The sequence below is a fragment of the Actinomadura sp. RB99 genome (assembly GCF_014706005.1).
In the GTDB taxonomy this organism is placed as follows: domain Bacteria; phylum Actinomycetota; class Actinomycetes; order Streptosporangiales; family Streptosporangiaceae; genus Spirillospora.
Genome location: NZ_JABMCA010000038.1, coordinates 1 through 56048 on the forward strand (window position 1 = coordinate 1; position 56048 = coordinate 56048).

General features: G+C 72.3%; 59 protein-coding genes (1 of these 59 running past the window's edge). 24 read left to right on the forward strand and 35 right to left on the reverse strand.

Going from position 1 to position 56048, the window contains the following annotated elements:
• The coding region (locus amrb99_RS28965) for a hypothetical protein (protein WP_190861928.1) at positions 1–264 on the forward strand (264 nt) is incomplete at its 5' end.
• A complete protein-coding gene (locus tag amrb99_RS28970) occupies positions 257–1603 on the forward strand; it encodes a hypothetical protein (protein ID WP_190861931.1) in 1347 nt (448 codons plus the stop codon). The genes amrb99_RS28965 and amrb99_RS28970, both read left to right, overlap by 8 nt.
• 46 nt (positions 1604–1649) lie before the next feature.
• Here amrb99_RS28970 and amrb99_RS28975 read toward each other — a convergent pair whose 3' ends face one another.
• The gene (locus tag amrb99_RS28975) at positions 1650–1973 is read right to left on the reverse strand and encodes a DUF3817 domain-containing protein (protein WP_190861933.1); all 324 of its coding nucleotides are present in this window, start codon (positions 1971–1973) and stop codon (positions 1650–1652) included.
• A 173-nt stretch (positions 1974–2146) separates the two neighbouring features.
• Between amrb99_RS28975 and amrb99_RS28980 the strand changes: the two genes are divergently transcribed.
• Positions 2147–2935 (forward strand): DUF2127 domain-containing protein, encoded by a 789-nt coding sequence (locus tag amrb99_RS28980; protein ID WP_190861936.1) that lies wholly within the window; start codon positions 2147–2149, stop codon positions 2933–2935.
• A 44-nt stretch (positions 2936–2979) separates the two neighbouring features.
• Positions 2980–3675 carry a DUF4230 domain-containing protein gene (locus tag amrb99_RS28985; protein WP_190861938.1) on the forward strand — a complete coding sequence of 232 codons (696 nt, stop codon included), beginning with the start codon at positions 2980–2982 and terminating at the stop codon, positions 3673–3675.
• Positions 3676–3800: 125 nt separating this feature from the next.
• On the opposite strand, the gene amrb99_RS28990 is transcribed toward amrb99_RS28985, so the two are convergent.
• Positions 3801–5000: an acetyl-CoA C-acetyltransferase gene (locus amrb99_RS28990; RefSeq protein WP_190861940.1), complete on the reverse strand. Its 1200-nt coding sequence runs from the start codon at positions 4998–5000 to the stop codon at positions 3801–3803.
• 106 nt (positions 5001–5106) lie between these two features.
• Between amrb99_RS28990 and mce the strand changes: the two genes are divergently transcribed.
• The 3 genes from mce to amrb99_RS29005 all read left to right on the forward strand — a co-directional run bounded on the left by mce (position 5107) and on the right by amrb99_RS29005 (position 8904).
• Positions 5107–5529, forward strand: a complete 423-nt coding sequence (gene mce, locus amrb99_RS28995) for a methylmalonyl-CoA epimerase (protein WP_190861942.1) — start codon at positions 5107–5109, stop codon at positions 5527–5529.
• Between the two features lie 402 nt (positions 5530–5931).
• The gene (locus amrb99_RS29000; protein ID WP_190861944.1) at positions 5932–7278 is read left to right on the forward strand and encodes a DivIVA domain-containing protein; all 1347 of its coding nucleotides are present in this window, start codon (positions 5932–5934) and stop codon (positions 7276–7278) included.
• Between the two features lie 153 nt (positions 7279–7431).
• On the forward strand, positions 7432–8904 hold the full coding sequence (locus amrb99_RS29005; RefSeq protein WP_190861946.1) for an AI-2E family transporter: 1473 nt from the start codon (positions 7432–7434) through the stop codon (positions 8902–8904).
• Positions 8905–8928: 24 nt separating this feature from the next.
• Here amrb99_RS29005 and amrb99_RS29010 read toward each other — a convergent pair whose 3' ends face one another.
• From amrb99_RS29010 to amrb99_RS29025, 4 genes are all read right to left on the reverse strand, one after another.
• A complete protein-coding gene (locus tag amrb99_RS29010) occupies positions 8929–9720 on the reverse strand; it encodes an alpha/beta fold hydrolase (RefSeq protein WP_190861948.1) in 792 nt (263 codons plus the stop codon).
• Between the two features lie 110 nt (positions 9721–9830).
• Complete coding sequence (locus amrb99_RS29015) at positions 9831–10553, reverse strand: alpha/beta hydrolase (protein ID WP_190861950.1); 723 nt, start codon at positions 10551–10553, stop codon at positions 9831–9833.
• A gap of 89 nt (positions 10554–10642) precedes the next feature.
• Positions 10643–10954: an ATP/GTP-binding protein gene (locus amrb99_RS29020; protein WP_190861952.1), complete on the reverse strand. Its 312-nt coding sequence runs from the start codon at positions 10952–10954 to the stop codon at positions 10643–10645.
• Between the two features lie 78 nt (positions 10955–11032).
• Entirely contained in the window at positions 11033–12619 is a 1587-nt protein-coding gene (locus amrb99_RS29025; protein ID WP_190861954.1) for a 3-hydroxyacyl-CoA dehydrogenase, read from the reverse strand.
• A 55-nt stretch (positions 12620–12674) separates the two neighbouring features.
• On the opposite strand from amrb99_RS29025, the gene amrb99_RS29030 reads away from it, so the two are divergent.
• Complete coding sequence (locus amrb99_RS29030; protein WP_190861956.1) at positions 12675–13661, forward strand: LLM class flavin-dependent oxidoreductase; 987 nt, start codon at positions 12675–12677, stop codon at positions 13659–13661.
• 144 nt (positions 13662–13805) lie between these two features.
• Here amrb99_RS29030 and amrb99_RS29035 read toward each other — a convergent pair whose 3' ends face one another.
• Together amrb99_RS29035 and amrb99_RS29040 are read right to left on the reverse strand one after the other, a co-directional pair.
• Positions 13806–14192, reverse strand: coding sequence for an SCO5389 family protein (locus amrb99_RS29035; protein WP_190861958.1), 387 nt, complete (start codon positions 14190–14192; stop codon positions 13806–13808).
• 193 nt (positions 14193–14385) lie between these two features.
• Complete coding sequence (locus amrb99_RS29040) at positions 14386–14574, reverse strand: hypothetical protein (RefSeq protein ID WP_190861960.1); 189 nt, start codon at positions 14572–14574, stop codon at positions 14386–14388.
• A gap of 170 nt (positions 14575–14744) precedes the next feature.
• Between amrb99_RS29040 and amrb99_RS29045 the strand changes: the two genes are divergently transcribed.
• Both amrb99_RS29045 and nucS read left to right on the forward strand, forming a co-directional pair.
• Positions 14745–15956: a HEAT repeat domain-containing protein gene (locus amrb99_RS29045; RefSeq protein WP_190861963.1), complete on the forward strand. Its 1212-nt coding sequence runs from the start codon at positions 14745–14747 to the stop codon at positions 15954–15956.
• 40 nt (positions 15957–15996) lie between these two features.
• Positions 15997–16677, forward strand: a complete 681-nt coding sequence (gene nucS / locus amrb99_RS29050; RefSeq protein WP_190861965.1) for an endonuclease NucS — start codon at positions 15997–15999, stop codon at positions 16675–16677.
• A gap of 18 nt (positions 16678–16695) precedes the next feature.
• Here the strand turns inward: nucS and amrb99_RS29055 are convergent, their stop codons facing one another.
• A complete protein-coding gene (locus amrb99_RS29055) occupies positions 16696–17091 on the reverse strand; it encodes a Rid family hydrolase (protein ID WP_190861967.1) in 396 nt (131 codons plus the stop codon).
• 763 nt (positions 17092–17854) lie between these two features.
• On the opposite strand from amrb99_RS29055, the gene amrb99_RS29060 reads away from it, so the two are divergent.
• The 5 genes from amrb99_RS29060 (at position 17855) to amrb99_RS29080 (ending at position 22691) form a co-directional block, all read left to right on the forward strand.
• A complete protein-coding gene (locus tag amrb99_RS29060; RefSeq protein ID WP_190861969.1) occupies positions 17855–19132 on the forward strand; it encodes an HNH endonuclease signature motif containing protein in 1278 nt (425 codons plus the stop codon).
• 935 nt (positions 19133–20067) lie between these two features.
• Positions 20068–20556, forward strand: a complete 489-nt coding sequence (locus amrb99_RS29065) for an NUDIX domain-containing protein (protein ID WP_190861971.1) — start codon at positions 20068–20070, stop codon at positions 20554–20556.
• A gap of 234 nt (positions 20557–20790) precedes the next feature.
• On the forward strand, positions 20791–21195 hold the full coding sequence (locus tag amrb99_RS29070; RefSeq protein ID WP_151546028.1) for a DUF3224 domain-containing protein: 405 nt from the start codon (positions 20791–20793) through the stop codon (positions 21193–21195).
• A 45-nt stretch (positions 21196–21240) separates the two neighbouring features.
• A complete protein-coding gene (locus amrb99_RS29075; RefSeq protein WP_151546027.1) occupies positions 21241–21825 on the forward strand; it encodes a TetR/AcrR family transcriptional regulator in 585 nt (194 codons plus the stop codon).
• A gap of 116 nt (positions 21826–21941) precedes the next feature.
• On the forward strand, positions 21942–22691 hold the full coding sequence (locus amrb99_RS29080) for a site-2 protease family protein (RefSeq protein ID WP_347256911.1): 750 nt from the start codon (positions 21942–21944) through the stop codon (positions 22689–22691).
• A 2-nt stretch (positions 22692–22693) separates the two neighbouring features.
• On the opposite strand, the gene amrb99_RS29085 is transcribed toward amrb99_RS29080, so the two are convergent.
• Positions 22694–23389: a TetR family transcriptional regulator gene (locus amrb99_RS29085; RefSeq protein WP_347256912.1), complete on the reverse strand. Its 696-nt coding sequence runs from the start codon at positions 23387–23389 to the stop codon at positions 22694–22696.
• 109 nt (positions 23390–23498) lie between these two features.
• Between amrb99_RS29085 and amrb99_RS29090 the strand changes: the two genes are divergently transcribed.
• Positions 23499–24308, forward strand: coding sequence for an NAD(P)H-binding protein (locus tag amrb99_RS29090; protein ID WP_190861977.1), 810 nt, complete (start codon positions 23499–23501; stop codon positions 24306–24308).
• Between the two features lie 93 nt (positions 24309–24401).
• Here the strand turns inward: amrb99_RS29090 and amrb99_RS29095 are convergent, their stop codons facing one another.
• Positions 24402–24995, reverse strand: coding sequence for a PadR family transcriptional regulator (locus amrb99_RS29095; RefSeq protein WP_190861980.1), 594 nt, complete (start codon positions 24993–24995; stop codon positions 24402–24404).
• A gap of 100 nt (positions 24996–25095) precedes the next feature.
• Between amrb99_RS29095 and amrb99_RS29100 the strand changes: the two genes are divergently transcribed.
• The 3 genes from amrb99_RS29100 (at position 25096) to amrb99_RS29110 (ending at position 28707) form a co-directional block, all read left to right on the forward strand.
• Positions 25096–25683 (forward strand): hypothetical protein, encoded by a 588-nt coding sequence (locus amrb99_RS29100; protein ID WP_190861982.1) that lies wholly within the window; start codon positions 25096–25098, stop codon positions 25681–25683.
• A 62-nt stretch (positions 25684–25745) separates the two neighbouring features.
• Positions 25746–27101, forward strand: a complete 1356-nt coding sequence (locus amrb99_RS29105) for a carotenoid oxygenase family protein (protein WP_190861984.1) — start codon at positions 25746–25748, stop codon at positions 27099–27101.
• Positions 27102–27207: 106 nt separating this feature from the next.
• The gene (locus amrb99_RS29110) at positions 27208–28707 is read left to right on the forward strand and encodes an aldehyde dehydrogenase family protein (protein ID WP_190861986.1); all 1500 of its coding nucleotides are present in this window, start codon (positions 27208–27210) and stop codon (positions 28705–28707) included.
• A gap of 100 nt (positions 28708–28807) precedes the next feature.
• On the opposite strand, the gene amrb99_RS29115 is transcribed toward amrb99_RS29110, so the two are convergent.
• Positions 28808–29488 (reverse strand): SDR family oxidoreductase, encoded by a 681-nt coding sequence (locus amrb99_RS29115; RefSeq protein ID WP_190861988.1) that lies wholly within the window; start codon positions 29486–29488, stop codon positions 28808–28810.
• A gap of 71 nt (positions 29489–29559) precedes the next feature.
• On the opposite strand from amrb99_RS29115, the gene amrb99_RS29120 reads away from it, so the two are divergent.
• The gene (locus amrb99_RS29120; RefSeq protein ID WP_190861990.1) at positions 29560–30114 is read left to right on the forward strand and encodes a TetR/AcrR family transcriptional regulator; all 555 of its coding nucleotides are present in this window, start codon (positions 29560–29562) and stop codon (positions 30112–30114) included.
• A gap of 547 nt (positions 30115–30661) precedes the next feature.
• Here amrb99_RS29120 and amrb99_RS29125 read toward each other — a convergent pair.
• Positions 30662–31618, reverse strand: a complete 957-nt coding sequence (locus amrb99_RS29125) for a zinc-binding dehydrogenase (RefSeq protein ID WP_190861993.1) — start codon at positions 31616–31618, stop codon at positions 30662–30664.
• Positions 31619–31700: 82 nt separating this feature from the next.
• Here amrb99_RS29125 and amrb99_RS29130 point away from each other — a divergent pair, with 82 nt between their 5' ends.
• Positions 31701–32270 (forward strand): TetR family transcriptional regulator, encoded by a 570-nt coding sequence (locus amrb99_RS29130; protein ID WP_241756040.1) that lies wholly within the window; start codon positions 31701–31703, stop codon positions 32268–32270.
• 30 nt (positions 32271–32300) lie between these two features.
• On the opposite strand, the gene amrb99_RS53350 is transcribed toward amrb99_RS29130, so the two are convergent.
• Complete coding sequence (locus amrb99_RS53350; RefSeq protein WP_190861997.1) at positions 32301–33890, reverse strand: GMC family oxidoreductase N-terminal domain-containing protein; 1590 nt, start codon at positions 33888–33890, stop codon at positions 32301–32303.
• 95 nt (positions 33891–33985) lie between these two features.
• Between amrb99_RS53350 and amrb99_RS29140 the strand changes: the two genes are divergently transcribed.
• On the forward strand, positions 33986–34627 hold the full coding sequence (locus amrb99_RS29140) for a cob(I)yrinic acid a,c-diamide adenosyltransferase (RefSeq protein WP_190861999.1): 642 nt from the start codon (positions 33986–33988) through the stop codon (positions 34625–34627).
• A 134-nt stretch (positions 34628–34761) separates the two neighbouring features.
• Complete coding sequence (locus amrb99_RS29145; protein ID WP_190862001.1) at positions 34762–35700, forward strand: DUF4097 family beta strand repeat-containing protein; 939 nt, start codon at positions 34762–34764, stop codon at positions 35698–35700.
• 28 nt (positions 35701–35728) lie between these two features.
• Here the strand turns inward: amrb99_RS29145 and amrb99_RS29150 are convergent, their stop codons facing one another.
• The 14 genes from amrb99_RS29150 to amrb99_RS29215 form a co-directional block, all read right to left on the reverse strand.
• Positions 35729–37300 (reverse strand): M20/M25/M40 family metallo-hydrolase, encoded by a 1572-nt coding sequence (locus tag amrb99_RS29150; protein WP_347256913.1) that lies wholly within the window; start codon positions 37298–37300, stop codon positions 35729–35731.
• Between the two features lie 154 nt (positions 37301–37454).
• Positions 37455–37931: a DUF2550 domain-containing protein gene (locus amrb99_RS29155; protein ID WP_190862005.1), complete on the reverse strand. Its 477-nt coding sequence runs from the start codon at positions 37929–37931 to the stop codon at positions 37455–37457.
• A gap of 29 nt (positions 37932–37960) precedes the next feature.
• Entirely contained in the window at positions 37961–38347 is a 387-nt protein-coding gene (locus amrb99_RS29160) for a F0F1 ATP synthase subunit epsilon (RefSeq protein ID WP_190862007.1), read from the reverse strand.
• A gap of 76 nt (positions 38348–38423) precedes the next feature.
• Complete coding sequence (gene atpD, locus amrb99_RS29165) at positions 38424–39854, reverse strand: F0F1 ATP synthase subunit beta (protein WP_190862009.1); 1431 nt, start codon at positions 39852–39854, stop codon at positions 38424–38426.
• Between the two features lies 1 nt (position 39855).
• A complete protein-coding gene (locus amrb99_RS29170; RefSeq protein ID WP_190862011.1) occupies positions 39856–40755 on the reverse strand; it encodes a F0F1 ATP synthase subunit gamma in 900 nt (299 codons plus the stop codon).
• Between the two features lie 5 nt (positions 40756–40760).
• Entirely contained in the window at positions 40761–42398 is a 1638-nt protein-coding gene (gene atpA, locus amrb99_RS29175) for a F0F1 ATP synthase subunit alpha (RefSeq protein ID WP_190862013.1), read from the reverse strand.
• Between the two features lie 40 nt (positions 42399–42438).
• Positions 42439–43266 (reverse strand): F0F1 ATP synthase subunit delta, encoded by an 828-nt coding sequence (locus amrb99_RS29180; RefSeq protein ID WP_190862015.1) that lies wholly within the window; start codon positions 43264–43266, stop codon positions 42439–42441.
• Entirely contained in the window at positions 43263–43820 is a 558-nt protein-coding gene (locus tag amrb99_RS29185; protein ID WP_190862017.1) for a F0F1 ATP synthase subunit B, read from the reverse strand. The genes amrb99_RS29180 and amrb99_RS29185 overlap by 4 nt, the downstream gene beginning before the upstream one ends.
• Before the next feature lie 31 nt (positions 43821–43851).
• A complete protein-coding gene (atpE, locus tag amrb99_RS29190) occupies positions 43852–44085 on the reverse strand; it encodes an ATP synthase F0 subunit C (RefSeq protein WP_173099009.1) in 234 nt (77 codons plus the stop codon).
• Between the two features lie 105 nt (positions 44086–44190).
• Positions 44191–44985 (reverse strand): F0F1 ATP synthase subunit A, encoded by a 795-nt coding sequence (gene atpB / locus amrb99_RS29195; protein WP_190862019.1) that lies wholly within the window; start codon positions 44983–44985, stop codon positions 44191–44193.
• 61 nt (positions 44986–45046) lie between these two features.
• Positions 45047–45271: a hypothetical protein gene (locus amrb99_RS29200; protein WP_190862021.1), complete on the reverse strand. Its 225-nt coding sequence runs from the start codon at positions 45269–45271 to the stop codon at positions 45047–45049.
• Positions 45272–45349: 78 nt separating this feature from the next.
• Complete coding sequence (locus amrb99_RS29205) at positions 45350–45766, reverse strand: hypothetical protein (protein ID WP_190862023.1); 417 nt, start codon at positions 45764–45766, stop codon at positions 45350–45352.
• Positions 45767–46077: 311 nt separating this feature from the next.
• Positions 46078–47247 (reverse strand): MraY family glycosyltransferase, encoded by a 1170-nt coding sequence (locus amrb99_RS29210; RefSeq protein WP_190862025.1) that lies wholly within the window; start codon positions 47245–47247, stop codon positions 46078–46080.
• Between the two features lie 162 nt (positions 47248–47409).
• On the reverse strand, positions 47410–48396 hold the full coding sequence (locus tag amrb99_RS29215) for a DUF2207 domain-containing protein (RefSeq protein WP_190862027.1): 987 nt from the start codon (positions 48394–48396) through the stop codon (positions 47410–47412).
• A 340-nt stretch (positions 48397–48736) separates the two neighbouring features.
• Here amrb99_RS29215 and amrb99_RS29220 point away from each other — a divergent pair, with 340 nt between their 5' ends.
• Entirely contained in the window at positions 48737–49168 is a 432-nt protein-coding gene (locus amrb99_RS29220) for a hypothetical protein (RefSeq protein ID WP_190862030.1), read from the forward strand.
• 259 nt (positions 49169–49427) lie between these two features.
• Here amrb99_RS29220 and amrb99_RS29225 read toward each other — a convergent pair whose 3' ends face one another.
• The 7 genes from amrb99_RS29225 to rho form a co-directional block, all read right to left on the reverse strand.
• Positions 49428–50330 carry an L-threonylcarbamoyladenylate synthase gene (locus amrb99_RS29225; RefSeq protein ID WP_190862031.1) on the reverse strand — a complete coding sequence of 301 codons (903 nt, stop codon included), beginning with the start codon at positions 50328–50330 and terminating at the stop codon, positions 49428–49430.
• A gap of 87 nt (positions 50331–50417) precedes the next feature.
• Entirely contained in the window at positions 50418–51278 is an 861-nt protein-coding gene (prmC, locus tag amrb99_RS29230; RefSeq protein ID WP_190862033.1) for a peptide chain release factor N(5)-glutamine methyltransferase, read from the reverse strand.
• 60 nt (positions 51279–51338) lie between these two features.
• Positions 51339–52403, reverse strand: a complete 1065-nt coding sequence (gene prfA, locus amrb99_RS29235) for a peptide chain release factor 1 (RefSeq protein WP_190862036.1) — start codon at positions 52401–52403, stop codon at positions 51339–51341.
• 133 nt (positions 52404–52536) lie between these two features.
• Complete coding sequence (gene rpmE / locus amrb99_RS29240) at positions 52537–52755, reverse strand: 50S ribosomal protein L31 (protein WP_151544542.1); 219 nt, start codon at positions 52753–52755, stop codon at positions 52537–52539.
• A gap of 210 nt (positions 52756–52965) precedes the next feature.
• Positions 52966–53619, reverse strand: coding sequence for a response regulator transcription factor (locus amrb99_RS29245; protein ID WP_190862038.1), 654 nt, complete (start codon positions 53617–53619; stop codon positions 52966–52968).
• 61 nt (positions 53620–53680) lie between these two features.
• Entirely contained in the window at positions 53681–55066 is a 1386-nt protein-coding gene (locus tag amrb99_RS29250; RefSeq protein WP_347256914.1) for a sensor histidine kinase, read from the reverse strand.
• A gap of 214 nt (positions 55067–55280) precedes the next feature.
• A protein-coding gene (gene rho, locus amrb99_RS29255) for a transcription termination factor Rho (RefSeq protein ID WP_190862040.1) crosses the window boundary here: on the reverse strand, positions 55281–56048 show its end. 1356 nt of this gene lie beyond the right edge of the window; 768 of the gene's 2124 nt are visible here — the last part of the coding sequence; its start codon lies beyond the right edge, outside the window — the gene reads right to left on this strand; its stop codon occupies positions 55281–55283.

Sequence of the window (56048 nt, forward strand, 5' to 3'; positions counted from 1 at the left end):
TGGAGGCGGCCGGCGCGGCTCGCACTGCCGCACGTCAGCCTGCGGCCCGCCGCACTGCGCCCCGCCGCGCTGGGCACGACGGCCCTGCGCACGACGGCCCTGCGCACGACAGCCCTGCGCACGATGGCCAGGCGCACGAGAGCCCTGCGCGCCACGGCCCGCCGCACCACGGCCCTGAGCGGCGCGGCGCTGCGGCAGGTGCCGCTCCCGGTGCCGAGGCTGCGGTCGAGGCGGGCGGCCGCGGGGAGCGGCGCCGGTGTCTGACCTCGGTCGGGTGCTCCGGCTGGACGCCCGCCGCTCGGCGCTGCTGGTCGCGGTGCCGATCCTCTCCGCGGTCGGGACGGCGGCGGCGGGCCCGCCGCTGCTGCCCTCGGTCGCGTACTGGGACAACTCCGTCGTCGCGCTGCTCGACGCGGTGCGGTTCCTCGGCCCGGCCGCGGCCGGGCTGGCCGCGTGGACGGCCGTGCGGGAGCGCCCGCTCGACTACCTGCGCGACCTGACGGCGCGCTCGCCCGCCACGGGCGCCCTGCTCGACCTGCTGCTGCTCTCCGCGGCGGCGCTCGCGTCCTACCTGGTGGTGGCCGCTCTGGTGGTCGCGGTCACACTGCTCCGGCAGGAGGCCGGGCACCCGCATCCGCTCGGCGTGGTGGCCGGGGCGGGCGCGCTGGTGCTGCACGTCGCGGTCGGCTACCTGGCCGGACGGGTCGTCCCGCACCGGGCGACGGCGGCCGTGGTGCTCGCCGTGACGGCGCTGTGGGCCGCCCTCCGCGTGCCGGGGACGTCCTGGCTGAGCCTGCTCCCCCCTGCGGCGTTCAACCGCATCCCCCTGTTCACCACGCTGCGCGCGTGCGTGCTCGGCTACCAGGTGCTGTGGGCGTCGGGGCTGACCGCCGTGCTCGTCCTCGGGTACGTGCTGTGGGCGACGCGGCGGCTGCTGCTCGTCCTGCCGCTGGCCCTGGCGCTGGCGGCGACCGGCGGCGCGACGCTCGGGCTGCGCGACGCCGGCGGGACGGTGGCGCCCGCGCCCGCGGAACGGGTGTGCCGGGAGTGGCCGCTGACCGTCTGCGTGCATCCGGCGCTGCGCGCGGCGCTGCCCTCGCTGATGACGGCCGTGACGCCGCTCGCGGCGCGGCTGCGCGGCACGCCGGGCGCGTTCACCCGCGTTGAGCAGCTTCCGGGGTGGGCGCCCGCCGGGGTCGCGAACGGCGTCGCCGGCATCCATCTGGACGAGAACCTGTCGCCCGGCTACCAGGAGCGGGCCGTCCGCCAGATCAGGGACGGCCTGCTCGACGCGGGCGCGTGCGCGGTCATCGGACGGCCGGGCGGCTACGGCTCGCTGGTGGACGCGTGGCTGCTCGGCGAGCAGCCGCCGGCGATCCGCGACGCGGGGGCGGCGCGGCGGTTCGGCTCATGGGGCGACGACCGGCGGCGCGCCTGGCTGCGCCGCCATTTCGCCGGCTACCGGTCGTGCGCGCTGGGTCCGGCGGACTTCCGGCCGGCGCCCCGGCGCGTCCACCGGAGCACGGGGCGGGTGGTGCGGGACGCCCACCGGCCCGTGCCGATGCGTCCGCGGGAGCTGGGGCACGCGCAGTCCCCCGCGTGACCGCGGCGGAACCCCCATCCCGACTGCGGCCACGCGGAAGTCGTGGTCAGGCCCGTCCGGCGGTCTGCGGCTCGGGACGGGCGGCGGCCGCGGGCTTGGCCCAGTGCCGCTCGACGAAGAACGGCGCGACGGGCAGCACCGCGGCGATGAGCGCGAGGACGGTGCGCTTGAGGCCCCAGCCGAGCTTCTCGCCGGCGGCGTAGGCCAGCCCGACGTAGGCGAGGAACAGGATGCCGTGGATGGGCCCCATCACCTGGACGGCCACCGGCAGGTCCGCGCCGTACTTCAGCGGCATGGCGACCAGGAGCAGCACCAGGAAGGAGGTCGCCTCGGCGATGGAGACGACACGGAACGCGCGCACGATGTCCACGAACCCCTCAACGCCTCGCCGCCGTTCCAGGTTTCCCTTGTTCCTATGGCCCTGCTCACACGCGCCGACCGGCCCTCCGGCCCGCGGCGATGCGGCGACCGCGCGCGTCGCCCGTTGAAGGAAGGCGCTCCAGCGCCTGACGCCACGGGCAATGCAGACAATAGGGTGTCCGCGTGGACTGGAGCCTGCTGACCTGTGCGCGCAAGGGGCACATCACCTATGCCCCCGACGAGCGGCCGCTGCGCGAGCGGCTGGTGGTGTCGTCGCCCGTCGGCGACGCGTGGCGGTGCCTGCGCTGCGGCGCGTACGTGCACGGCGATCCGCACGGCTCGGGCCCGGCCGACGAGGCGCCGCTGGTGAAGCGCGGCAAGGAGCTGCGCGACGCCTTCATCATGCGGTTCTTCGCGGTGGAGCGGCTGATCCGCGGGCTGATCGTGGCGGTCGCCGCGTACGGGGTGTGGCGGTTCGCGCAGAGCCGCGGCTCCATCCAGGAGGTCTTCGAGAAGGAGATCCCGCTGCTGCGGCCGATCGCGAAGCAGTTCGGCTGGGACCTGGACCACTCCAAGATCGTCACCTCGATCCGGCACGTGTTCGGGTTGGAGGAGCGGACGCTGCGCTGGCTCGCGATCGGGCTGCTGGTGTACGCGGCGATCGAGATCATCGAGGCCGTCGGGCTGTGGCTGCTGCAGCGGTGGGGCGAGTACTTCGCGGTCGTCGCGACCTGCTTCGGCCTGCCGGTCGAGATCTACGAGCTGTCCGAGAAGGTGACCGTGCTGCGGATCGGCGCGCTGGCCATCAATATCGGTCTGATCGTCTACATCATCGTCACCAAACGGCTGTTCGGCGTGCGCGGCGGCCGGGCCGCCCATGAGGCGCATCTGCGCAGCGAGTCGCTGATGGAGGTGGAGCACGCGGCGACCGATCCGGACGTCGCGCGGCCGTCGCACCCCGCCACGGGATGACCGGGAAGAGGTGAGGGGGCGATAAGTCCGGGAATGTGGGTGACATGCCGAAGAACGACGCGGCCCGCGAGCCCGCCCCCCAGCGCGTGCGACCCGTCCCCCGGCGCGGTCTCCTCACCCCCCTGGTGCTCATCGCGGCGACCATCGCGGTCGTCCTCGTCGTGCAGCAGGCGGTGCACGGCCTGCCGCACTGGCTGAACCCGTTCCATGAGGAGACCAAGGACCGCAGCGGCCCGGTGCTGCTGCAGTCGATCCGCGACCTGAACCGGTACGAGGCCGCCAGCGGCGACTTCCAGGTCGTCGTCGACCTGGAGAAGGACGCGAAGTTCCTGCCGTCGTCGCTGCGCGGCAAGCGGACCCTGTTCGTGGGCAACGGCTCCGTCGACGCCTACGTGGACTTCTCGCGGATCGCCACCGGCGCGGTGAAGGTGAACTCCGACCGGACGGCGGCGACGATCACGCTGCCGCACGCCCAGCTCGAACCCACCAACCTCGACACCAAGCGCAGCTACGTCTACGCGACCGAGCGCGGCCTGTTCGACCGGTTCGGCGACTTCTTCAGCAGCAACCCCGACAACCAGCAGCAGCTGTACGTGCTGGCGAGCCAGAAGATCCAGGCGGCCGCGCAGCAGAGCCGGCTGGCCGACCAGGCGGACGCCAACACCAAGCGGATGCTGGAGAACATGCTGAGGGCGCTGGGCTTCCGGACGGTCACCGTCCAGCAGCCCAACGCCCAGTAGCCGCTACATCGACCACCGCGCGGGCGCGACCGAAGGTCTGCTGGGCGAACGAGCCGGAAGCGAAGTTCTCCAGCAGGTCGCGGAGCGACTTAGCGCCCGCCCGTGGGCCGGTCAGGGCCGAGCCGCTAGGCGAGGCCCTGAGCCGGAACGCGAATCAATAGAGCGTCGCCCTGGCCGCCGCCGCCGCACAGGCCGGCGGCGCCGACGCCGCCGCCGCGCCGCTTCAGCTCGTAGGCGAGGTGCAGCACGATGCGGGCGCCGGACATGCCAACCGGGTGGCCGAGCGCGATGGCGCCGCCGTTGACGTTGACCTTCTCGGGGCCGACGCCGAGGTCGCGCATGGACTGGATGCCGACCGACGCGAACGCCTCGTTGATCTCGATGAGGTCGAGGTCGTCGACGGTCAGCCCCTCCTTGCCGAGGGCGTGCTTGATGGCGTTGGACGGCTGCGACTGCAGCGAGTTGTCCGGGCCGGCGACGTTGCCGTGCGCGCCGATCTCGGCGAGCCAGGTGAGGCCGAGCTCCTCGGCCTTCGCCTTGGACATCACCACGACGGCGGCGGCGCCGTCGGAGATCTGCGAGGACGAGCCGGCGGTGATCGTCCCGTCCTTGCTGAACGCGGGGCGCAGCCGCGCGAGCGACTCGGCCGTGGTGTCGGCGCGCACGCCCTCGTCCTTGGCGAACACGATCGGGTCGCCCTTGCGCTGCGGGATCTCGATCGGGGCGATCTCGTCGTCGAAGACGCCGTTCTTGATGGCCGCGGCGGCGCGCTGGTGGGAGCGGGCGGAGAACTCGTCCTGCTCCTCGCGGCCGATGCCGAGCCTGGCGTTGTGGTGCTCGGTGGACTCGCCCATCGCGATGCCGTCGAACGCGTCGGTCAGCGCGTCGTAGGCCATGTGGTCGAGGACCTCGATCGAGCCGTACTTGTAGCCGGCGCGCGACTTGGGCAGCAGGTGCGGCGCCTGCGTCATCGACTCCATGCCGCCGGCGACGACGATGTCGAACTCGCCGGCCCGGATGAGCTGGTCGGCGAGCGCGATCGCGTCCAGCCCGGAGAGGCAGACCTTGTTGATCGTGATGGACGGGACGCTCATCGGGATGCCGGCCTTGACCGCCGCCTGCCGGGACGGGATCTGCCCGGCGCCGGCCTGCAGGACCTGCCCGAGGATCACGTACTCCACCTGGTCGCCGGCCACGCCGGCCCGCTCCAGCGCCGCCTTGATCGCGTGGGCGCCGAGGTCGGCGGCGGAGAAGTCCTTCAGCGCGCCCTGCAGGCGCCCCACGGGGGTGCGCGCTCCGGCGACGATCACGGACGTGGCGGTCATGTGGGGGCCTCCAGGAGGGTGCTGCGGCGACGTTTGCCACCATACCCAGGGAAGCGTCGCTCGCTTCCGTTCGCCCCCGTTCGGCCGTCCGTAGGGAGAAACGTCCATGCTGACCCGTATCGACCACATCGGTATCGCCTGTCACGACCTGGAGGCCACCGTCGAGTTCTACAAGGCGACCTACGGCTTCACCGACGCGCACTTCGAGGTGAACGAGGAGCAGGGCGTGCGGGAGTGCATGCTCAAGATCAACGAGACCGGCGACGGCGCGGCCAGCTACCTGCAGCTCATCGAGCCGATCAGGGACGACTCGGCGGTGGCCAAGTGGCTCGCGAAGAACGGTGAGGGCGTCCACCACATCGCGTTCGGCACCGACCAGGCCGTCGCGGACGAGGCGGCGGACATCGCGGGGAAGGGCGTCCGGGTGCTGTACGACGCGCCGAGGAACGGTTCCATGGGTTCCTTGATCAACTTTTTGCACCCGAAGGACTGCCACGGCGTGCTGACCGAGCTGGTCCAGAAGGCGTAGCCGGCGGGCGCGGGGGGCGCGAGGCCCGGCGGGACGGGGCGCGGCGCGCGCGTTGGCGCGGTCTCGCGCGCGCGCCGCGCGAGCGCGATCGGATCGTGACGTGTTCGATATCACCCGGCGGGCCCGCGGGGTGCAAGACCGCCGCTCTGTGAGCATTCGGACACATCTGGTGCATTTGCGACCCCCGTACCTGGGCACCTGGGGCACGGGACACGGTAACCGCAAACTGGGACAAACCACGCAGCGCGTCAAGATGAGCCCCCAACACGGCAGTGTCCGGAGTACGCTTCATCCACCGGAAGAGGTCTGGGGCACCGCGCCCGTTGACGGCGGCCGTCCATGCCAGGCGATCAACCGGTCCCCGGAACCACCCGTAGCCCCGTCACATCAGGATTGAGCCCTATGCAGTCCGACATCGACGCCCAGCTCAGCAACTTCTTCGAGGACACGCCCCCGCGCGATTTCGACGTGGTGCTCCGTGGCTACGACCGGCACCAGGTCGACGAGCACATCAAACAGCTCGAGAACGAGGGCCGGCAGGCACGCGAGCAGTCCCAGGCCCTCCAGCGGGAGCTGTCGGACGCCCATCGCCAGCTGCAGGAGCAGGAACGTCCCACCTACTCCGGCCTCGGCGCCCGCATCGAGCAGCTGCTGCGGCTCGCCGAGGAGCAGGCGACCGAGCTCGTCCAGGCCGCCCGGTCCGAGGCCAACGAGATCAAGGCCGCCGCGAAGGTCGACGCCGCCGAGCAGCGCGCCACCGCCGAGAACGACGCCGCCGAGCTGCGCGCCACCGCCCAGCGCGAGGGCGACGACATGCGGCAGGCCGCCGAGCGCGAGGCCGAGGAGGTGCGCACCTCCGCCCGCCGCGAGGCCGACGAGCTGACCTCCACGACCGAGCGCGAGGTCGCCAAGCTGCGCGCCACCGCCGACCACGAGGTCGCCGAGAAGCGCGCCGGCGCCGAGCGCGAGATCGCCAAGCTGCGCACCACGACCGAGCGCGAGGTCGCCCAGCTGCGCGCGTCCACCAAGCGCGAGCGCGACGAGATCCTCACGACCGCCAAGCGGCAGGCCGACGAGATGCGCGCGCAGGCCCAGCGCATCCTGGAGGAGAGCGAGGCGCAGCGGGCGCAGGCCGAGGCCGAGTTCGAGATCCAGCTGGCCGCCCGCCGCGAGGAGGCCGACCGGCAGGACGCCGAGCGGCACGCCGCCGCGCAGGCCGCCACCCAGAAGCTGGTCGCCGAGGCCGAGCAGCGCGCCGCGTCCGCCGAGCAGCGCGCCGCCAAGGCCACCCAGCAGGCCGAGCAGACCCGGCGCGAGGCCGACTCGCACGCCAAGCAGCTCATGGCCAACGCGCGCAAGAACTCCGACAACGTCATCGCCGAGGCCAAGTCGCAGGCCGAGCAGCTGCTCGCCGAGACCAAGGCCGAGGCCGACCGCGTCCGCACCGCCGCGCAGCGCCAGGTCGACGAGCTGACCCGGCAGCGCGACAGCATCACGAGCCACCTCAACCAGCTGCGCCAGCTCATCGGCGGCGTCGCCCCGGCGATGGGCGGCGGCGGCGAGCCCGAGCTGGCCGCGCCGCCGGAGAAGGCCGCCATCCCGGCCGCCGAGCCGAAGCCGGCCCCGGCGCAGCAGGCGCAGCCGAAGCCGCAGCAGGCCGCCCAGCCCGCCGGCAAGGCCGCGCCCGCCAAGCAGGCCCCGCAGGGCAAGAAGTCCGACGAGGACGACGAGGACTGGTGGCAGGAGTGACCCTCCGGGCCGGCTGACGGCCCGGAGGAGCGACGGAGAGCCTGGAGGCGGAAACGTCTCCGGGCTTTCCGTCGTCTACACCCGTAACGCGTGGTCGGCGGCCCTCCGTCCGGACCCGTGAACGACGACGGCAGGACGGCGAAGGAGAGCGGCGTGCCCGACGACACCCCCAGCGAAGACAAGCCGGAGGCGGCGCCCGGGAAGGCGGCCGCCGGTACCGCCGGCAAGGTCCCCGCGCCCGCACCCCCGGCCGACACCGCGGACGACGCGAACGGCACGGACCGCGGCACGGAACGCGCGAGCGGCGACGGCGACGGCGACGAGGGCAGCGGCGGTGCGGGCGGCGGCGGTGCGGGCGGCGGCGAGACCGCCGGGGCGCCCAGCGGTGCCCTCGACACGGAGGCCGCCGACCAGGAGCCCGCCTACGAGCTCGACCCGGCCACCGGCGGCCCGCGGACGCGCCCGGCTCCGGCGGACGAGCCGGCGGAACAGCAGGCGCCCGAGCCCGGCGCGCCGGACCCCGCCCACGACGTGGAGCAGCGCCGCCGCGAGGCCGGCGTGAACCCGCTGTTCCCGTTCGGCCGCCCCGGCCAGCCGCTCGGCCGCGCCCACCCGTTCGTGTTCGGGTTCACCGCCGCGCTCGGCGTGATCACCGCGTGGATGCTGGTGAAGGCCGCGACGAACGCCAAGTCGGTGCTCGTGATGATCGTCGTGGCGATGTTCCTCGCGGTCGGCCTGAACCCGGCGGTGGAGCGGCTGCGCCGGTTCGGGCTGCCGCGCGGCGCCGCGGTCGGGGCGGTGTTCCTGATCGTGATCCTGTTCTTCGCCGGGTTCGTCGCGTCGCTCGTCCAGCCCGTCACCGAGCAGGTCACCGAGCTGCGGCACAGCATCCCCGACTTCGTCGACCAGCTGCAGAACAACAAGACGCTGGCCGACTGGGACAAGCGCTACGGGCTGCTCAAGCGCGCGGAGAAGGCCGTCAACAGCCCGGGCTTCCAGAACGGGCTCACCGACACCGCGACCGGCATCGGCAAGGTCGCGATCAACGGCGTCTTCCAGACGATCACGATCCTGATCCTGACGCTCTACTTCATGAGCTCGCTGCCGCAGATCAAGACGTTCTTCTACCAGCTCGCGCCGCGCACCCGCCGGGCCCGCGTCGCGCTGCTGGGCGACGAGATCCTCGACCGGATCGGCGGGTACGTCGCCGGCCAGTTCACGATCGCGTTCATCGCGGGGCTGTGCTCGTACATCTTCCTGTCGATCCTCGGGGTGAAGTACGCGCTGGCGCTCGCGCTGATCGTCGCGGTGACCGACCTCGTCCCGCTCATCGGCGCGACGATCGGCGCGGTGATCGTCTGCCTGGTCGCGTTCCTGACCGGGACGACCACCGACCTCATCGTCTGCGTGGCGTTCTACGTGATCTACCAGCAGGTCGAGAACTACCTGGTGTACCCGAGGGTGATGAAGCGGACGGTCGACGTCCAGCCCGCGGTGACGATCGTCGCGGCGCTGGTCGGCGCGGCGCTGCTCGGCGTCGTCGGCGCGCTGCTGGCGATCCCGACCGCGGCGGCGATCTCGCTGCTGATCCGCGAGGTGGTCCTGCCGAGGCAGGAGACGCTCTGAGCCGTTCCGGCGGCCCCGCCCGCGTCAGCGGGTGGTGCGGGCCAGCGCCGCGGCGAACTCGGCGACGGCCTGGTTGAACAGGTCGGGCTGCTCGACCGCGCACAGGTGCCCGGCGCGCGGGATGACGAGCAGCTCGGCGTTCGGCAGGGCGTCGGCCATGGCGCGCGCCTCGTCCTCGGTGGCGAGCGTGTCCTCGTCGCCGACCATCACCAGCGCGGGCACCTTGAGGCCGCGCAGCGTCTCGAACGACTCGGGACGTCCGGCCATGGCGCGCAGCGCCCACGCGGCGGCGGGCGGGGGCGTCGCCTGGACGAGCCCGCGGACGCGCCCGTAGACGAGGGCGCGCAGCCGGTAGGTGGTCGGCCCGACGAGACCGGGCAGCACCTCGTCCAGCAGGACCTGGACGGTGCCGTCGCCGTCGATCGCCTCGGCCTGCCGCAGCCGGTTCTCGCGGACGGCGGCGGTGTCGGCGGCGGCGCGCGTCGAGGCGAGGACGACGCCGAGCACGAGGTCGGGGTGGCGGCGGCACAGCGCCATCGCGACGTACCCGCCCATGGACAGCCCGCCGACGACGGCGCGCTGGAGGCCGAGCCGGCGGAACAGGTGCGCGACGTCGTCGGCCATCAGGTCGACGGACGGGTCGTCGGCGCCGAGCCGCGAGCCGCCGAACCCGCGCAGGTCCGGGGTGACGACGCGGAACCGGTTCGCGAGGCCCTGCCGCTGCTCGAGCCACATCGCCGAGGAGAGCGGGAAGGCGTGCAGCAGGACGAGCGGTGTCCCCGTCCCGACGTCCCTGGCGTACAGCTGCACGGTCATCCGGTTCCCTCACGTCCGCGAAACGCCGCCGCGTTCACGCGGCGGTCGGACAATCGTTACCCGCTATCGGGGGTGGTGGGACGGGAGTGGCCGCGATCGGCCGTGCGCGTTTATCTGTCCGGTTCGTCCCATTCTGTGGGAAGTGGGTACGCGTCCGGTGCGACGTGCCGGACGATCTCGTTCAGCACGGTCCGGACGTACGGCTCCCCCACCCACAGGTGCTTGGCGTTGTCCACGCCGATCACCTCCGCCTGCGGCGCGCGGGCGAACCGTTCCCGTGCCTCCGCCGGGCGCAGGTAGTCGTCGAACTCCGGGACGAGCGCGACGAGCGGCCGCCCGTCGGCGCCCCACGCGTCCAGGTCGGCGTCCCCGGCCCGCTTCAGCGGCGGCGACAGCAGGATCGCGCCCTCGACCAGCGGGTCCAGCCCCCAGCGCAGCGCCAGCTCGGTGCCGAACGACCAGCCGAGCAGCCACGGCCGCGGCAGGTCGTGGTACTCGGTGTACTCCAGCGCCGCCGCGACGTCGAACCGCTCGGTCTCGCCCTCGCCGAACTCGCCCTCGCTGGTGCCGCGCGCCGACGTCGTCCCGCGCGTGTTGAACCGCAGGACGGCGAGGCCGGCGAGCGCGGGCAGCCGGTAGGACGCCTTGCGGAGCACGTGGCTGTCCATCATGCCCTCGGCGGTCGGCAGCGGGTGCAGGCAGACCAGGGTCGCGACCGGCGGCCGGTCCGGCGGCAGCGCCAGCTCCCCGACGAGCCGCAGCCCGTCGGAGGTGTGCAGGGTGATCTCCTCGCGCCGCGCCGGAAGCACCGTCGCCGCCCTGATCTCCGCCATCGACTCCCTCACTCGCTGGTGCCGTGCCCACGTAACGCCGTGCTCGTTGATGCCGTGCATCGTTGATGCCGTGCCCGGTGACGCCGCGCCTAGTAGCGCGGCGCGTTCCTGCTCCGCTGGACGCGCGGCGCCCGGCGTGCCCGCGCCTCCCAGCACGGGCGGTGCCAGTGCCGCCGGTCGTCGGCGCCGCCCCGCTCGCCCGACGGCCACGCGACGACGTGCGGGACGCCCGGCGGGATCTCCTGGTCGCAGCCCGGGCACCGGTACGCCTTCACCGCTGCCGCCCCCGCGATCGACCGGACGATCCACTCGCCGTCCGGTCCCTCCTCCGTCCGCTGCGCCCAGCCGCCGCCCTGCGGCGGCTTCCCGGACACGGCACGGCGGTTCTTGCGGGGGCTCATGCCCCCAGGATATGAGCCCGCGCGGGCCGCCGGTCGCCGGCCGGGGGCGCCCGGCGGCCGCGCTCCGGGCCCGGCGGGTCAGCGGATCGGCACGCCCGCGGTGACGTGCTCAGTGAGGAGCGGGACGGGCGCGAGCGCCGGCTCGCGCGTCTCGGCGTGCAGGGCGCGCAGCACGGCGACGGCGCGGTCGATCCCGAGGCGGTCGAGGTCGGCGATCGGGCCGGTCGGGTAGCCGCAGCCGAACGTCATCGCGGCGTCGATCGCGTCCGCGTCGGCGTAGCCCGCGCCGAGCATCGCGGCGGCGTCGTTGAGGTACGGGAAGCGCAGCGCGTCCACGATGAAGCCGGCGCGGGCGCGGCAGCGGACGACGGTGAGGCCGAGCCGCCCGGCCAGCTCCGCGGCGCGGTCGGCGACGCCGGGGCCGGTCGCGACGGTCTCCGCGATCTCGGCGAGCGCGCCCGTCCCCTCCGCGGCGAGCAGAGCGGGAAGGTGCAGGCCGACGACGTCGGCGGGACGTCCGGACGCCATCGCCGCCTCGGCCACCGGGACCGTCGCGGACGTGACGGCGAGGACCGCACCGGGCTTGGCGGCCTGCGCCGCGGCCGCGAGCAGTTCGCGGCCCGCGCCGGCGTCGCCGGCCGCCTCGACGATCAGATCGCAGTCCGCGAGGTCGGCGGTGGCTCCGCGGACCTGCGCGCCCGCGCGGTCGCAGAGCGCGGCGAACGCGTCGGCGAGGGCACCGGTGCCGAGGACGCCGACGACGGGCGCGGGACCCTCCGCCGGCGCGGGCGCCTCGGCCTTCGGCGCGCCGTGGTCGTAGAAGCCGCGGCCCGTCTTGCGGCCGAGCAGCCCGGCGGTGACCAGCTCGCGCAGCAGCGGCGACGGCGCGTGCCGCCGGTCGCGGGTCTCGGCGTGGATCGCCTCCAGCACCTCCAGGCAGGTGTCGAGGCCGATCAGGTCCATCAGGGTGAACGGGCCCATCGGCAGGCCCGCCCCGGCCGTCATCGCGGTGTCGATGTCGTCGCGCGTCGCGTGCCCGGACTCCAGCATCCCGGCGGCCTGGTTGAGGTAGCCGAACAGCAGCCGGTTCGCGACGAACCCGGCGCGGTCGCCGATGGTGACCGGGGTCTTGCCGAGCTCCTTCACCAGCGCGGCGACGCGGTCCACGGCCTCCGGCTCGGTGAGCACCGTGCGGATGACCTCGACCAGCTTCATGACCGGCGCCGGGTTGAAGAAGTGCACCCCGACGATCTTGGTGGGCCGCTCCGTGGTGACGGCGATGTCGGTGACCGACAGCGAGGAGGTGTTGGTGGCCAGCACCGCGTCGGCGCGGCACACCCCGTCCAGCGTCGCGAACACCTTGCGCTTCAGGTCGAGGCGCTCCGGCACCGCCTCGATGACCAGGTCGCAGTCGCCGAGGTCGGCGAAGTCCGTGGACAGCGTCACCCGGCCGAGGATCTCGCGCTGCGCGTCCTCGGTGAGCCTGCCGCGCTTCACCGCGCGCCCCGTCGACTTCTCCAGGTGGCCGCGGCCGCGCTCCAGCGCGTCCTGGTTCACCTCGATGCCGACGACCGCCAGGCCGCCGCGCGCCAGCACCTCGGCGATGCCCGCGCCCATGGTGCCCAGTCCGACGACCCCGACCCTGCTGAACGAACCACCAGTCATGCACGGCAGTCTCCCAGAGCGCTCGGCCCGCCCGGATGCCGGGTACGACCGGGACGTGCGCTTCGGAATCTTCCTGCTCGCCGCCCGCTACCCCGGTCAGGACGACGCCGCCGCCCTGGCCCGCACGGTCGAGGCCGCCGTCGCGGCGGAACGCGCTGGATTCGACGACGTGTGGCTGGCCGAGCACCATTTCATGTCCTACGGCGTCATCCCGTCGGCGACGCTGATGGCGGGCCACGTTCTGGCCATGACCCGCCGCGTCCACGTCGGCACCGCGGTCAGCGTCCTGTCCGACCAGCATCCCGTGGCGCTCGCGGAACAGGCGGCGATGCTGTCGCTGCTCTCCCGCGGGCGTTTCCGGCTGGGCGTCGGACGCGGCGGCCCGTGGCGCGATCTGGAGGTCTTCGGAACGGGGCTCCGCCGCTACGAGGAAGGGTTCGCCGAATCGCTCGACCTGCTGCTCGCCTGGCTGCGCTCGGAACGGCTCGGGTGGCGGGGCGAGCATTTCTCGTTCCGCGAAGTCCCGGTCGTGCCGAGAACGGACGTCCCGCCGCCGGTCTCCGTCGCGTGCACCTCTCCCGGCACCGAGGCGATCGCCGCGGAACGCGGCCTGCCGATGCTCCTCGGAATGCACGTCGGCGACGAGGAGAAGGCCGCCGCCGTCGCCCGCCATGGCGTCCCGGACGCGCCGCACATCTCCGTCCACCTCGCGCAGGTCGCCGGCACGCGGGACGAGGCCGTCCGGACGCTCCTCGACGAGATGCCGCGCTGGCTCGGCCCCGGCCTGGACGGATACGTGCCCGTCGACGACCGGCCCCGCCCGTCCCGCGACCCCGTCGCCTACACCCGGCGCCTGTGCGACCTGCACCCCGTGGGCTCCCCCGACGACTGCGCCGCCGCCTTGGCCGCGACCGCCGGGCGGACCGGGATCCGGCACCTCGTCCTGCTGGTCGAGGCCGCCGGATCGCACCGCGCGACGCTCGAGAACATCGCCCGGCTCGGCGCGCAGGTCCTCCCGAGAACGCGCGCGGCGCTCTCCTGACCGGCCGCGCTCCTTATACGCGGACGCGCCGCCCTTCGCGAGGGGCCGCGCGTCCACGGCACCTCAGAGCCGATCCGGCGGCGGATTCAGCGCTCGATTCAGCCGCGCCCGATTCGGCCCGGGCTCGATTCGGCAGGAGCCGAATCAGCAGTCGCGCAGTTCCGGAGACTGGTTCAGGATCTGCTCGCGCGGCGTCACGAACGTGCGGTACGCCGCCGAATCACCGGACGGGAAGACCGCGACCCGATGGCAGTTCTGGAACGCCAGCTTCACTCCGAAGTAGCGTTCCAGCGTTCCGCGCATCGCGTCGCTCGCCAGCACGCGCAGCAGCTGGCCGCGCGCCCGCTCGTCCGGCGGCGGCGTCAGGTTGTCGGCGAACTCGCCGCCGTCCACCTGCAGCCGCGCCACCAGACCGCTGATCATCTCCCAGGCGTAGGGGAGGGACGTCCTGATGCATTCGACGAACTCCTTGTCGCCGATCTCGCCCTGCCGAGCCGTCTCGAGGAGTTCCGGGGACACGTCGAGGGACATCGCGGGGGTCCTTTCGCAGACGGATGACACCCACCACCCGCGACGCTAATCACGGCATCCCGACAATTCCAGGCTTGACAGCGATCCTTACATGAGCCATATGGGACCCTCGGCCGCCGGCGGGCGGATCCCCGCTTCCCGCCCGGTCGGCGGCCGTCTTCGGTGCCGGTCGTCGGTTCATGGTCGCCGGCCGTCAGCCGGCCGGCGCCGCTCCGCGCCGCCCGGACATGCGCCGCGCCGGGCGCGCGCTCCGCTGCGCCCGCTCCTCCCAGAACTCGCGCGCCCGCCGCGCCAGCGCCGCGTTCCGCGCCGCCCGCGCCTCCGCGCGCCGCTCGCCGGCCCGCTCCCGCATGATCGACCGCATGATGTCGTGGTGGTACACGGCCCCCTCCTTCGTCGCGGGCCGCGGCAACGACCCGACATCCAAGAGGTTCGCCCTAAGGCCCCCGCCCGGGCATCGGGACGACGCCCTATATCCGGCCTTACCGGGGTCTTAGACGCTCTTATCCAGGTCAGCGGGGATGTCGGACACGGCTGGCAGAATCCCGCGCCATGGACGAACTCCTGGCAGGGCTCGACGACGTCGACTGGGCTGGCCTCCGCCACGCCTACGGCTCCGCGGACGACATTCCGGCCTTGCTCCGGACGCTCCGCACGCCGGACCGGGAGGAGCGCCAGAACGCGCTGCACACCCTCTACGCGAGCATCTACCACCAGGGCAGCCGCTATCCGGCGTCCGGGCCCGCGGTGCCGTTCCTGCTGGCCCTCGCCGCCGACCCCGCCACCCCCGACCGCGACGACCCGCTGTACCTGGCGACCGGGATGGCGATCGGCTCCGACGAGTCGCATCTCCCCGCGGGCGTCGACATCGCCGGATGGCGGAGCGAGGTCGCCCGGCTGCGCGCCTCCGACGCCGCCGAGGAGGAACGCCGCCTGGACGCCTGGGTCGCCGAGGCCGCCGACCCCCGGGAACGCCGGTCCAGGGAACTCCGGTGCAAGCACTTCGACTTCGCCGACGCCCTGATGAACGCCGAGGCCGAACTCGCCGCCTACGACGCCGTCCAGGCCGGGCTTCCCCTCGTCCGCGACCTGCTCGCCGACGACGACGCCTTCGTCCGCGCCGCCGCCGCGTACACGCTCGGCTGGTTCCCGGAGGAGGCCGCCGGGTCGCTTCCCGCGCTGCGGGCACTGCTCGAAACCGAGCAGGACCCGGCCGTCACCGCCAACGCCCTCGTCTCCACCGGCCTCCTCGACGGCCGCGACCTCATCCCCCGGCTCCGCGAGCACCTGTCAGGCACCGAGCCGCTCCCCCGCTGGGCCGCCGCCATCGCGCTCCTCCGCCTGGACGTCACCGGCCCGCCCGTCATCGCCGAACTCGCCGCCGCCTGCGTCGACCCGCCCGGCATGCCCGGCGGGCCCGTCGCGTTCATGAACGGCGACCTGCGCCTCTACTCGGCCGCCGCCATCGCCGGAATGGCCGACCCGCCGGACGAGGCCGCCGGCGCCGTCCTCGACGGGCTGTCCCGCACGTCCGACGACGCGTCCTTCCCCATGGCCGCCGTCGCGCTCCGGCTGGCCTTCCGCACCCCGTCCGCTCCCCTGCCGCCTTACGCCGACCTCACGGACGTCCAGAGGCGGACCATCCGGGTCATCGTCGAACTCCCGGACACCAGCTGGCGGTGGGGCAACCTCATGGAGATCCTTCAGGAGTGGGGCCTGCCCACCGACCGCGACGAGTGCCGCAGGTACGCGGGTCTCGCATGACGGCCACGCGGGGTCCACGGCGGAACTAAGGTTGGGCAACGTGCGTCTCGTTATCGCCCGCTGCAGCGTCGACTACGCCGGCAAGCTCACCGCCCACCTGCCCATGGCCCCCCGGCTCGTCCTGATCAAGTCGGACGGGAGCGTGAGCATCCATGCCGACGACCGCGCCTACAAGCCGCTGAACTGGATGAACCCGCCGTGCTCCCTGCGCGAGGAGCCGTACGAGGAGAACGGCGCGATCGCCCGCTGGACGGTCACGCACGGCAAGTCGGGCGAGCGGCTGATCCTCACCATCGAGGAGATCCTCCACGACACCAGCCACGAGCTGGGGCTGGACCCGGGCCTGCAGAAGGACGGTGTGGAGGCGCACCTGCAGGAGCTGCTCGCCGAGCACATCACCACGCTCGGCGAGGGCTGGTCGCTGATCCGCCGCGAGTACCCGACCGCGATCGGCCCCGTCGACATCCTGTGCCGCGACTCCGACAGCGCCACCGTCGCCGTCGAGATCAAGCGGCGCGGCGAGATCGACGGCGTCGAGCAGCTCACGCGGTACCTGGAGCTGCTGAACCGCGACCCGCACCTGGCGCCGGTCCGCGGGATCTTCGCCGCGCAGGAGATCAAGCCCCAGGCCCGCGTCCTCGCCACCGACCGCGGCATCAACTGCGTCACGCTCGACTACGACGCCCTCCGCGGCATCGAACACGAGGGCACCCTGTTCTGACCGCGCGCCGTCGCCCCGCTACCGCGCGGCGACGGCCTCGATCTCCACGAGCATCGCCGGGTCGGACAGGGCGTCGACACCGGCGAGAAGGCTGGTGGGACGACAGCCCCCGGCGGCGAGCTCGGCGGTGACGGCGTCGTAGTTGGCGGTCAGCGCCGGCAGGTCCACGGTGAACAACCGGATCTGCACGACATCGGCGAGGACGAACCCGGCCTTGTCGAGCGTCTCGCGCAACCGCCGGAACGTCAGCGCGACCTGAGCGCGGATGTCACCGGCGTGGGCGATGCCGCCGTCCTCGCCGCGCGCCTCATGCCCGGCGACGAACAGCCACCGCTCGGGCCGCTCGATCAGGACGGCCCGCTGATACCCGACCCGGTCGCCGAACATCCGCGGATCCATGTCGATGCGGTGCATCTTCTCTCTGCTCCCTGGTGGCCGTGTCGGTGATCTTTGTTTCGCGGTCTCTACCCGCCGCCACGGCTGTGAACGCGTTTTTGGGCAATTGGGCTGCACGAGTGGTCGGTAGCCGCGTTTTGTCATCTCTAAGGCTGGGTGGGGTCGGCGCTATATGGATGGTTAGGCGATGTGGCGGAGATCCTGTGGATTCGCGCGAGGCGGGATCCGGGGCGGGATCCGGGGCGGGATCCGGGGCGGGATTGGGGTGGGATGTGGGGTGGGGTCGGGACCGGATTCGGGGTGGAATCGGGGCCGGGATCGGGACTGGCGACGGCGGCAGACTGATTGGGATACGCACTGTCATGCGGCACTGATTAGAGCGAGTTCAAGTTACCTACTTCGGGTGGAGTCCAATAGGGGCCAGGAGGGCGGGTATGGAGTCATCGCAGAATGGGTGTTCGGGTGGTGGGGTGGCGCTTGCGTACGGGGCCGCCCCTCCAAAGTCAAGGGCGCCTTCGGCGTCGCTTCGCGATGGACTTCGTCCACCCTTGACTTTGGAGCCTCTGCGGCCCCTAGGCAGGTGATGGGGGCAGGCTCCGCCTGCCCCGCCCCCGGGTCGCGCCACCCCACCACCCCCTTCAGTCAGGTACCAAAGGGGCGAGACCCCCTCCCGTGAGGCCCGAAGAACGGCAGCCTTCTCACCCGAAAAATACCGGAAAGAATGTGACCCGAACGGGCTTGAACGGCCTCGAATGTCGGTCACACAGGGTACTATTTACGTATGCAATCAGTGACGGTCGAGCTTGAGGCCGCGTCCACCATGGAACTGGTGAACGCGCTCTCAACGATCGCCACTGAACTCGCATCGCGAGAAGCCCCGGAATCTCCTGCGGCCTGCCTGGAACTCACCGAAACCCTGGTGGCCGCGTCCGATCTGCAGGAAAGCGCGCTCGCCGGATTCATCGGCCGAGTCGACGCCGCCAGAGAACCAGGCCGGTGGGGATATCCCTCCCCCCAGGCGTGGCTGCGGTCGCGGCTGGGCATGCGCGATAACCGGGTGAAAGAGCGTCTGGTGCTGGCGCGGCAGCGTCGCCGTCTCCCGCAGGTGGCCGAACGCCTCGCCGCCGGGGAACTGTCCTACGGATACGCCGTCACCGTCGCCGACTCGGTCTCACGCCTGAACGACCACGACTGCGCCGAGGCCGAGACAATCCTCCTCGGCTTGGTCGAGCAGGGCTTCTCGGCCGGGAAGGTCGCCGCGTTCGGGCGCCGCATCCGCGACCTCATCGCCGAACGCGACGACACCGAAGACGCCCCCGACGAGGACACCAAGCGGGGCTATGACAAGTCGTGGCTAACGACCACGCGTTCCTTGGACGGCGGCCGGTACGTCAAGGGGTGGCTGAACCCCGAAGACGCCGCGATCTGGGACGGCACCCTGGCTCCGCTGGCCAAGCCGGCCGGACCAGACGACCGCCGCGACCTCGCCGAACGGACAGCGGCGGCACTGTCGAGCGTCCTCTCAGGCGGGCACAAGGCGTCCAAGGTCACCGTCGTCTGCGACCTGGAGACGCTGACCGGCGGCAACGCCCCGGCCCGTCTCACCGATGGCACCCCGATCCCCGCCGCACAAGCCCGCCGCATCGCACTGGCCGCCGGAGTCTCACCCCTCCTGCTCGGACGCGGCAGCACCCCGCTCTACCTCGGCTACCGGGAACGCTTCGCCAGTGCGGCCCAACGGCAGGTGCTGGAGACGCTGTACTCCTCTTGTGCGGTACGAGGCTGCGAAGTGCCAGGGACTCTGTGCGAGGTCGACCACGTCCGCGGCTGGGCACTGGGACGATCGCCCACCGACATCGACCAACTCGCACTCACCTGCGGATGGCACAACCGCTTCAAACACACCAACCCCGACCAGATCCAGATCACCAAGGATCAGGACGGGCGGTACGTCTACCGGCTGCTGCCACCGGCCGACTTCAGAGGATCCGCGACCGGGGCCGGACCACCAGGCAGCATCGGCCCACCTGACAGCCCCGCGCTTGACTGGGCCGCATAACCGCACCACCCCAGTAACACCGGGCTCGGTCATGCCCTGCGTCGGTCCGCCCGCATCCACACCGATGACGGGCGGCCCCGGCGTGCCCACACGCCAGGCGACCGCCTCACACCAGTTGCGGGTGCCCACCAGACAGCCCTTTGCGGAGGCCACCCCCAGTTCACCCCGGCCACTACGCCGCCCAGCAGCACCGACCAACACCGCCCCGGACCGAACCGCAAGGCCGCCCCGCCCTTGCATAACACCCATCCCCAACCCAGGCCCTGCGCCGGTCCACCCGCAGCCACCCCACGACGGGCGAGCCAGCCCCCACCACAGGGCCATGCCGACACGCCAACGCGATACACCAACGCAATAGCCAAGGCCGCCTGCCGAATGCAGCACGCCAACACCCCACGGCCCGCAATGCCAGCGACCCGCCAACACACCACATCGGGGCGGCTCGGATTCAGACCAGGTGGTGCGGTGTTGCCCTTGGGTTCTCTTCGGACCTCACGGAAGGGGGAGTCTTGCCCCTTTGGTACCTGACTGAAGGGGGTGGTGGGGTGGCGCGACCCGGGGGCGGGGCAGGCGGAGCCTGCCCCCATCACCTGCTCAGGGGCCGCAGAGGCTCCAAAGTCAAGGGTGGACGAAGTCCATCGCGAAGCGACGCCGAAGGCGCCCTTGACTTTGGAGGGGCGGCCCCGTACGCAAGCGCCACCCCACCACCCGAACACCCCATCTCCCCATTCGAGAGCCCGTCTCGCGCCACCGCCCGAACGCCCCTTGAGAACGGCCTGAGCGCCCATGGGCCAACGACGAGCACGCCCACTGTTCTGGTTACATAACCCGAGGTCGGAAGACACAGACCTTCATAGAGCCCCCGGCCCCAGCCCCAGCCCCAGCCCCAGCCCCAGCCCCAGCCCCAGCCCCAGCCCCAGCCCCGAGGATGATCGGTGAAGCTGCGTTGCTCGGTTCGCGCGATCATTCTTGATGAAGAGGACCGCGTCCTGCACTGCCGTTTCGCCTTTCCCGAAGAGACAGGGGAGATGGTCGCCTGGGCTGCTCCCGGTGGAGGTGTCGAGGACGGCGAGACGCCGCTTGCCGCGCTGCGTCGCGAACTGCGTGAAGAGGTGGGCTTGGCGGTCGGCGCCGATCCTCCGCATGTGTGGCATCAGGAGGTCATCGGTCCCGGCTACGCCACCGGTCATGACGGCGTGATCAATGACTACTTCGTCGTCCGCACCGCGTCGTTCCAGCCTCGGGGCTCCATGTCGGACGACGAACTGGCCGGCGAGCACATCGTCGGTTTCTACTGGTGGCGGCTTGAGGACATCGCCCGTCACCGCGGTCCCGAGGTGTTCGCTCCGCGCGACCTCGCCGCACTGCTGGGCGCGCTCATCACCGGCGGGCTCCCGGACGCACCGGTGCAACTCGGCCTCTAAAAACCGGCGCAGGCTCAGCCTCTAAGACCGGTACAGCTCGGCCTCTCAGACCGGTGCAGCTCGGCCTCTCAGACTGGCTCAGCTCAGCCTCCAAAACAGGTGCAGCTCGATCTCCGAAACAGGCACATCCACTCCGGACGACGGCCGACCGCCCCCTCTCCCCCTAGGAGCTTCGGCAGGTCACCGGTCAGCGGGGCTCGCACGCTGTCGGTGGTGGCGGGCATCATGGCGGGCATGACCTTCCAAGCGAGCGGCGCTTTCGACATCGACGCGTGGGAAGCCGAGAAGCCCTATGACGAGCAGGGCGGCAACAAGCTGACGCGGGTCCACGTCCGCAAGACGTTCCACGGGGACCTGGTCGGCACCAGCACCACCGAGCTGATCACGGTGGAGTCGGCGGCCGGGCCGGTGGCGTACGTGGGGATCGAGCACGTGCAGGGGATCCTGCACGGCCGGGAGGGCACGTTCGTGCTGCAGCACAGCGCGGGCACCGAGGACGGCACGCCCGGCACCCAGTGGCTGCGCTGGCTGATCGTGCCGACGTCCGGGACCGGGGAGCTGGCGGGCATCCGCGGCGTCGGGCAGATCACCGTCACCGACGGCGGGCACACCTGGTCGCTGGAGTACACGCTGGACTGACGCGCGGGACGTAGCGGCGCCGCGCCTGCCGGTAATGTTTCGGCCATGCCCCCGGTCAGTACCGACGCGACGCGCGAGCGGATCATCGACGCCGCCGAGGCGTGCTTCTCCCGGTTCGGCGTGGCGAAGACCACGGTGGAGGACATCGCCGCCGCGGCGAAGCTGTCGCGGGCGACGGTGTACCGGGCGGTCAGCGGCGGGCGGGACGAGCTGATCCTCGCGGTGGTCGTGCGGGACCTGCACCGCTTCCTGGACCGGCTGGCGGTGCGGCTGCGGCGCGAGCGGTCGGTGCCGGAAGCGATCGTCGAGGGGACGATGGACGCCGTCGAGTACGTCCGCAACGAACCGACGATCGCGCATTTCCTGGTGCCGGAGGCGGCGGGGCACATGCAGGCGGCGGTGGCGGGCGCGGCGGAGCACGTCCTGGCGCTGTGCTGCGACTATGTGCGGCCCTATTTCGAGCAGGCGCAGCGGCAGCGGACGCTGCGTCCCGACATCGAGGTCGAGGGAACGGTGGAGTTCCTGTTCCGGATCATCACGTCGCTGATCGTGATGGACCGGGAGCGGGAGCCGGACGACCTGCGCCGCTTCCTGCGCACGTACGTGGTGCCGGGGATCGCGGGGCTCTGATCGGGCGCGGGGGCGTGTCCGCACGTACGAGACGGTAGCTTGCAAGGAATCGACGGCGCGGACCGGAAGGGGTCGGGGCGATGGTTGCGGATTTCACGAGGCGGAGGCGTTCGGCGGTGCAGCCGAGCCCGGTGTTCCTCGTGATCGTGGCGGCGACCGTCATCTGCGGCCTGCTCACCTGGCGGTACGGGGACAACCCGGCCAAGGGGGCGCGGGTCTCGCTGTTCGGTTTCGTGATCGCGGCGTGGGTGCTGTCGCTGTGCGTGCACGAGTTCGGGCACGCCTACATCGCCTACCGGTCCGGCGACCGGAGCGTGGCGGCGAAGGGGTACCTGACGCTGAACCCGCTGAAGTACTCCGACATGCTGCTGAGCTTCCTGATCCCGGTGGTGTTCATCCTGCTCGGCGGGATCGGCCTGCCCGGCGGGGCGGTGTGGATCGAGCGGCACCGCATCCCCGGCCGGCTGCGGCACAGCCTGGTGTCGGCGGCGGGCCCGCTGTCCAACGCCATCTTCGCGATCATGCTCGCGGTGATCTACAAGAACTTCGCGGCGCAGGGCCACGCGGTGTTCTGGCTGGGGCTGGCGTTCCTGGCGTTCCTGCAGGTCACGGCGGCGCTGCTGAACCTGCTGCCGATCCCGGGGCTGGACGGCTTCGGGATCGTCGAGCCGTACCTGCCGCGCCGCCTGGTGGACCAGATCAGCGGGTACGGCGGCTACGCCTTCCTGGTGCTGATCGCGCTGCTGTGGATCGGGCCGATCAACCGGGGCTTCTTCCACCTGATCTACCACATCACGGACGCGCTGGGGATCGGCGCCATCTCGATCGAGATGGGCCACTCGCTGTTCCTGTTCTGGCAGAGCTGAGGCTAGTCCCCCGCGCCCCCGGCGCCGCCCGCATCGTCGGCACCGCGCGTGCCGCCCGCGGCGGTTCCCTCGCCGGCCTCCGCGCGGGGACGGCCCGCGAGGTGCCGGACGATCCGCCGGAGCTGTTCGGCGTAGTGCTCCTGGAACTCGGGTGAGTCGGGGCTGAGGCCGAAGACGCGGTGGACGGCGAGCGGCAGCACGACGGGCGCGGCGACGACGGCCATCATCACGAGCATGACCGCGGCCGGGTCGAGGTCGTCGGCGAGCTCGCCCTCGGCCTGGCGCCGCACCAGCTCCGACAGGTCCTCGCGCTCGATCGGCGGTTCGCCGTCGAAGGTGCCGGTGAGGCCGCGCAGGGCGTTCAGCCGGGTGCCGCGCGGGTCGTCGAGGGCGTGCCGCAGGTAGCGGATCAGCACCTCGTCCAGGCCGATGTCCGGGTCGTTGAACCGGGCCTCGGTCTCGCGCCAGTGGACGGAGATCTCCCGGTACAGCCCCTCCTTGCCGCCGAAGTAGTAGTTGATCAGCTGTTTGTTCACGCCGGCGCGGTCGGCGATGTCCTGCACGCGGGCGCCCGCGTAGCCCTTGGCGGCGAACTCGTCCAGGGCCGCGTCGAGGAGCAGCCGCCGGGACCGCTCGGCGTCCAGCTTGCGCTCGCCCGGGCCGGGCGCGCGCCGCGGCCGCCTCGTCTCCTCCGTCACGCCGTTCATCGTACCGCCCGGCTGACGGCGTCATACATCCGGCTGGTTGACGAGTTCATCCATTTGGTTGAAGATGGGCGGGACACCCCCGAGGGAAAGAGAACGAACGATGATCCTTGTCACCGGAGCCACCGGCAACGTCGGCCGCCACGTGGTCGGCGAGCTGCTCTGCGCGGACGTGAAGGTCCGCGCGCTGACCCGCGAGCCCGCCACCGCGCGGCTGCCCGGCGAGGTGGAGGTCGCCCGCACCAACGAGATGCCGCTGGACGGCGTCACGTCGATGTTCCTCAACCCCGCCGTGTTCTGGAACGGCCTGGGCGACGTGCTGGAGCGCGCCCGCGACCACGGCGTCCGGCGCGTCGTCATGCTGTCGTCGGCGGCCGCGCTCGACGACGACCCGCGCAACGTGATCGGCGCCCACCACCTGGAGTTCGAGCGCGCGATCGAGGCGACCGGCCTGGAGTGGACGTTCGTGCGCCCCGGCGAGTTCGCGACCAACGCGCTCGCCTGGGCGGACGCGATCCGCGCCGGCGAGCCGGTGCGCGAGCCGTACGCGCGGGCCCGCAGCACGCCGATCCACGAGCGCGACATCGCCGCCGTCGCCGCGCGGGCCCTGCTGTCGGACGGCCTCGTCGGCGCGAAGCCGGTGCTCAGCGGGCCCGAGGCGCTCACGCATCCGGAGATGGTCGAGATCATCGGCGCCGCCGCCGGCGTCCCGGCCCGGTTCGAGGAGATCTCCCCCGAGCAGGCGCGGGAGGAGATGCTGAGCCGCCCCTACATGCGCGAGGGGATCGTGGACGCGCTGCTGCGGGTGCGCGCCGAGGCGGTGGACCGGGAGCCGGAGATCTCGCCGGAGGTCGAGCGCATCACCGGACGTCCCGCCCGGACGTTCGCCGAATGGGCCGCGGACCACTTCTGACGGCCGCGCACTGAGTCCCGCCCTCCGCCCGAAAGCGGAGGGCAGGACGGATAACGGCCGGGCAGGCCCCCGCCTTGCCCGGCCGTACGCTTGTCAGCCCCCCGCCGGCCCGGATCCCCCGGCACTATCGGACGGCACCGCGGGGTCCGGCACCCCGGCAGGGCGGCGCTCCTTGTACTGCTCGCGCGCCCAGACGAACCAGTCGCGGCGCATGGCCATGAAGCGCTTGCCGTACTCCATGGTCAGCCGGCCGTTGCCGGTGAGGCCGCCCTCCTCCTCCCACGGGACGATCTCCTCGAGCCGGGCGAGGTCGTCGAGCCGGCCGGAGAGGGCGTCGATCATCCGGTCCATGTAGGCGACGGCCTCCTCAGGCGCGATCTGGTCGAGGAAGAAGACCCGCAGCATCACCTCGTCGCGGCGGTTCGGCCTCGGGTCGGTGTCCACCATCCAGTGGTGCAGCTCGTCCCGGCCCGCGCCGGTGATCGCGTACTCCTTGCGGCCGCGCGGCCCCTCGGCGGACACCTCGATCAGGCCGCCGTCGGTGAGCTTGCCGAGCTCGCCGTAGAGCTGGCTCTGGGTCGCCTGCCAGACCGTCCCGAGCGAGATCTCGAACACCTTCAGCAGGTCGTATCCGCTGGCGCCGTCCATCTCGGCGAGCAGCCCCAGCAGCGCGTGTCGCAGGCTCATGGCTCGATTGTGACACGTCGCTGTTGACATGTCGATTGTGACACATCTAGCTTCTGACATGTCGAAGTTGGAATGTCGCTCCCGACGAGAGGCTCGCGCCATGCTGCTCTACTACCTCCGGACCTTCCTCCCCTGGATCCTGCTCGCCGTGGTGAGCGGCTGGAGCGACCAGGCCGGCGCGGCGGCCGGCCTGGCGGCGGCCCTCGTCCTCCTCGCCCAGGACCTGCGCAGGGGCCACCGGCTCGACTCGCTGATCCTCGAACTGTCGACCATCGTCTTCATGGCGCTGCTGACCGCGCTCTCCTTCGCCGCCCCGGACTCGTCCCTTCTGGACTACGGCGCGTCCCTGGCGATCGGCTGGCTCGCGCTCACCGCCTGGGGCACGCTCCTCGCCGGACGGCCGTTCACCGAGGGCGTCGGCCGCCGCGACGTCAGCGCCGAGATCGCCGCGACGGACCTGTTCAAGCGCATCACCACGGTCATCGCGATCGTCTGGGCCGTCAGCTTCACGGTCATGGCGCTCGTCCTGGCCTACGTGCAGCACGCCGCGCCGGACGACACCGCTCTGCTCGTCGCCGTGAAGATCGCCGGATTCACCGTCCCGATCGTCTTCACCGCCCGCTACCCCGAGATCGCGCAGAAGCGGTACTTCGCCCGCCACGGCATCGACCGCGAAGCCGTCCGCTGAGCGCCGCCGCACCGGGAACGCCCAGGTAAAGCCCCCTCGAACGGCTCAGCGGAGGACAGCGCATGGAGACGACGCGGAACGCCGGCTGGCTGGAGGGCGCCCTCGCCCCGGTCCCGGACGAGATCGACGCCACCGGCCTGGAGGTCACCGGAACGCTCCCTCCCGAGCTGACCGGACGGTACTTCCGCAACGGCCCGAACCCGCTGCCGGGCAGGCCGAGCGGTCACTGGTTCACCGGGCCCGGAATGATCCACGGCGTGCGGCTCCGCGACGGGCGCGCCGAGTGGTACCGGAACCGGTGGGTGCGGACCAGGACGTTCCTCGACGAGGACGCCCGGTTCGCCGCGGACGACGGGACGCTCGACTTCACGGCCGTCCCCGCCAACACCCACGTCGTCCCGCACGGCGGCAGGATCCTCGCGCTGGTCGAGATCGGCTTCCCGTACGAGATGACGCCGGACGCCGGGACGGTCGGGCCGTGCGACTTCGGCGGGACGCTCACCACCGCGATGACCGCGCATCCCAAGCAGGATCCGGTGACCGGCGAGCTGCTGTTCTTCGGCTACGGCGTGCTCCCGCCGTACCTGACGTACCACCGGCTGTCGGCGGACGGATCGCGGGTGGTGGAGAGCCACGAGATCGAGGTCCCGGGACCGACGATGATGCACGACTTCGCGATCACCGAGCACCACGTGGTCTGGCTGGACCTCCCCGTCGTGTTCGACCTGGAACTGGCGCTGGGCGGCCGGGGCATGCCGTTCCGCTGGGACGACGCCTACGGCGCCCGGCTCGGTGTCATGCGGCGGGACGCGCCCGGCGACGTGCGCTGGTTCGGCATCGACCCCTGCTATGTCTTCCACGTCGGCAACGCCCACGAGGACGCCGCCGGACGGATCGTGCTGGACGGCGTCCGGTACCGGCCCGAGGACTTCGCCGCGTTCTGGAAGGAGATCGGCGGCTCGGTGAACCCGGCGCGGGATCCGGCGCGGGATGCGGCGCGCTCCGGGAGCGCGCACCTGTACCGCTGGACCCTGGACCCCGCCACGGGACGCGCCGTCGAGGAGCGGCTCGACGACCGGAACGTGGAGTTCCCGACCCACGACGACGCCCGGACCGGGCGCCGTCACCGCTTCCTCTACACGGTCGCCGGGGGCAGCGCCGTCGTGAAGCACGACCTGCGGGACGGCTCCTCGTCCGTGCGGGAGTTCGGGGAGGACGCGTCGGTCGGCGAGGCGGTCTTCGTCCCCGCCGAGGGGGCGCGCGGGGAGGACGAGGGCTGGCTGATGTCGATCGTCTCCGGGCCGTCCAGCGCCGAACTCGTCGTCCTGGACGCGGCCGACCTGTCGCGGACGGCGAGCGTGCGGCTCCCCCGCCGGGTGCCGGCGGGCTTCCACGGCAGCTGGATCCCGGACGCCTGAGCGGGTACGGACCGCCGGGCGGGGACACCCGGCCGCCTAGAGTGATTTACTAGCGAGTACACAAGTGCAAGTAACCACTTACCAGGCTCCTCTCGGGAGGTTCCGCATGTCCGTGGCCACGGAGAGCACCGAGACGTTCGCGTCCCTGAACCCGGCCACCGGCGAGGTCGTCGGCGAGCACCCCGTGCACGACGCCGCCGCCGTCGCGCAGGCGCTCGAGCGGGCCCGCGAGGCGGCCGGCTGGTGGCGCGCCCTCGGCTGGAAGGAGCGCCGCCTCCGGCTGCTGAACGTCAAGGGGGCGCTCACCCGCAACCTCAACCGGATGGCGGAGGTCATCCACCAGGAGACCGGCAAGCCGGTGCAGGACGCCCAGCTGGAGACGATCATGGCGATCTCCCACCTGGACTGGGCGGCCCGCAAGGCGCGCAAGGTCCTCGGCCCGCGCACCGTCTATCCCGGCCTCATGGCCATCAACCAGCGCTGCGAGCTGGAGTACCAGCCGCTCGGCGTGGTCGGTGTGATCGGCCCGTGGAACTACCCGATCTTCACCCCGATGGGCTCGATCGCCTACGCGCTCGCCGCCGGCAACGCGGTCGTCTTCAAGCCGTCGGAGTTCACCCCCGGCGTCGGGCTGCTGCTGGCCGAGCTGGTCGAGGGCGTCGTCCCCGAGCACCCGGTGCTGCAGGTCGTCACCGGCCTCGGCCCGACCGGCGCCGCGCTCGCCTCGTCCCCGGACGTCGACAAGATCGCCTTCACCGGCTCCGGCCGCACCGCGAAGCGGGTGATGGCCGCCTGCGCCGAGAACCTCACCCCGATCGTCGCCGAGTGCGGCGGCAAGGACGCCTGCATCGTCGACTCCGACGCCGACCTGGACGCCGCCGCCGACGCCGCGCTGTGGGGCGCGATGTCCAACGCCGGCCAGACCTGCATCGGCGTCGAGCGGATCTACGTGCTGGACGACGTCTACGACCGCTTCCTCGGCAAGATCACCGAGAAGGCGAAGGAGCTGCGGCCCGGCTTCGACCGCGAGGCCGCCTACGGCCCGATCACCATGCCGGGCCAGCTCGACGTCATCGAGCGCCACATCAAGGACGCCCTCGCCAAGGGCGGCAAGGCCGTCGTCGGCGGCGCCGAGTCGGTCCGCAAGCCCTACGTCGAGCCGGTCGTGCTCACCGACGTGCCGGACGACTCGTCCGCCGTCTGCGAGGAGACGTTCGGCCCGACCATCACCGTCCACCGGGTCAAGGACCTGGACGAGGCGGTCGAGAAGGCCAACCGGACCAGCTACGGCCTCGCCGGGACGATCTTCTCCGGCAGCAGGTCCCGGGCGATGGACGCCGCCCGCCGGATGCGCTCGGGCATGACGTCCATCAACGCGTTCGCCGCGTTCGCGCAGGTCGCGGCGCTGCCGTTCGGCGGCGTCGGCGAGTCCGGCTTCGGCCGCATCCACGGCGCGGACGGGCTGCGCGAGTTCGCCCGCCCGAAGGCCATCACCCGGCAGCGGTTCGCCACCATGAACCTGACGTCGTTCGGCCGCACGGAGAAGGAGATGGCGCGCGTCCTCGGCCTGATCAACATGATCCACGGCCGCCGCTACAAGCGCTGAGGCACGGGCGGCGCCCGCGACGCGGGACCGCAAGCGGCGCCCGCCACACAGCGCCCCGAGCGGCGCCCGCCAGGTGCGGGCGCCGCACCGGCGCGGCGGTTCAGGCGACGGTGAAGCCGCCGTCCACGGGCAGGATCGTGCCGGTCACATAGGTCGCGCCGACGAGGTAGGCGATCGCCTCGGCGACGTCCTCGGCGGTGCCGACCCGCTTGACCGCGAGGCCGCCCGCGGCCTCGGCGAACTGCGCCTCCCGGTGCTCGTCCGGCAGGAACGACCACCACGGGGTGTCCACGACGCCGGGCGAGACCGCGTTCACCCGGACCGGCGACAGCTCGGCGGCCAGCGGCGACACGATCCGCTCGATCGCTCCGTTCACCGCGGCGAGCGCCGCCGTCCCCGGCAGCGCCGCGCGGGCGGACGCCGCCGACACGAAGGTGATCGACCCGGTCACCTTCGCGTGCTGGATCGCCGACAGATACGGGAACAGCTTCCCGTCGAACGCGGCGCGGACGTCGGCCAGCCGCGCCTGCCCGATCGGGCCCATGCCGACGGCGCCGGGGCTGAAGGCGAGCACCAGGTGGTCGATCTCGCCGGTCCGCTCGAAGAACGCGGCGACCGCCTCCTCGTCGGTGCCGTCGACCCGTTCCGCGGTCGCGGACTTCACCGCGGCGAACTTCGCCGGGTCCCGGCCGGTGACGATCACCTCGGCGTCCCGCGCCGCCAGCAGTTCCGCGGCCGCCAGCCCGATGCCGGAGGTCCCACCCATGATCACAACGCGCATTCCGCGCCTCCATTTCAAGACGTGACGTCTCGATATTAAATCGAGACGCCGCGTCTTGTAAACTGCCCCGCATGGGACGGCCACGCAGCGAGACGGCACGGCGCGCGATCCTCGACGCCGCGATGGAGGGGCTCCAGGAGCACGGCTACGCCGCCCTCACCATGCAGGGCATCGCCGCCGCCGCCGGCGTCGGCAAGCAGACGATCTACCGCTGGTGGCCGTCCAAGGCCGACGTCGTCCTGGACGGCCTGGTGGAGCTCGCCGACGAGCGCATCACGGTCCCGGACACCGGCTCCCTCCCCGGCGACCTCGCCGAGTTCCTCGCCGCGACGTTCCGGGAGCGCGGCCAGCGCCCCGTCCTCATCGGCCTGATGGCCGAGGCGCTCCTCGACCCGGCGTTCGCCCGCGCGTTCCGCGACCGGTTCCTGTTCGCCCGCCGCGCCGCGCTCCGCGGCATCCTCGACCGCGCCGCCGAGCGCGGCGAGATCGCCGCCGGCACCGACCCCGAACTGCTGATGGACGTCGTCTACGGCGTGCTGTGGTACCGGCTCATGCTCGACCACGCGCCCCTGGACGAGTCCGCCGGGCAGGCCCTCACCGACCTCCTCGTCCGCGCCGTTTCCTGAGGTCAGACCCGTCCGCCTAAGGCGTCCGGCACCGCCTACGCCGCCCTCTAAGGCACCTGAGCCTCAGGCGCCCGGAACTAAGGCGTCCTAAGGCGCGCGAATAGGGCGTCGTCCCGATGTAGGCCCCGGGGCCTTAGGACGAACCTTGTACATGTCGGGCCAAGAGGGCCCGGCAGGAACAAGGAGCAGGACATGTACAGCACGGACATCAGCCGGGTCATCATCGCCGACCGCGTACGCGAGCGGCAGGCCGAGGCGCGCAATGCCCGTCGCGCCCGGCTCGCCAAGGCGCTCAAGCGCTGAAGCACGACCCGACCTGACGGAACCGCACGACGACGACGAAGGGAGCCGACCATGATCAGCTACGAGTTCATGAAGATCGCCGGAGAGGACCGGGCGCGCAGGCTGCGGGCCGAGGCCCGGCAGGCGCGCCGCGCCCGCCTCGCCAAGGCGCTCAAGCGGTGAAGCCCGCACAGCGACCCGAGCCGCCAACGCCCCCGTCATCCGACGGGGGCGTTCTCCGTTCACCGGGTCGTTCCCGACCGGCTCATTTCAGCAGGACGGCGCCGATGTTCTCCCGGGCCTCCAAGACCGTGTGCGCGCGGGCCGCCTCGTCCAGGAAGAACTCGGCGTGCACGCGGGGACTCAGCTCGCCGGACGCGGCGGCCTCCAGCGCCCGCTCAGCGGCGGCGCGCTGCTCGGCCGGCGGCTTGGCGAACGCGATCCCGAGCGCGCCGACGACCGTGAGCCCGCGGGCGCCGATCACCCGTGCGTCCAGCGGCGCCCACTCCCCCGACGTGAAGCCGTAGATCCCGATCCGGCCCCGTCCCGTGGCGGCCGCGTCCATGGCCCGCGCCGCCGTCGCGCCGCCCACCGCGTCGAGGACCACGTCCACTCCGCCGCCGGTCGCCTCGACCACCTCGTCCGCCCAGCCCTCCTCGCCGTAGTCGACGGTGAGGTCCGCGCCGAAACCGGCGGCGGCCGCGAGCTTCGCCTCCCCGTGCGCGGCGGCCACGACCCGCGCCCCGGCCGCCGCGGCGAGCTGGACGAGCAGCGACCCGACGCGTCCTGCGGCGGCGGTGACCAGGACCGTCTCGCCCGCCTCGACACCGGTCCCGGCGAGCAGTTCGAGCGCGACGGCGCCGGCCTGGAAGGCGGTGAGGGCCGTCCGGAGGTCCAGGGCGTCGGGAACCGCGAAGACGCCGCTCTCCTCGGCGACGGCGAGCTCGGCGTAGCCGCCCCTGTTCTGCGGGGTGGTGGCGACCACGCGGCGGTCGACGAGGGACGGGTCGTCGGCCTCGACGACGCGCCCCGCGACCTCGATGCCAGGAACGTACGGCAGCGGGAACGGGTGGCGGCCCGAACGGACGATGACATCGCCGAACAGCACGGCCGAGTAGTCGACGGAGATCAACACCCGGCTCGCCGCGCGGACGGGGTCGGGGACCTCTTCGAGGCGCAGGACGTCGGGTGCGCCGAAGGCGCGGACCTTGATGGCTTTCATGAGACAATGTGTCTCGTATGGGAGGATCTGTCCACAAGGTTCAGACCGGGCGATCCGTCCCAGCCGAGACAGGAGCCGGAAATTGCCCCGTAAAGAGGACCTGCGGGTGCGGCGGACGCGCACCCTGCTCCGCGAGGCGCTGATCGACCTGATCGGCGAGCGCGGCCTCGAACGGGTCACCGTCGGCGAGATCACCGAGCGCGCGATGGTCAGCCGGGCCGCGTTCTACCGCAACTACCGCGACAAGTACCACCTGGTCGAGCAGGTCTTCGACGAGGCGACGGCCGCGCTGTTCGGGGAGGTCGCCGGCGATGAGCGCCCGCCGCGCGAGCGCTGGACCGCGTTCTTCGAGCACATCGGCGAATACCACCGGCTGTACGGCGCGCTGCTCGGCCGCAAGGGCAGCCCGTGGTTCGCCGACCGGATGCGCGCCTCGCTCGCCGCCATGGTCACCGAGCACCTCTCCGGCGCCGGGCCGTCCGCGCGGGCGTCCGCGGACGGCCTGGTGCCGACCGTGCTCGGCGCGATGTTCGTCCAGTCGATCACCTGGTGGCTGGAGCACGACCGGGCCATGCCCGCGGCAGAGATCGCCGCGCGGACCGGCGAGATGGCGGGCGCCCTGCTCCGCGGGGCGGGCGCCGACCCGTCCTGACCGCCGCGGCCCCTCCGGGGTTCGAGCTGGTCAGCGGTTGGCGGGGCGGAGCGGGGTGCGGCCCCGGATGAGGTCGGCGGCGCGCTCGGCGATCGCGATGGTGGGGGCGTTGGTGTTGCCGCGCGGCACCGACGGCATGACGGAGGCGTCCACGACGCGCAGCCCGTCGACGCCGCGGACGCGCAGCTCGGGGTCGCAGACCGCGCCGTCCGAGCCGCCCATCGCGCAAGTGCTCGTCGGGTGGAAGAGCGTCGCGCACTCGCGGCGGACGAACGCGGCGATCTCCTCGTCGGTCTGGACGCCCTCGCCCGGCGCGTACTCGCCGCCGGCCAGATGGGCGAGCGGCCCGACCGCGGCGATCTCGCGGGCCTGCCGGACGCCCGCGACCAGGACGTCCAGGTCGGCCTTGTCGGCGAGGTAGGCGGGGTCGATCAGCGGCTTGGCGTACGGGCTGGCGGACCGCAGCGTCAGCGACCCGCGGCTCGCCACGGCGATGGCCGTGACCAGCACCGACAGCAGCCGCTGGGACGGCTCGACGAGTCCCTGGTCCAGGAACGGGGTCGGCAGCACGTGGTACTGCAGGTCCGGCGCGGGCAGGCCGCCGGCCGTCCGGACGAACCCGCCCGCCTCGGCGAGGTTGGACGCGTACGGCCCGCGCGCGAGGGCGGCGTGGAGCGCCAGCGAGCGGGCGTTCGCCAGCTCCCACAGCGCCTTGGTGCGCGGGGTCGCGAACATGACGTTCACGAACGGGTGGTCCTGCAGTCCCTGGCCGACCGGGGAGTCGGCGACGACGTCGATGCCGTGCGCGCGCAGGTGCCCGGCGGGGCCGACGCCCGACAGCATCAGCAGTTGCGGGGTGTTCACCGCGCCGCCGGACAGGATCACCTCCGTCGAGGCGCGCGCCTCGACGGTCTCGCCGCGCGCCTCGTACCGGACCCCGGCCGCCCGCCCGTTCTCGATCAGGACGCGGGTGGCGAGCGCGTCGGTGACGACGGTGAGGTTGGGGCGCCGCAGCGCCGGGCGCAGGTAGCCGTCGGCGGCCGACCAGCGCCGCCCGCGCCGCTGCGTGACCTGGTAGAACCCGACGCCGTCCTGGTCGGCGCCGTTGAAGTCGGGGTTCGCGGCCAGCCCGAACGCCATCGCCGACCGCACCCACGCCTGCGTCAGCGGGTGCTTGTAGCGCAGGTCCTCGACGCGGAGCGGGCCGCCGGTGCCGTGGTACGGGGTCGCGATGCGCTGCTGGTCCTCGGCGCGGCGGAAGTAGGGCAGCAGGTCCTCGTAGCCCCAGCCGTCGCAGCCGTACGCGTCGCACCAGGTGTCGTAGTCGTGCCGGCTCCCGCGAATGTAGATCATCGCGTTGGTGGACGAGCTGCCGCCGAGGGTGCGGCCGCGCGGCCAGTACACCGCGCGCCCGGCGGCGTGCTCCTGCGGGACGGTCGTGTAGTCCCAGTCGTACGGGCCCTTGATCAGGCTCGCGACCGCCGCCGGGATGCGGATCTCCGGCGCGTCGTCGGGCGGCCCGGCCTCCAGCAGCAGGACCTTCGCCGACGGGTCCTGCGACAGCCGGGCGGCCAGCACGCAGCCGGCGCTGCCCGCACCGACGATCACGTAGTCGTACACGCGACGAACACTACCGAACGGTTTTCCGACGTCATCGGGCCGTCCGGGGCCGCCGGGCGGCGCCGCCCGCACGGCCCGGCGCTAGTGTGACGGCCATGGCGAAGAACAGGGAGACCCCCGTCGTCCTCTCGCGGATCTACACCCGGACCGGCGACGACGGCAGCACCGCGCTCGGCGACGCGTCCCGGACGAGCAAGACCGACCCCCGCCTGGCCGCCTACGCCGACGTGGAGGAGGCCAACGCCGCGATCGGCGTGGCCCTCGCCCTCGGCGGCCTGCCCGACGGGCTGAAGGCGCTGCTGGTCCGCGTCCAGAACGACATGTTCGACGTGGGCGCCGACCTGTGCGCGCCGGTGGTGGCCGACCCCGAGTACCCGCCGCTGCGCGTCGACCCGTCCTACATCGAACGGCTCGAGGCGGCGTGCGACGAGTACAACGCCGACCTGCCGGCGCTGCGCAGCTTCATCCTGCCCGGCGGCAGCCCCGGCGCCGCGCTGTTGCACGTGGCGCGGACGGTGACGCGGCGCGCCGAGCGGTCCGCGTGGGCCGCGCTGGAGGCGCACGGCGCCGCCCCCGTCGGCGAATCGGGCGGCACCGCCCCGGACGCCGCCGACCGGGGCGTCAACCCGCTGACCGCCAAGTACCTCAACCGGCTGTCGGACCTGCTGTTCATCCTGTGCCGCGTCGCGAACGCCGAGCACGGCGACGTGCTGTGGAAGCCGGGCGGCGAGCGCTGACCCGCGCGCGCCGCCGGACGGGGTGGGGTTAGCCCCACCCCCGGGACGCCTGCCCGCCTCCTGTCGGCCCGGCCCCCGGTCCGGCAGGCTGTCGCATGACGGGGTGCAGGGCGAGCGGCGGGGAGAGACGCGACGTGAGGACACTGGCAGGCGCGGCGGTGCTGGCCGGCTCGGCGGTGCTGGCGGGCGGGGCGCTGGCGGGATGCGGGCTCAGCTTCAGCCGCCACACCGAGGACCGCACCTACACCGCGCCGGACGGCGTCGGCGCGCTCAAGGTGTCGCCGGGCGACGGGGCGGTGCGGATCACCGCCTCCGACTCCCCCGGCATCACGGTCACCGAGCATCTGCGCTGGTCCAACGGGCGCAACAAGCCGCAGCCGCGGCACGACGTCGGCGGGCGGACGCTGTCGCTGTCCGCGAGGTGCGGGCACAGCGTGATCGGCTCCAACCCGTGCCGGATCTCCTACGAGATCCGGGTGCCGCGCGCCACGGCCGTCGAGGTGCACGGCGGCTCCGGCTCGATCCGCGTCACCGGCCTGGCCGGCGCGGTGAGGCTCCACGGGGACACCGGCGCGGTCACCGCGACCGACCTGCGCACCTCCACGGCGACCCTCCGCGCGGGGTCGGGCAACGTGCGGGTGTCGGGCCGCGCCGCCACCGCCGACCTCCGCGCCGACACCGGGTCGATCACCGCGACCGGCCTGACGGCCGACCGGCTGACGGCCCGGACCGGCGGCGGCGAGGTCCGGCTGGGCGGCCGCATCGCCTCCGCCGAGGTGCGCACCGACACGGGCGCGCTGCGGGCCGACGGCCTCACCGCCGACCGGCTGGCCGTCGAGACCAACGCCGGGACCGTCGCGGTCGCCCTGGCCGCGGCGCCGAGCAGCGTCCGGGCCACCACCGACACCGGCTCCGTCCGGCTGCGGCTGCCCGCCGACCGGCCCTACGCGATCACGCTGTCCACCGACACCGGCGGCAAGCGGATCGACCCCGGCGTCCACCAGGACTCGGCGGCGCCCCGGCACGTCACGGTCACGACCAACGCGGGCGCCATCTCGATCAAGCCCGCCTGAGCCGGCCCCGCGCCGCCGCCAGCGGCGCTCACCGGACCAGGTAGGGCCCCTGCCATTCGGGACGGTACGGGGCCGCCGGCAGCGCCTCGACGCGCGCCTCCCCGTTCACCGGCAGCGTGCTGGCGGCGAACCGCTGCGTCGCGTACGCGACGCCGTCCACGTTGGTGTCGAGCAGCTTGAGATCGACGTTCTTCATCCGGTCGCACTTGGCGTGGTAGCACGGGTCGTACGCCTTGCCGGGCCTCCCGCCGTACGCCTTGGCCTCCGCCGCGGTCTTCACGCCCTCCGCGCCCGTCTCGATGCCGCCGGCCGGGATGCCCTTCGCGACGAACGGCCCGTAGTCCGACCGGCCGTCGAACGCCGTCTGCGTCACCGGCAGGTGCCGTCCGGCGAAGTAGTCGCGGAAGACCTTCTCGATCGCGCCGGACCCGGCGGGCGGGACGGTGCCGAGGCGCCCGGAGTGGTCGCCGTCGTAGACGGCGCGGGTGCCGTTCGGCGAGCCGAGCATGTCGAAGTTCAGGGCCAGCGCGATCCGGCCGCGCTCGGTGGCGCTGAGCGACCGCACGTAGTGCGTGGACCCGACGAGGCCCTCCTCCTCGGCGCCCCACCAGGCGAACCGCACCCGGTTCCGCACGTCCCTGCCGCCCAGCTTGCCGATCTTCTCCGCGACGGCCAGCAGCGCCGCCGCGCCCGTCGCGTTGTCGTTGATGCCGGGGCCCGCCGGGACGCTGTCGAGGTGCGCGCCGACCAGCACGACGTTGCCGGCCCGGCCGCGCCGCGTGTCGGCGACGACGTTGCTCGCCGACCGCTTCCCGTGCGCGGCGTCGACCTTCACCCGCATCCTCAGGCCGCCCTTCTTCGCGGCCTTCGCCAGTTCGGACCCCGCCTGGTAGGACGGGCCCACGACCGGGATCGGCGCGAGCCTCTCCACCGTCCCGTTCACCGGGCCCTTCTCGCCCGGCTTGTTGAAGATGATCGCGGCGGCGGCGCCCGCGGCCCTCGCCTTGGCGACCTTCGTCGCGAACGCGCACGTCCCGCGCTGCATCAGCGCGATCGAGCCCTTGCGGAAGCCCGCGAAGTCGCCGCTCTCGCAGCCGCTCGTCCCCTCGCCCGACGACGGCAGGTCCACCGCCGCCACCGGGGCCGTCACCTGGCCCACGCCCGAGTAGGCGAACGTCAGGAAGTCCGTCCCCACCTTGTAGGACCCCTTGGACGGCGCCACGCGCGCCAGCACCGGAGCCGTCCGCTCCCGCCAGTACGGGAACGTGAACCGCTGCACCCTCGGCGCGAACCCGGCCTTCTTCAGCCGCCCCACGACGTACCGGACGGAGACCCCGAACCCCTGCCCGCCGACCGCGCGGTTCCCGCCGTTGTAGTCGGCGATCTCCTGGAACGCGGACAGGTGCCGCTGGACGTCCTTCAACGTGACCAGCTTCGCCAGATCGGGCCGCGCCTGCGCCGCCGGCGCGGGCGCCCGCGAGGTCGTGGGCGCGGGCACAGGCCGGGACGGTTCCGCCTGCGCACCCGGCCCGACGGCGGCCAGCGCGCCCGGGATGGCGGCGGACAGCGCCACGGCGGCGCCGGTGAGCAGCTTGCGCACGTGCACTCCTGCGGAGACGGGAACGGAGCTCTGACCAGGGACGATCATGAACCCGCGACCCGCCCGCCTCAAGGATCACCGAGCGGACCAGGCCGTATCGATACCGCCGCCTTACCCTGCGCAAGCCGACACGCCCGGCGTCGCGCCGCCCGGGTCACTCCGGCGGGTGCACCTCCACCGGGAAGCCGGGCGGCGCCGCCTCCAGCCACGCCAGGAACCCGGTCAGCGCCGCCGCGCCCATCGCCAGCTCCATCACGTGCGCGCCGTCCCGCACCTCGATCACGCTGACGTCCGGCAGCAGGCCGTCCGCCTCGTCGGGCCCCGGCGCCCGCCGGTTGGACACGACGAGGCCCCGGCGGTGGATCACCTGCCGGGGCCTTCTCCGGAAACCGAACACGCGGTGCCAGTGCAGCTCGTCGCCCCGGTACCGGCCGATACCGAGGCGCCACACCCCCGGAGCGGCCTCCGGGCCGGCGGTCTCCGCGGGCAGCGTGCGCAGGCTGCACTCGACCGCGCCGCCGCCGCGGACGAACAGCCAGCGGCGCACGGCCATCACCACGAACACGAGCGCGGCCACCAGGACCAGCCCGGCGAGCACCCCGCCCGCGTCAAGTGCCAGGTGCCCGCCCAAGTCCCCCCGCCGTTCGCTCGCGCTGAAAACTAGACCTCTATGCCCGCCGCGCGCAGCCGCGCCCGGGCCCGCCGCTCCGGCGTCGCGTCCTCGCCGCCGCCGGCCATCGCGTCCTCCAGCGCCTGCCGCGCATGCTGGACGTCGATCTCCTCGCCCATCTCGGCCTGCTCCGCCAGGATCGCGACCTCGTCGCCCGCGACGGAGAAGAACCCGCTGCCGACCATCGCGCTGACCCGCTCGCCGCCGTCGGCCGGCTCGATGGTCACCACGCTGCCGTCCAGCAGCACGCCCAGCACCGGGGCGTGGCCCGGCAGGATGCCGAGCGAGCCCTCGATGGTCTGCGCGACCACCATCTTGGCCTCGCCGGACCAGATCTCGCGCTCCGGCGACACCAGCCCGACCTTCAGGGTTGCCACGTCTCAATCCTCCGAATACTGGAGCGGTTCCGGCGGGGCGCCCGGACGAGCGGTCCGGGCGCCCCGCCGGAGCGGACTACTTCTCCAGCTCCTTGGCCTTCTTCTCGACGTCCTCGATGCCGCCGCACATGAAGAACGCCTGCTCGGGCAGGTGGTCGTACTTGCCCTCCGCCAGCGCCTTGAACGAGGCGATCGTCTCGTCCTTCGGCACCGTCACACCGGGCTGGCCGGTGAACTGCTCGGCCACGTACATCGGGTGCGACAGGAAGCGCTCGATGCGCCGCGCCCGCTTGACGGTGACCTTGTCCTCCTCGGAGAGCTCGTCGATACCGAGGATCGCGATGATGTCCTGCAGCTCCTTGTACTTCTGCAGGATCCGGATGACCTCCTGGGCGACCGCGTAGTGCTCGTTCCCCAGGATCTGCGGGTCCATGATCCGCGAGGTGGAGTCGAGCGGGTCCACCGCCGGGAAGATGCCCTTCTCGGAGATGCTCCGCGCCAGCGTGGTCGTCGCGTCCAGGTGCGCGAACGTGGTGTGCGGCGCCGGGTCGGTGATGTCGTCGGCGGGCACGTAGATCGCCTGCATCGAGGTGATCGAGTGACCGCGCGTCGAGGTGATCCGCTCCTGCAGCACGCCCATCTCGTCGGCCAGCGTCGGCTGGTACCCCACCGCGGACGGCATGCGCCCGAGCAGCGTGGAGACCTCCGAACCGGCCTGCGTGAACCGGAAGATGTTGTCGATGAACAGCAGCACGTCCTGGTTCTGGACGTCGCGGAAGTACTCCGCCATCGTCAGCGCGGACAGCGCGACGCGCAGCCGGGTGCCCGGCGGCTCGTCCATCTGCCCGAACACCAGCGCGGTGTCCTTGAGGACGTCCGCCTCGTCCATCTCCACCCAGAGGTCGTTGCCCTCACGGGTGCGCTCGCCCACGCCGGCGAACACCGAGGTGCCGCCGAAGTTGCGGGCGACGCGGCGGATCATCTCCTGGATGAGGACGGTCTTGCCCACACCCGCGCCGCCGAACAGGCCGATCTTGCCGCCCTTGACGTACGGGCACAGCAGGTCGATGACCTTGATGCCGGTCTCCAGCATCTCCGTCTTCGACTCCAGCTGGTCGAACGCCGGGGCCTTGCGGTGGATCGGCCAGCGCTCGGTGATCTCCAGCGACGCGGTCGGGGCGTCCAGCGCCTCGCCGAGGGCGTTCCACACGTGGCCCTTGGTGACGTCGCCGACCGGCACCGCGACGGACTCGCCGGTGTCGACCACCGGCGCGCCGCGGACCAGGCCGTCCGTCGGCTGCATCGAGATCGCCCTGATCATGTTGTCGCCCAGGTGCTGGGCGACCTCGAAGGTCAGGGTCTTCTCCTCGCCGCCCAGCGTGATCCGGGCGTGCAGCGCGTTGTAGATGTCCGGGATGGCGTCGGCGGGGAACTCCACGTCGACGACCGGGCCGATGACGCGTGCGACGCGCCCGGTCGCGGTCGCCGTCTCTACCTGTGCAGTCATTTCACTCCCCGCCAGACTCGGCGAGCGCGTCAGCGCCACCGACGATCTCGCTGATTTCCTGGGTGATCGCGGCCTGCCGCGCCTGGTTCATCTGGCGCGTGTAGACCCCGAGCAGATCATTGGCATTGTCGGTCGCCGACTTCATCGCCCGCCGCACCGACGCCTGGAACGACGCCGCCGACTGCAGCAGCATGTGGAAGATGCGGCTCTCGACGTAGTTGGGCAGCAGGAGGTCGAGCGCCGCCTGCGCGGACGGCTCGAACTCGTAGGTCGGCAGGACCTGCCCGTCGCCGTCGCCCTCGGTGACCTCCAGCGGCATCAGCCGCCGGACCTGCACCTTCTGCGTCAGCATCGACACGAACTCGGTGTAGACGACGTGGATCTCCCCGACCCCGCCCTCGGCGTCGGTCTTCAGGAAGTCCTCCGTCAGCCGCCGCCCGATCCGCTCGGCACTGGCGAAGTCGGGCCGGTCGCTGAACCCGTGCCAGGTCTCGGCGAGCTCCCGGCCCCGGAACCGGTACCAGTTGATGCCCTTGTTGCCGATGACGTACGGGACCGGCTCGCGGCCCTGCTCGCGCAGCGCGGTGATCAGCGACTCGGCCTCGCGGATGACGTTGGCGTTGTAGGCGCCGCAGAAACCGCGGTCCGAGGTGATGATCAGCACCGCGCTGCGGTTGTCGGTCGGCTGCTCGTGCAGCAGCGGGTGGTCGATCCCGACACGGTGGCTCACCAGCGCGGACAAGGCCTGCGTGATCCGGTCGGCGTACGGCTTGGAGGCCGCCACCGCCTGCTGGGCCTTGACGATCCGCGACGTGGCGATCATCTCCTGGGCACGCGTGATCTTGGCGGTCGACTTGACCGTCTTGATCTGCTGCCGGAGTTGACGAAGCTGTGCGGCCATGGCCGTCAGCCCTTCTTGACGCGGGTGATCGTCTCCTGCTCGACGGCCTCGTCCTCGATCGCCTCGACGGGCTCATCCGCGCCCAGCAGGTCGCCCTCGCTGGTCTGGAAGCCCTTCTTGAACTCCGTGATGGTGCTCTTGAGGCTGGTGAGGTCGTCGTCGGACAGCTGCCCGGTCTCCCGGATCGAGGTCAGCAGGCCGGCGTCCTCGCGCTCCACGTAGTCGAGGAACTCGCGCTCGAAGCGGCGGACGTCGGCGACCGGGACCTCGTCCAGCTCACCGGACGTGCCCGCCCACACCGAGATGACCTCCTGCTCGACCGGGAACGGCGAGCCCTGCGGCTGCTTCAGCAGCTCGACCAGGCGCGCGCCGCGCTCCAGCTGCGCGCGCGACGCCGCGTCCAGGTCCGACGCGAAGGCGGCGAACGCCTCCAGGTCGCGGAACTGCGACAGCGCCAGGCGCAGCGTGCCGGCGACCTTGCGCATCGCCTTGATCTGCGCCGAGCCGCCGACCCGGGACACCGAGATACCGACGTTGATCGCCGGCCGGACGCCCTGGTTGAACAGGTCGGTCTCCAGGAAGCACTGCCCGTCGGTGATCGAGATGACGTTCGTCGGGATGTACGCCGAGACGTCGTTGCCCTTGGTCTCGATGATCGGCAGGCCGGTCATCGAGCCGCCGCCCAGGTCGTCCGACAGCTTCGCGCAGCGCTCCAGCAGGCGGGAGTGCAGGTAGAAGACGTCGCCGGGGTAGGCCTCGCGGCCCGGCGGGCGGCGCAGCAGCAGCGACACCGCGCGGTAGGCCTCGGCCTGCTTCGACAGGTCGTCGAACACGATCAGGACGTGCTTGCCCTGGTACATCCAGTGCTGCCCGATCGCCGACCCGGTGTAGGGGGCGATGTACTTGTAGCCCGCCGGCTCGGACGCCGGGGCCGCCACGATCGTGGTGTACTCCAGCGCACCGGCCTCCTCCAGCGACCGCCGCACGTTGGCGATCGTGGAGCCCTTCTGGCCGACCGCGACGTACACGCAGCGGACCTGCTTGGCCGGGTCGCCCGAGTCCCAGGCTTCCTTCTGGTTGATGATCGTGTCCACGCAGACCGTGGTCTTGCCGGTCTGCCGGTCACCGATGATCAGCTGGCGCTGGCCGCGGCCGATCGGGGTCATCGCGTCGATGGCCTTGATGCCGGTCTGCAGCGGCTCCTTGACCGACTGCCGCTGCACGACGGTCGGGGCCTGCAGCTCCAGCGCCCGCCGCTCGGTGCTCTCGATCGGGCCCTTGCCGTCCAGCGGGTTGCCCAGCGCGTCCACGACGCGGCCGAGGAAGCCGTCGCCGACCGGGGCCGAGAGGACCTCTCCGGTGCGGCGGACCTTCTGGCCCTCCTCGATCTTGCTGAAGTCACCCAGCACCACGGCGCCGATCTCGCGCACGTCCAGGTTCAGAGCCAGGCCACGGGTACCGTCCTCGAACTCGAGGAGTTCGTTGGCCATCGCCGAGGGCAGGCCCTCGACGTGGGCGATACCGTCGCCGGAATCGACGACGGTGCCGACCTCTTCGCGCGCGGCGGCCTCGGGCTCGTACGACTGGACGAAGCGCTCCAGCGCGTTCCGGATCTCATCCGGACGGATCGTCAGCTCCGCCATGATTCCTCTCTTGCTCCCTTTGGGGTCAGCTCTGCCGGCGTCAGCCGGTGCCGAGCCGCCGGCGGACGTCGTCCAGCCGTCCGGCGATCGTGCCGTCGATGATCTCGTCCCCGATCTCAATCGACAGGCCGCCGATCGCCGTGGGGTCGAGCTCGATGTTCAGGTGTACTTCGTGGCCGTAGGCGGCGGCGAGCACCGCGGCGAGCCGGGTGCGCTGCGCGTCCGTCAGCGCGACCGGGGTGCGGACCAGCGCGACCAGCCGCTGCCGCCGCTGGGCGACGATCCGGCCGTACTCGGCCAGCCCGCCTTCCAGGCTACGTCCTCGCGGGCGCAGCACCAGTTCCCTGATCAGCGTCAGCGTGGCCGGCTGGACCTTGCCGTCCAGCAGCGCCTCGACCAGGCCCGCCTTGCGCTCGGCGGGCAGGCCGGGGCCGGCGAGGGCGCCGCGCAGCTCGATCTCGCCCTCGAGGACCCGGGAGAAGCGGAAGAGCTCGTCCTCCAGGTCGTCGAGCCGGCCGGCCGCCTCCGCCCTGGCGGACTCGGCGGTGACCGCGAGGGCCTCCACCGCGTCCGACAGCTCCGAGGGGGTGGACCAGCGCATCCGGACCACGTCGGCGACCAGCCCGAGAGCGGCCGGCGACACCTTGCCCTCCAGCAGGATCCGGACGAGCTGCGCCTTGTCGGCACCGTCCCGCGCCGGGTCGGAGACCGCCCGCCGCAGGCCGTGCTCGCGGTCGATCAGGTGCAGCACCGCGAACAGGTCGTCGCCCAGCCCGTCGAGGTCGGGGCCGGCGGAGGAGATGACCGCCTCCAGCCGCTCCCTGGCCTCGGCCAGCGACGCCCTGCTCACCGCTCCCGTGATGGTCATGATGTGATCTGCTCCTGCGTGCGGGCGCGCTCCTCGAGCTCCTCGAGGAACCGGTCGACCACCCGGCTCTGGCGGGCGCTGTCCTCAAGGGACTCACCCACCACGCGGGAGGCCAGCTCGACCGACATCGAGCCGATCTCGGCGCGCAGCGAGGACAGCGCCTGCTGGCGCTCGGCCTCGATCTGCGCCTTGGCGGCGTCGATGATGCGGCGCGCCTCGGCCTGGGCCTGCTCCTTCATCTCCGCGATGATCTGAGCGCCCTGCTCCTCGGCCTTCTTGCGCAGCTTCGACGCCTCGATCGCGGCGTCCTTCTGCTGGGCCTTGTACTGCTCCAGCGTCTGGCGGGCCTCCTCCTGCGCCTGCTCGGCGCGCTTGAGACCCCCCTCGATCGCGTCGGTCCGCTCGTCCAGCGTCTTCTGGATGCGCGGGGTGAGGATCTTGCCGACGACGACCAGGACGACGACGAAGGAGAAGATCCCGACGACCAGTTCGTACGGGTGCGGCATCAGAGGGTTGTTCTGCTCCGCGGCCAGCACGGACGCTGACGTGATCATGTGTGCAGCCCTCCTCGGGTCCGGCTCCTGATCAGACGCTCTTGAAGATGAACGGCGCGACCAGGCCGATCAGGGCGAGCGCCTCGGTGAGGACGAAGCCCAGCAGCATGTTGGTGCGGATCACGCCGGTCAGCTCCGGCTGGCGGGCGATCGCGTTGACGCCCTGGCCGAAGATGATGCCGATGCCGATGCCCGGGCCGATGGCCGCGAGGCCGTAACCGATCGCGGTGACGTTACCGTTCACGGCGGCGAGGACTCCCGTCATGGGTTCATTCCTTTTCTGTCGGCCGGCGGAGTGTCCGCCGGTCTGGGCTTTTCGAGGTTGTCGGTTTCGGGGCGCGCGCCGGGGGGCACTGTCCGACCCGGAGGTCTAGTGATCGGCTTCGAGACCGCTCTGGATGTACATCGCGGCCAGCAGCGCGAACAGGAACGCCTGCAGGAACTGGATCAGCAGCTCGAGGGTGGTCATCAGGATGGTGACGATCACCCCGATGATGCCGACGCCGAACCCGGCGACGGTGGGCTTCTCGAACAGGAACCAGAAGCCGACGAGGCTGAAGAACGCGAGGATCGTGTGGCCCGCGAACATGTTGGCGAAGAGCCGCACCGCGTGGGTGAACGGGGCGATGATGAAGGTCGAGAGGTACTCGATCGGCACCAGCAGGATGTAGACGGGCCAGGGCAGGCCCTTCGGCAGCATGTTGGTGAAGTACTTCGCGCCCTGGTGCCGGATGCCCAGGTAGACCTTCAGGATGTACACGAATCCCGCGAGCACGGCCGGGTAGGCGATGTGCGAGGCGATCGGGAACTGGATGACCGGGAAGACGGCCATGATGTTCCAGATCCAGATCAGGAAGAACAGCGACATCAGCAGCGGCATCCACTGCTTGGTGTTCTTGCCGAGGAACGGCCTCGCGACCTGGTCCCGGACGAACATGTAGCCGACCTCGCCGAGGTTCTGCGCGCCCCGCGGCACCAGCTTCGGCTTGGCGAAGGCGGCCCAGAAGAACGCGCAGACGACCAGGGAGCCGACGACCGCGAAGAGCACCGGTTTGGTCAGCCAGCTCGGCGCGCCGTCGAAGAGGGGCGGAAAGTCGAAGATCTCAGGCCCGGGGGCCTGGAACTCATCTCCACCGGAGGAGGCGAGGACCGTCAGCGCGTTCACGCGGCGTTCCCTTCATCAATGTGGTGATGTTTCACGTAGGCTTCTTCGGCGGCGGGGCCGCTCAGACGGAGTGGCGACCGTACTTGACGTAGACCAGGTAGATGGCGAGCGTCACGCCGATGATCAGGCCGATCGGGATCAGCCACTGCCACCCGCTCCACCAGGCCAGCAGCCACCCGATCCCGCCCCAGATAGTCATGCCGGACAGGAGGTAGCTGGGCACGGACCAGGCGACGTCGGCGAATTCCCGCTGGCCGTCCTCCGGCCGGGGCTTCTGCTCGCTCATCGCGCTCCGGACGATAGCAGGCCATGCCTGCGGTGGTCATATTGGAGTAGTCCGCCCGGACCGTGCGAGGCGGGATCATCACGGACTCCGGTCCAGGGCGCTTTCGGGGTCGTCAACGTAGGGCCTCCGCTGTAGGGCGACGCGGAACTCGGCGGCGATCCAGCACAGGGCCAGGGCGATCACCGCCCAGCCGAACACCGTGGTGTTCCAGAGGGAGACCCCGTCCATCGCCGTGACCAGCACCATCACCGCGAAGATCTTCACCACGTAGCTGGCCAGCGCGGCCAGCATCATCGTCTGGGCGGAGATCTTCCCGGCCCAGGAGACCGCGATCGCGCTGATGGAGAAGAAGATGAGCACCACGACGGTGGCCAGCGCCGCCGCCAGCGCGCCCTTGCCGCCCGCCGTCAGCAGGCCGATCAGGACGGCGCCCACCCCGACCGCCCCGGTCGGGATCGCGGCGCCGCGGAGCATCCGGGCGTCGGAAGATTGCATGAGGGCTCCGGCTGGTCACGTTCAGTGGTCGTCTCTTGTTCGTGAAAGGTATCACAAGCGTCCGGAATGTCCACAATTACCCTAGAGGTAACGCCCTGCCCGGGTGGTTTCCGGGCTGCGGGCCACACTCGCACCACGGACCTTAACCCAGGTCACGGCGCCCGATCCGGGGAACGGCCGGGACGCGCCGCGGGCCGCGGACCGCGGCGGACACGAGGCGTGAACACTGCGAGAGGGAGGTCGCCCCGCCCGCTCCGCACGTTCAATCCGAATGGTATTCGACGCGCTGTAGTAGACCGTCCGTCCGGCGGTCAGACCGGCAGTTGCGGGCGGGCGGCGGGCTGCTGCCCGGTGTCGCCCGGCTCCGCCGCGGCGTTCCGCCGCCGGCCGCGCGGCCGGCCGAGCCGCAGCATCAGCACGACCCCGGCGACCGCCACCACGACCGTGACCCCGAGGGTGATCCACGCGGCGTCGAACAGCGCCAGCCCGACCAGCCCGGACGCCAGCAGCCCGACCCAGAAGTACATGATCAGCACGGCCCGGCGGGTGGAGTGGCCGAGCTGCAGCAGCCGGTGGTGCAGGTGCTGCTTGTCCGGCGAGAACGGTGACTTGCCCTGGTTCGTCCGGCGCCACACGGCCAGCAGCATGTCCATGAACGGGACCGCCGCGACCGCCGGCACCAGCAGCAGCGGCACGTACAGCGGGAACAGCCCGTTCGACAGCACCGCCGGGTCGAACTGCCCGGTCAGCAGGATGGTCGACGCGCTCAGCAGCAGCCCGATCAGCATCGAGCCGGTGTCGCCCATGAAGATCTTCGCCGGGCTGAAGTTGTGCGGCAGGAAGCCCAGGCACATCCCGAACAGCACCGCCGCGGTGAGCGTCGCCCCGCTCAGCGTGGTCATCCCGTTGGTCTTGGTCAGCAGGTAGGCGTAGCCGAACAGGCCGAGCGCGGCGATCCCGACGACCCCGGCCGCCAGCCCGTCCAGGCCGTCGATGAAGTTCACCGCGTTGATCGTCGCGACCACCACGAACACCGTCAGCGGCACCCCGTAGGCGGGCGGCAGCGACAGCGACTCCCCGTTCGGCAGCGGGATCGAGTAGATCTGGATGCCCTGCATGATGAAGATCCCGGCGGCGGCCACCTGCCCGGCGAACTTGGTGAGCGGGTCGACCTCCCACCGGTCGTCGGCGATCCCGACCAGCACGATCAGCCCGCCCGACATCAGCAGCGCCTTGCCCACCCCGATGTCGCCGGCGGCCAGCACCTTGCGCATCTCCGGCAGCCCGGACGCGACGACCAGCGCCGCCACCATCCCGCCGAACATCGCCAGCCCGCCCAGCCGGGGCGTCGGGATGACGTGCACGTCGCGGTCCCGGGGGACGGCCTGCGCGCCGAACCAGACGGCGAAGCGCCGGACGGCGGGCGTCAGCAGGTAGGCGACCAGCGCGGCGACCAGGATGGTCAGCAGGTACTCCCGCAACTCCCCTGCGCCTCCCTTCGCCGATCACCGCCGTCCGCGACCGCGCCGTCCGCGATCACCCTGCGACATGCCCCGATTGAACGCACCGTCACCGCGCCGGGGTTCCCGACCGGGTAAGACGATCGTCGATCACGATCGGTTCGCCGTCACGACCGGCCAACTCTAGTCCCACCGGGCCGCATCCGCCGCATATCGCGCCGTCCCGGACGTCGTGGAGCACATCACGGCCGTCCCGGCGATCACCAGCGCGAGGCCCGCCAGCGAGCGGTCCCCCAGCGAGAACGCCCACGGCCCGCGGTCCAGCACGTCGTCCGCGGCGTCCGACAGGACGAGCAGCGCGCCCACCACCGCCAGCGCCGCGCCCGCCCGGCGGTGCGGCGCCGGCCTCCGCGCCGCCAGCGCCACCGCGGCCAGCGCCAGCGCGAGCACCGCCGAGCCCGGCCAGGTCCCCGCCCAGTGCGGCCGGGCGTAGTGCGGCGGCGGGACGGCCACCGCGTGCTTCGGCAGCCGGACCCGCACCGTCATCCCCTCGTGCGGGGCGAGGGCGCTCTGCATGAAGTCCACCGCGTACCGCCCGTCGCGGACGCCGAGGCAGCGCGTCGTCGCCCCCGGCGAGCCCGCCCGGCACGTCGCGTGCCGCAGCGGGACCGGCGCCTCCACCCGGACGACGGCGTCCCCGATCGGCACGTCCCAGCTCGTCCCGATCGCGTCCCAGACCAGCTCGTCGTGGTCGGCGTACGGGGTGAACGCCCACCCCACCGCGTACTCGATCACGTACGCCTGGCGGCCGCGGACCTCGCGGTGCCGGTCCCCGACGGTGATCTGCAGGTCGTTCAGCCAGCGCATGGTCCGGGCGCGGGCCGGGGCGCCCGTCGACGAGCCCGCGCTGACGTCCCGCACGTCGAACAGCCGGTTCGCGCGGCGGAACGGCACCCGGCGCACGATCCCGTGCTCGCCGCCCCGGTCGAAGTCGTAGGTGATCGTCTCCCGGACGCGCACCACCCCGTCGCGGCCCAGCGTGAGGACCACGTCGTAGGTCGGGATGCTCTCGCGCGGCACGGGCGCGGCGGCCGCCGCGGGCAGCAGGAAGACCACGGTCACCAGGACCACGCCCGCGGCGATCACGGGCCCCCGAACACGGCCGCGCATTCCCCGAATGGTCTCACCGTTGCGCGCGCCGTGTCGGCATGACCCGCCGCGCACCGCCCGCCGGCCGTGCCGCCGGATGAATGAGATCTTCGTCATGACCGGCCGTCCGCGGGCGCCGTGGCGCACCGGGGAAGCCCGTCCGGAACCCCTCGGGAGACGGGTTCCGGCCCCGGCGCGTGCCGCGTCCGGACTGTTGGACGCGGGGACGGCCGCGCTGGTTCAGGTGAACCGATCTTTTCGGCCGCCCCTGGCCGTACGGTAAGAAAACCGTAAAGATGATCTTGATATCACTGCTAGGTTATCCGCCGCTAACCCGTGATTCATGAGCATGGAGGGACCAATGCGGCGATTCGCAGCCGTAGCCCTGACCGCCGGCGCACTCCTGACCGGCACGGCCCTCGCCGGCGCTCCCGCCGAGGCCGCCACCACCCACAGCTGGGCGCCCTACAACTCCTACGGCGGCGTGAGCGCCTGGGGCACCTACACCCGCCAGGGCGGCAGCACCTACGTCACCGGATACCTCCGGGACAGCAAGAAGAACGGCTGGACCGCCTGCGTCCGGTTCCTCTTCACCGAGGGCACCAAGAAGTACTGGTCCCGCTTCAAGATCGTCGGCTACACCTCCAGCGGCACCCAGTACAACTACGACGGCAAGGCCACCGTCAAGATCAAGACCAGCTCCTCCTACAGCTGGCACCTGTGGGTCCAGGAGTGCGGCCGCAACAAGAAGACCGGCCAGTACCTCTACGGCAAGGGCAAGAAGCTGTTTTAACTGCATTCCCCTCGGCGGTCGGGCCCTGGGGGCCCTCCCTTCAACGGGCAACGCGGCGATCGCTGCATCGCTCCGACTCGCCCTGGGGGCTCGCTGCGCGATCAAGTTCTCGCACGCTCGAACTTGGCTTCGCACGCGATCGCAACGCTGAGGTCGGCGCCGGCTGAGGTCACGGACGGGGACGTGACCGTCGGCGGTGGCCGGACATGGAACGGCCGGGCAGGTGATTCCCTGCCCGGCCGTTTCTGCTTGTTCTGGGTTACTCGTCCTTGGGCTTCGCGGGGGTCTCCGTGGTCGCCGCCGACTCGGGGGCGTCGGGCGCCTCCGGCGGGACGTCGGCCGCCGCGGATTCCGCGGGGGCGGGCTCAGCGGGGGCGGGGGCGGGCTCAGCGGGGGCGGAGGCGGGCTCAGCGGGCGCCTGGGGCGCTTCGGCCGCGGGCTGCTTGGTGAGGGAGGGCTTCGACTCCACGGCGGCGGAGGGGGCCGCTGTGAGCTCCGCGGGCTCGGGAGCCTCGTCCTCCTCCGTGAGCAGCACGCCGACCACGGAACGGATCTTGTCCTCGGGGATGGCGCCGACCCGCAGGAGGCGCGGCACCGACCCCGTCAGGTCCACGATCGTGGACGGGTCGGCATGCCCCGACCGGCCCCCGTCCAGGTACACCTGGACCGAGTCGCCGAGCATCTTCTCCGCCTCCTCGGCGGTGCGCGCGGCGGGCTCGCCCGACAGGTTCGCGCTGCTGACGGCGAGCGGCCCGGTCTCCTTGAGCACCTCCACGGCCAGCTCGTGCATCGGCATCCGCACGGCGACGGTGCCCTTGGTCTCGCCGAGGTCCCACATGAGGTTCTGGTTCGCGCGGAACACCAGCGTCAGCGCGCCCGGCCAGAACTCGTCGATGAGGTCCTGGCCGTAGGTGCCGAGATCCTCGACCAGCGCGGTCGCGGCCCGGACGGAGCCGACCAGCACGGGCGGCGGCATGTCGCGGCCGCGGCCCTTGGCGTCCAGCAGCGCCTGCACGGCGGCGGGCGTGAACGCGTCGGCGCCGACCCCGTACACCGTGTCGGTCGGCAGGACGACCAGCTCGCCGCGCCGCACGGCCGAGACGGCCTCGGCGATTCCACGGGTGCGCTCCATCGGCTCGGAGCAGTCATAACGTCGGCTCACGGTCGCCCGTCTTCCCATCTCGCGGCGCTCGTCCTCTGGCACGCCCCAGGATAGCCGCGCCGCGCGGCGTGCCCGCGCCGCATGCGGCTAGTCGGCGGCGAGGCGGGCGGTGACGAACCGGTCCCGGTTGGTGAGGTCGCGGCGGTTGCGGACGTCCCGCCAGCCGTTCTCCTCCGCGAAGATCCAGTACACGCCGTTGCCCTGCAGGTCGCTGTGCTCGACCGCGACGTAGCCGCCGGGGCGCAGCAGCCGGCGGGCGGTGCGCTCGACGACGCGGATCGCGTCCAGGCCGTCGTCGCCGCCGCCCCACAGCGCGTCCGCCGGGTCGTGGTCGCGGACGTCGGGGGGCACGTACTCCCACTCGCTCATCGGGATGTACGGCGGGTTGCTGACGACGAGGTCGACGGTGCCGTCCAGCTCCGGGAGGGCGGCGGCGAAGTCGTCGAGGTGCAGGCGGACGCGGCCGCGCTCGTCGAGTTCCTCGATGTTGCGGGTCGCGTGCACGAACGCCTTGGGGTCCTTCTCAACGGCGTGCACGCGTGCGCGGGGCGCCTCCAGGGCGATCGACAGGGCGATCGCGGCCGATCCCGTCCCGAGGTCGACGACCAGGGGGTCGCGGACGTCCATGTCGCGGAGCGTCTCCAGCGCCCAGCCGACCATCACCTCGGTCTCCGGGCGCGGGACGAACACGCCGGGGCCGACCTTCAGCTCCAAGTAGCGGAAGAACGCCCGGCCCGTGATGTGCTGGAGCGGCTCGCCGGCCTCGCGGCGCGCCACGAACTCCCAGAACCGGGCGTCGAACGCGCTGTCGGGCACGGCGTGCAGCTCGGAGCGCTTCACCCCGTGCACGGCCGCGGCCAGCTCCTCGGCGTCGGCGCGCGGCGACGCGGCCCCCGCGTCCGCGAGCCGCGCGGTCGCCCTGGCGATCTCGTCCAGCAGCAGCTTCATGCGCTCATGCCTCTGACCCTCGAGGGGGGACGACCCCCCACGCCCCCCGGTTCGCTGCGCTCATGACTTCTGTGCTTCGGCCAGCCGGCGTTCCATGTCCGCGTCGACCAGCGCCTGCGTCACGTTGTGCAGGTCGCCGTCGAGCACCTGGTCGAGGTTGTAGGCCTTGTAGCCCACGCGGTGGTCGGAGATCCGGTTCTCGGGATAGTTGTAGGTGCGGACCCGCTCGGACCGGTCCACGGTGCGGACCTGGCTCTTGCGCTCGGCCGCCGCGGCCGCGTCCGCCTCCTCCTGCGCCATCGCCAGCAGCCGGGACCGCAGGATCCGCAGCGCCTGCTCCTTGTTCTGCAGCTGGCTCTTCTCGTTCTGGCAGGAGACGACGACGCCGGTCGGCAGGTGCGTGATGCGGACCGCAGAGTCGGTGGTGTTGACGCTCTGCCCGCCCGGCCCGGACGAGCGGTACACGTCGATGCGGAGGTCGTTCGGGTCGATCTGGACGTCGACGTCCTCCGCCTCGGGCGTCACCAGGACGCCGACGGCGCTGGTGTGGATGCGGCCCTGCGACTCGGTCGCGGGCACCCGCTGCACCCGGTGGACGCCGCCCTCGTACTTCAGCCGCGTCCAGACGCCCTCGTCCTGGGAACCCTTCGCCTTCACCGCGACCGTGACGTCCTTGTAGCCGCCGAGGTCGGACGGGTGGGAGTCGAGGACCTCGGTCTTCCAGCCGACCCGTTCGGCGTAGCGGAGGTACATCCGCAGCAGGTCGCCCGCGAACAGCGCCGACTCCTCGCCGCCCTCGCCCGCCTTGACCTCCAGGATCACGTCCTTGGAGTCGTTGGGGTCGCGCGGGACGAGCAGCCGCCGCAGCCGTTCCTCCAGCTCGTCCTTGCGCTTGCCGAGATCCGCGGCCTCGGCCGCGAACGTCTCGTCCTCGCCGGCGAGCTCGCGGGCGGCGGCCAGGTCGTCCTCGGTGGACGCCAGCTCCCGGTGCGTCTCGACGATCGGCCGGAGCTCGGCGTACCGCTTGCCGAGCCGCCGCGCCAGGGCCTGGTCGGCATGGACGGACGGGTCGGAGAGCCGCCCCTCGATGTCGGCGTATTCGCTGATGAGTTCGTCGAGATTCACGGTGTGTCCTGGCCCGTTCCGGCCCGGGGGCCGCGGCGGCCTCCGGATGCCGACTCCGAACGGCCCGGGGACCTGGAGAGTCCCCGGGCCGCCCCTGGTCGCTGTGCGGCGCTCCGCGCCGCGCGGCTCGGCGCTACTTGCCGGCCTTCTTCTTGCCGAAGCGCTGCTCGAAGCGCGCCACCCGGCCGCCGGTGTCGAGGATCTTCTGCTTGCCCGTGTAGAACGGGTGGCAGTTCGAGCACACGTCGGCGTGGATCACGCCGTTCTCGGCGGTGCTGCGGGTCTCGAAGGTGTTGCCGCACGTGCACGTCACGGTCGTGACGACGTAGTCCGGGTGAATGTCGGGCTTCATGGGTTCTCCTCGCATGAGGCGGTCGCCGGGCGCCCCCGCTCGCACGGCCGTCCGGCGTGGTCGTTTCCACGCGACGGCGCCATGGGAGATCCGGGAGGCGTGAACCGGTACCGCAGCGGTTGCAGTCCAAGTGTGCCAGATACCCGAACGTGCCGAGGTCACCGGTCATTCCCGATCTCCGATCGGGTGGACCCCGGGTACCTGGCCGGTTCAGCCGTCGGCGCGGCCCAGGTAGGCGAGGACGGCCATCACCCGGCGGTGCCCGCCCTGCGCGGGCTGCAGGTCGAGCTTGGCGAAGATGTTGGAGATGTGCTTCTCCACCGCGCCCTCGGTGACGACCAGGCTCTCGGCGATGGCGCCGTTGGCGCGTCCCTGCGCCATCAGCCCCAGCACCTCCCGCTCGCGCGGCGTCAGCGCCTCCAGCGGGTCGCCGGTGCGGCGCCGGCCGAGCAGCTGGCCGATCACCTCCGGGTCGATGACGGTGCCGCCGGCGGCGATCCGGCGGACCGCGTCGATGAACTCCGCGACGTCCGACACCCGCTCCTTCAGCAGGTAGCCGACGCCCTCGGCGCCGCCGCCGATCAGGTCCGTCGCGTACCGCTCCTCCACGTACTGCGACAGGACGAGGATCGGCGTGCCGGGGCGGCGCTCGCGGACGGCCAGCGCCGCGCGCAGCCCCTCGTCGGTGAACGACGGCGGCATCCGCACGTCCACGATGGCGAGGTCCGGCTCGTGCTCCTCGACGATCCCGAGCAGCCCCGGGCCGTCCCCGACCGTCGCGACCGTCTCGATCGCCGCGTCCGCGAGCAGCCGGACGAGCCCTTCGCGCAACAGCACCGAATCCTCGGCGATCACTACCCGCATGCGCCCATTATCGGGCCTCGCGGGCGGCGCCGGGCCGCGTCACCCGGGGCTCACCAGGGGGTCACCAGGTGCAGGGCAGGTCCGCGCGGATGATCGTGGGCCCGCCGGGCGGGCTGTCCACGATGAGCATCCCGTCGATGGTGGCGGCCCGGTCGGCCAGCCCCGCCAGCCCGCCCCCGGTCCGCGCCACCGCCCCGCCGACCCCGTTGTCGGTCACCTCGACAACGACCCAGCGGTCCTCCCGGACGACCCGGACGGACGCGCGGGTCGCCCGCGCGTACTTGGCGATGTTGGCCAGCGCCTCGGCGACGATGAAGTAGGCGATGCTCTCCACCGCGGCCGGCGGCCGCTCCGGCAGGTCGACGGAGACCTCGACGGGCACCGGCGCCCGCCCGGCCAGCCCGGACAGCGCCGGGTCCAGGCCGCGGTCGGTGAGGATCGCCGGGTAGATGCCGCGGGCGAGGTCCCGCAGCTCGGTGATGGCCTCCTTGGTGCCGGCGTGCGCCTGCTCGATCAGCGCCCGCGCGCCCTCCGGGTCGTCGTCGAGCTTCGCGCGGGCGCGGCCGATGTCCATCGCGACGGCCAGCAGCCGCTGCTGCGCGCCGTCGTGCAGGTCCCGCTCGATGCGGCGGCGCTCGAACTCCGCGGCGTCGACGCCGCGCGCCCGGCTGGCCCGCAGGTGCGCGGTCCGCTCCCGCAGCTCCATGTTCTCCGCCTGGGACGCGCTCGGACCGAGCATCAGCCGGGCCCACGCCGCGTGCGCGATCGCCATCCCGCGCGTCACGTACATCGCCGCCGCCAGGACGACCAGTCCCGCCGCCGACACCGGCAGCGCCTCGAACGGGTTCCCGGACCAGTACGTCACCGGCCCGAGGTTGATCTCCATGCCGCCGCCGAACAGCACGATCAGCGGCATGAACAGCAGCGTGCCCGTCAGCGCCCACGCGACGGCCGACACCATGAACTCCACCAGCGCGATGGGGAACAGCAGGACGAGGTAGGCGAGGTCCTTCCAGGTGGCGGGGTCGGCGGCCATCGACTTCAGCCGGACGAACGGGTTGCGGCCCTCCGGCCGCGGCCGGTACGGGTCGGGGACGGTGACGCCGAACGCGGCCCGCACCAGCCGGCGGTCCAGCCGCGCGCCGAACCGCCACGCCACCATCAGCAGCGCGAGCAGCGGGAACCCCACCCAGATGATCAGGGTGCCCAGCGACAGCGCCAGCCCGACGGCCAGGACGACGAACCAGCCGAGCCCGAACGCCAGGCTCACCGCCAGGTACAGCGCGGACGTCCAGGTCACGGCGGACCGGGCCATCGCCGCGGGCCGCCACGGGCCGTCCACGACGGACGCGGCGCGGCCGCCCGCCCGGGTCGCGCCCCCACCGGGGCTCCCGGCGCGCGCCGTCGGGTCCCCGGCGCCCCCGATGTCCCTGCTCAGCTCGCCCACGTCGTCCCTCCACGCCCGTTCCAACCTACGGTGCAAGCCTGCCTTCCGGGGCGCCCGGCCACCATGGAGGTCCCCGCCGGATCGGGGTGGGGCTAGCCCCACCATCGGCCTCCGGCACCGGTCCCGCCGTCCGGCGGCGGGACGCGGAACGCCACCGTCCGGGACGCGGAACGCCCCCGCCCGGGTCCCGGGCGGGGGCGTCGCGGCGCGTGGATCAGCGGTCGTCGGAGACCGTCGTCTTCTGCACCTGCAGCAGGAACTCGGCGTTGGACTTGGTCTCCTTCATCTTCTCGATGAGGAGCTCCAGCGCCTGCTGGGTGTCGAGGGCGTGCAGCACCCGGCGCAGCTGCCAGACGACCCGCAGCTCCTCCGGCGCCATGAGGATCTCCTCCTTGCGGGTGGACGACTGGTCGACGTCCACCGCCGGGAAGATCCGCTTGTCCGCGAGCGACCGGTTGAGCTTCAGCTCCATGTTGCCGGTGCCCTTGAACTCCTCGAAGATGACCTCGTCCATCCGGGAGCCGGTCTCGACCAGCGCGGTGGCGAGGATCGTCAGCGAGCCGCCGTTCTCGATGTTGCGGGCCGCGCCGAAGAACCGCTTGGGCGGGTACAGCGCGGTCGAGTCGACACCACCGGACAGGATGCGGCCGGACGCCGGCGCCGCCAGGTTGTAGGCCCGGCCGAGGCGGGTGATCGAGTCGAGCAGCACGACGACGTCGTGGCCCAGCTCCACCAGCCGCTTCGCGCGCTCGATCGCCAGCTCGGCGACCGTGGTGTGGTCCTCGGCGGGACGGTCGAAGGTCGAGTGGATGACCTCGCCCTTCACCGTCCGCTGCATGTCGGTGACCTCTTCCGGACGCTCGTCCACGAGGACGACCATCAGGTGGCACTCCGGGTTGTTCTTGGTGATCGCGTTGGCGATCGCCTGGAGCACCATCGTCTTGCCGGCCTTCGGCGGCGACACGATCAGCCCGCGCTGGCC

Excerpts from the sequence above, each read along its gene's own strand:
- amrb99_RS28985 (WP_190861938.1), top strand. The coding sequence starts at position 2,980 with ATGCCGAAGAACGACGCGGCCCGCGAGCCCGCCCCCCAGCGCGTGCGA.
- amrb99_RS28990 (WP_190861940.1), bottom strand. The coding sequence starts at position 5,000 with ATGACCGCCACGTCCGTGATCGTCGCCGGAGCGCGCACCCCCGTGGGG.
- mce (WP_190861942.1), top strand. The coding sequence starts at position 5,107 with ATGCTGACCCGTATCGACCACATCGGTATCGCCTGTCACGACCTGGAG.
- amrb99_RS29000 (WP_190861944.1), top strand. The coding sequence starts at position 5,932 with ATGCAGTCCGACATCGACGCCCAGCTCAGCAACTTCTTCGAGGACACG.
- amrb99_RS29010 (WP_190861948.1), bottom strand. The coding sequence starts at position 9,720 with ATGACCGTGCAGCTGTACGCCAGGGACGTCGGGACGGGGACACCGCTC.
- amrb99_RS29015 (WP_190861950.1), bottom strand. The coding sequence starts at position 10,553 with ATGGCGGAGATCAGGGCGGCGACGGTGCTTCCGGCGCGGCGCGAGGAG.
- amrb99_RS29020 (WP_190861952.1), bottom strand. The coding sequence starts at position 10,954 with ATGAGCCCCCGCAAGAACCGCCGTGCCGTGTCCGGGAAGCCGCCGCAG.
- amrb99_RS29025 (WP_190861954.1), bottom strand. The coding sequence starts at position 12,619 with ATGACTGGTGGTTCGTTCAGCAGGGTCGGGGTCGTCGGACTGGGCACC.
- amrb99_RS29035 (WP_190861958.1), bottom strand. The coding sequence starts at position 14,192 with ATGTCCCTCGACGTGTCCCCGGAACTCCTCGAGACGGCTCGGCAGGGC.
- amrb99_RS29045 (WP_190861963.1), top strand. The coding sequence starts at position 14,745 with ATGGACGAACTCCTGGCAGGGCTCGACGACGTCGACTGGGCTGGCCTC.
- amrb99_RS29055 (WP_190861967.1), bottom strand. The coding sequence starts at position 17,091 with ATGCACCGCATCGACATGGATCCGCGGATGTTCGGCGACCGGGTCGGG.
- amrb99_RS29060 (WP_190861969.1), top strand. The coding sequence starts at position 17,855 with ATGCAATCAGTGACGGTCGAGCTTGAGGCCGCGTCCACCATGGAACTG.
- amrb99_RS29070 (WP_151546028.1), top strand. The coding sequence starts at position 20,791 with ATGACCTTCCAAGCGAGCGGCGCTTTCGACATCGACGCGTGGGAAGCC.
- amrb99_RS29075 (WP_151546027.1), top strand. The coding sequence starts at position 21,241 with ATGCCCCCGGTCAGTACCGACGCGACGCGCGAGCGGATCATCGACGCC.
- amrb99_RS29090 (WP_190861977.1), top strand. The coding sequence starts at position 23,499 with ATGATCCTTGTCACCGGAGCCACCGGCAACGTCGGCCGCCACGTGGTC.
- amrb99_RS29095 (WP_190861980.1), bottom strand. The coding sequence starts at position 24,995 with ATGAGCCTGCGACACGCGCTGCTGGGGCTGCTCGCCGAGATGGACGGC.
- amrb99_RS29100 (WP_190861982.1), top strand. The coding sequence starts at position 25,096 with ATGCTGCTCTACTACCTCCGGACCTTCCTCCCCTGGATCCTGCTCGCC.
- amrb99_RS29105 (WP_190861984.1), top strand. The coding sequence starts at position 25,746 with ATGGAGACGACGCGGAACGCCGGCTGGCTGGAGGGCGCCCTCGCCCCG.
- amrb99_RS29110 (WP_190861986.1), top strand. The coding sequence starts at position 27,208 with ATGTCCGTGGCCACGGAGAGCACCGAGACGTTCGCGTCCCTGAACCCG.
- amrb99_RS29115 (WP_190861988.1), bottom strand. The coding sequence starts at position 29,488 with ATGCGCGTTGTGATCATGGGTGGGACCTCCGGCATCGGGCTGGCGGCC.
- amrb99_RS29120 (WP_190861990.1), top strand. The coding sequence starts at position 29,560 with ATGGGACGGCCACGCAGCGAGACGGCACGGCGCGCGATCCTCGACGCC.
- amrb99_RS29125 (WP_190861993.1), bottom strand. The coding sequence starts at position 31,618 with ATGAAAGCCATCAAGGTCCGCGCCTTCGGCGCACCCGACGTCCTGCGC.
- amrb99_RS29140 (WP_190861999.1), top strand. The coding sequence starts at position 33,986 with ATGGCGAAGAACAGGGAGACCCCCGTCGTCCTCTCGCGGATCTACACC.
- atpD (WP_190862009.1), bottom strand. The coding sequence starts at position 39,854 with ATGACTGCACAGGTAGAGACGGCGACCGCGACCGGGCGCGTCGCACGC.
- amrb99_RS29170 (WP_190862011.1), bottom strand. The coding sequence starts at position 40,755 with ATGGCCGCACAGCTTCGTCAACTCCGGCAGCAGATCAAGACGGTCAAG.
- atpA (WP_190862013.1), bottom strand. The coding sequence starts at position 42,398 with ATGGCGGAGCTGACGATCCGTCCGGATGAGATCCGGAACGCGCTGGAG.
- amrb99_RS29180 (WP_190862015.1), bottom strand. The coding sequence starts at position 43,266 with ATGACCATCACGGGAGCGGTGAGCAGGGCGTCGCTGGCCGAGGCCAGG.
- amrb99_RS29185 (WP_190862017.1), bottom strand. The coding sequence starts at position 43,820 with ATGATCACGTCAGCGTCCGTGCTGGCCGCGGAGCAGAACAACCCTCTG.
- atpE (WP_173099009.1), bottom strand. The coding sequence starts at position 44,085 with ATGACGGGAGTCCTCGCCGCCGTGAACGGTAACGTCACCGCGATCGGT.
- amrb99_RS29200 (WP_190862021.1), bottom strand. The coding sequence starts at position 45,271 with ATGAGCGAGCAGAAGCCCCGGCCGGAGGACGGCCAGCGGGAATTCGCC.
- amrb99_RS29205 (WP_190862023.1), bottom strand. The coding sequence starts at position 45,766 with ATGCAATCTTCCGACGCCCGGATGCTCCGCGGCGCCGCGATCCCGACC.
- amrb99_RS29215 (WP_190862027.1), bottom strand. The coding sequence starts at position 48,396 with ATGCGCGGCCGTGTTCGGGGGCCCGTGATCGCCGCGGGCGTGGTCCTG.
- amrb99_RS29220 (WP_190862030.1), top strand. The coding sequence starts at position 48,737 with ATGCGGCGATTCGCAGCCGTAGCCCTGACCGCCGGCGCACTCCTGACC.
- prmC (WP_190862033.1), bottom strand. The coding sequence starts at position 51,278 with ATGAAGCTGCTGCTGGACGAGATCGCCAGGGCGACCGCGCGGCTCGCG.
- rpmE (WP_151544542.1), bottom strand. The coding sequence starts at position 52,755 with ATGAAGCCCGACATTCACCCGGACTACGTCGTCACGACCGTGACGTGC.
- amrb99_RS29245 (WP_190862038.1), bottom strand. The coding sequence starts at position 53,619 with ATGCGGGTAGTGATCGCCGAGGATTCGGTGCTGTTGCGCGAAGGGCTC.